The 55,895-nt window shown below is 59.9% G+C and carries 57 protein-coding genes and 4 tRNA genes (1 of these 61 only partly in view); 27 read left to right on the top strand and 34 right to left on the bottom strand.

Annotated features, from left to right (window positions below; all coding sequences use genetic code 11):
* Positions 1–171: 171 nt before the first annotated feature.
* From KBY08_RS03025 to KBY08_RS03005, 5 genes are all read right to left on the bottom strand, one after another.
* Complete coding sequence (locus KBY08_RS03025) at positions 172–363, bottom strand: DUF1289 domain-containing protein (RefSeq protein ID WP_003314720.1); 192 nt, start codon at positions 361–363, stop codon at positions 172–174.
* Between the two features lie 304 nt (positions 364–667).
* Complete coding sequence (gene scpB / locus KBY08_RS03020) at positions 668–1,435, bottom strand: SMC-Scp complex subunit ScpB (RefSeq protein WP_024660855.1); 768 nt, start codon at positions 1,433–1,435, stop codon at positions 668–670.
* Between the two features lie 15 nt (positions 1,436–1,450).
* Entirely contained in the window at positions 1,451–2,149 is a 699-nt protein-coding gene (locus KBY08_RS03015; RefSeq protein WP_170855934.1) for a segregation and condensation protein A, read from the bottom strand.
* A 119-nt stretch (positions 2,150–2,268) separates the two neighbouring features.
* Positions 2,269–2,898, bottom strand: a complete 630-nt coding sequence (locus KBY08_RS03010) for an L-threonylcarbamoyladenylate synthase (RefSeq protein ID WP_003404133.1) — start codon at positions 2,896–2,898, stop codon at positions 2,269–2,271.
* Positions 2,899–2,911: 13 nt separating this feature from the next.
* Positions 2,912–3,775, bottom strand: coding sequence for a PHP domain-containing protein (locus KBY08_RS03005; protein WP_003404134.1), 864 nt, complete (start codon positions 3,773–3,775; stop codon positions 2,912–2,914).
* Positions 3,776–3,840: 65 nt separating this feature from the next.
* Between KBY08_RS03005 and KBY08_RS03000 the strand changes: the two genes are divergently transcribed.
* From KBY08_RS03000 to KBY08_RS02980, 5 genes are all read left to right on the top strand, one after another.
* Positions 3,841–4,437 carry a septation protein A gene (locus KBY08_RS03000; RefSeq protein WP_011268525.1) on the top strand — a complete coding sequence of 199 codons (597 nt, stop codon included), beginning with the start codon at positions 3,841–3,843 and terminating at the stop codon, positions 4,435–4,437.
* A 1-nt stretch (position 4,438) separates the two neighbouring features.
* Positions 4,439–4,738, top strand: coding sequence for a YciI family protein (locus KBY08_RS02995; RefSeq protein WP_003404138.1), 300 nt, complete (start codon positions 4,439–4,441; stop codon positions 4,736–4,738).
* 86 nt (positions 4,739–4,824) lie between these two features.
* The gene (locus tag KBY08_RS02990) at positions 4,825–5,502 is read left to right on the top strand and encodes a response regulator transcription factor (RefSeq protein WP_003404140.1); all 678 of its coding nucleotides are present in this window, start codon (positions 4,825–4,827) and stop codon (positions 5,500–5,502) included.
* 178 nt (positions 5,503–5,680) lie between these two features.
* Entirely contained in the window at positions 5,681–6,166 is a 486-nt protein-coding gene (locus KBY08_RS02985) for a hypothetical protein (protein WP_003404142.1), read from the top strand.
* Positions 6,167–6,252: 86 nt separating this feature from the next.
* Entirely contained in the window at positions 6,253–7,602 is a 1,350-nt protein-coding gene (locus KBY08_RS02980) for a sensor histidine kinase (protein WP_011268526.1), read from the top strand.
* Here the strand turns inward: KBY08_RS02980 and KBY08_RS02975 are convergent, their stop codons facing one another.
* On the bottom strand, positions 7,603–8,163 hold the full coding sequence (locus KBY08_RS02975) for a nitroreductase family protein (RefSeq protein ID WP_003404145.1): 561 nt from the start codon (positions 8,161–8,163) through the stop codon (positions 7,603–7,605).
* A gap of 173 nt (positions 8,164–8,336) precedes the next feature.
* Here KBY08_RS02975 and KBY08_RS02970 point away from each other — a divergent pair, with 173 nt between their 5' ends.
* Together KBY08_RS02970 and KBY08_RS02965 are read left to right on the top strand one after the other, a co-directional pair.
* Positions 8,337–9,791, top strand: a complete 1,455-nt coding sequence (locus tag KBY08_RS02970; protein ID WP_003369828.1) for a TrkH family potassium uptake protein — start codon at positions 8,337–8,339, stop codon at positions 9,789–9,791.
* Positions 9,792–10,795: 1,004 nt separating this feature from the next.
* The gene (locus KBY08_RS02965) at positions 10,796–11,107 is read left to right on the top strand and encodes a DUF962 domain-containing protein (RefSeq protein ID WP_003393857.1); all 312 of its coding nucleotides are present in this window, start codon (positions 10,796–10,798) and stop codon (positions 11,105–11,107) included.
* Positions 11,108–11,117: 10 nt separating this feature from the next.
* Here the strand turns inward: KBY08_RS02965 and KBY08_RS02960 are convergent, their stop codons facing one another.
* The 4 genes from KBY08_RS02960 to KBY08_RS02945 form a co-directional block, all read right to left on the bottom strand.
* On the bottom strand, positions 11,118–11,939 hold the full coding sequence (locus tag KBY08_RS02960) for a UDP-2,3-diacylglucosamine diphosphatase (RefSeq protein WP_011268528.1): 822 nt from the start codon (positions 11,937–11,939) through the stop codon (positions 11,118–11,120).
* A 93-nt stretch (positions 11,940–12,032) separates the two neighbouring features.
* Positions 12,033–12,335, bottom strand: coding sequence for a SelT/SelW/SelH family protein (locus KBY08_RS02955; RefSeq protein WP_011268529.1), 303 nt, complete (start codon positions 12,333–12,335; stop codon positions 12,033–12,035).
* 52 nt (positions 12,336–12,387) lie between these two features.
* Entirely contained in the window at positions 12,388–13,212 is an 825-nt protein-coding gene (locus KBY08_RS02950; protein ID WP_103359394.1) for an ABC transporter ATP-binding protein, read from the bottom strand.
* Positions 13,213–13,216: 4 nt separating this feature from the next.
* The gene (locus tag KBY08_RS02945) at positions 13,217–14,074 is read right to left on the bottom strand and encodes an ABC transporter permease (RefSeq protein ID WP_111522431.1); all 858 of its coding nucleotides are present in this window, start codon (positions 14,072–14,074) and stop codon (positions 13,217–13,219) included.
* A gap of 257 nt (positions 14,075–14,331) precedes the next feature.
* Here KBY08_RS02945 and KBY08_RS02940 point away from each other — a divergent pair, with 257 nt between their 5' ends.
* Positions 14,332–15,420: an LLM class flavin-dependent oxidoreductase gene (locus KBY08_RS02940; RefSeq protein WP_111522430.1), complete on the top strand. Its 1,089-nt coding sequence runs from the start codon at positions 14,332–14,334 to the stop codon at positions 15,418–15,420.
* A gap of 65 nt (positions 15,421–15,485) precedes the next feature.
* On the opposite strand, the gene KBY08_RS02935 is transcribed toward KBY08_RS02940, so the two are convergent.
* Entirely contained in the window at positions 15,486–16,391 is a 906-nt protein-coding gene (locus KBY08_RS02935; RefSeq protein WP_024640849.1) for a LysR family transcriptional regulator, read from the bottom strand.
* A 207-nt stretch (positions 16,392–16,598) separates the two neighbouring features.
* Here KBY08_RS02935 and KBY08_RS02930 point away from each other — a divergent pair, with 207 nt between their 5' ends.
* The 4 genes from KBY08_RS02930 to KBY08_RS02915 all read left to right on the top strand — a co-directional run bounded on the left by KBY08_RS02930 (position 16,599) and on the right by KBY08_RS02915 (position 21,212).
* Positions 16,599–17,204, top strand: coding sequence for a cysteine dioxygenase (locus tag KBY08_RS02930; protein ID WP_054091850.1), 606 nt, complete (start codon positions 16,599–16,601; stop codon positions 17,202–17,204).
* Positions 17,201–18,784 (top strand): rhodanese-related sulfurtransferase, encoded by a 1,584-nt coding sequence (locus KBY08_RS02925; protein WP_024640851.1) that lies wholly within the window; start codon positions 17,201–17,203, stop codon positions 18,782–18,784. Before KBY08_RS02930 ends, KBY08_RS02925 begins: the two co-directional genes overlap by 4 nt.
* Positions 18,785–19,008: 224 nt before the next feature.
* On the top strand, positions 19,009–19,998 hold the full coding sequence (locus KBY08_RS02920) for an ABC transporter substrate-binding protein (RefSeq protein ID WP_003404164.1): 990 nt from the start codon (positions 19,009–19,011) through the stop codon (positions 19,996–19,998).
* Between the two features lie 32 nt (positions 19,999–20,030).
* The gene (locus KBY08_RS02915; RefSeq protein ID WP_011268537.1) at positions 20,031–21,212 is read left to right on the top strand and encodes an acyl-CoA dehydrogenase family protein; all 1,182 of its coding nucleotides are present in this window, start codon (positions 20,031–20,033) and stop codon (positions 21,210–21,212) included.
* Positions 21,213–21,218: 6 nt separating this feature from the next.
* Here the strand turns inward: KBY08_RS02915 and KBY08_RS02910 are convergent, their stop codons facing one another.
* From KBY08_RS02910 to KBY08_RS02900, 3 genes are all read right to left on the bottom strand, one after another.
* On the bottom strand, positions 21,219–23,489 hold the full coding sequence (locus tag KBY08_RS02910) for a molybdopterin guanine dinucleotide-containing S/N-oxide reductase (RefSeq protein ID WP_024660903.1): 2,271 nt from the start codon (positions 23,487–23,489) through the stop codon (positions 21,219–21,221).
* Between the two features lie 34 nt (positions 23,490–23,523).
* On the bottom strand, positions 23,524–24,516 hold the full coding sequence (locus KBY08_RS02905; RefSeq protein ID WP_172452238.1) for an ABC transporter substrate-binding protein: 993 nt from the start codon (positions 24,514–24,516) through the stop codon (positions 23,524–23,526).
* A gap of 117 nt (positions 24,517–24,633) precedes the next feature.
* On the bottom strand, positions 24,634–25,542 hold the full coding sequence (locus KBY08_RS02900; RefSeq protein WP_024660905.1) for a LysR family transcriptional regulator: 909 nt from the start codon (positions 25,540–25,542) through the stop codon (positions 24,634–24,636).
* Positions 25,543–25,725: 183 nt separating this feature from the next.
* Here KBY08_RS02900 and KBY08_RS02895 point away from each other — a divergent pair, with 183 nt between their 5' ends.
* Complete coding sequence (locus KBY08_RS02895; protein ID WP_024640857.1) at positions 25,726–26,448, top strand: pirin family protein; 723 nt, start codon at positions 25,726–25,728, stop codon at positions 26,446–26,448.
* Positions 26,449–26,583: 135 nt separating this feature from the next.
* On the opposite strand, the gene KBY08_RS02890 is transcribed toward KBY08_RS02895, so the two are convergent.
* From KBY08_RS02890 to KBY08_RS02875, 4 genes are all read right to left on the bottom strand, one after another.
* A tRNA-Gly gene (locus KBY08_RS02890) sits at positions 26,584–26,659 on the bottom strand.
* A gap of 4 nt (positions 26,660–26,663) precedes the next feature.
* Positions 26,664–26,739: transfer RNA gene (locus KBY08_RS02885), tRNA-Glu, on the bottom strand.
* Between the two features lie 102 nt (positions 26,740–26,841).
* Positions 26,842–26,917: transfer RNA gene (locus KBY08_RS02880), tRNA-Gly, on the bottom strand.
* Between the two features lie 2 nt (positions 26,918–26,919).
* A tRNA-Glu gene (locus KBY08_RS02875) sits at positions 26,920–26,995 on the bottom strand.
* Positions 26,996–27,299: 304 nt separating this feature from the next.
* Between KBY08_RS02875 and KBY08_RS02870 the strand changes: the two genes are divergently transcribed.
* Positions 27,300–28,058 carry a hypothetical protein gene (locus KBY08_RS02870; protein ID WP_011268541.1) on the top strand — a complete coding sequence of 253 codons (759 nt, stop codon included), beginning with the start codon at positions 27,300–27,302 and terminating at the stop codon, positions 28,056–28,058.
* A gap of 54 nt (positions 28,059–28,112) precedes the next feature.
* On the opposite strand, the gene KBY08_RS02865 is transcribed toward KBY08_RS02870, so the two are convergent.
* Both KBY08_RS02865 and KBY08_RS02860 read right to left on the bottom strand, forming a co-directional pair.
* Positions 28,113–28,595 carry a GAF domain-containing protein gene (locus KBY08_RS02865; RefSeq protein ID WP_003404173.1) on the bottom strand — a complete coding sequence of 161 codons (483 nt, stop codon included), beginning with the start codon at positions 28,593–28,595 and terminating at the stop codon, positions 28,113–28,115.
* A complete protein-coding gene (locus KBY08_RS02860) occupies positions 28,592–29,482 on the bottom strand; it encodes an ATP-binding protein (RefSeq protein ID WP_011268543.1) in 891 nt (296 codons plus the stop codon). The genes KBY08_RS02865 and KBY08_RS02860 overlap by 4 nt, the downstream gene beginning before the upstream one ends.
* Before the next feature lie 85 nt (positions 29,483–29,567).
* Between KBY08_RS02860 and KBY08_RS02855 the strand changes: the two genes are divergently transcribed.
* Positions 29,568–31,919, top strand: a complete 2,352-nt coding sequence (locus KBY08_RS02855) for an ATP-binding protein (protein ID WP_024638898.1) — start codon at positions 29,568–29,570, stop codon at positions 31,917–31,919.
* 4 nt (positions 31,920–31,923) lie between these two features.
* Here the strand turns inward: KBY08_RS02855 and KBY08_RS02850 are convergent, their stop codons facing one another.
* On the bottom strand, positions 31,924–32,409 hold the full coding sequence (locus KBY08_RS02850; RefSeq protein WP_111522429.1) for a glutathione peroxidase: 486 nt from the start codon (positions 32,407–32,409) through the stop codon (positions 31,924–31,926).
* Positions 32,410–32,466: 57 nt separating this feature from the next.
* Complete coding sequence (gene msrB, locus KBY08_RS02845) at positions 32,467–32,862, bottom strand: peptide-methionine (R)-S-oxide reductase MsrB (protein ID WP_024641772.1); 396 nt, start codon at positions 32,860–32,862, stop codon at positions 32,467–32,469.
* 188 nt (positions 32,863–33,050) lie between these two features.
* Between msrB and KBY08_RS02840 the strand changes: the two genes are divergently transcribed.
* The gene (locus KBY08_RS02840; RefSeq protein ID WP_003314686.1) at positions 33,051–34,262 is read left to right on the top strand and encodes a pyridoxal phosphate-dependent aminotransferase; all 1,212 of its coding nucleotides are present in this window, start codon (positions 33,051–33,053) and stop codon (positions 34,260–34,262) included.
* A 265-nt stretch (positions 34,263–34,527) separates the two neighbouring features.
* The gene (gene htpX, locus KBY08_RS02835; RefSeq protein WP_003369784.1) at positions 34,528–35,415 is read left to right on the top strand and encodes a protease HtpX; all 888 of its coding nucleotides are present in this window, start codon (positions 34,528–34,530) and stop codon (positions 35,413–35,415) included.
* A 146-nt stretch (positions 35,416–35,561) separates the two neighbouring features.
* On the opposite strand, the gene KBY08_RS02830 is transcribed toward htpX, so the two are convergent.
* The gene (locus KBY08_RS02830) at positions 35,562–36,224 is read right to left on the bottom strand and encodes a thiopurine S-methyltransferase (RefSeq protein WP_024660906.1); all 663 of its coding nucleotides are present in this window, start codon (positions 36,222–36,224) and stop codon (positions 35,562–35,564) included.
* 102 nt (positions 36,225–36,326) lie between these two features.
* Here KBY08_RS02830 and KBY08_RS02825 point away from each other — a divergent pair, with 102 nt between their 5' ends.
* Positions 36,327–37,094 (top strand): DODA-type extradiol aromatic ring-opening family dioxygenase, encoded by a 768-nt coding sequence (locus KBY08_RS02825; RefSeq protein ID WP_003404189.1) that lies wholly within the window; start codon positions 36,327–36,329, stop codon positions 37,092–37,094.
* Positions 37,095–37,185: 91 nt separating this feature from the next.
* Here the strand turns inward: KBY08_RS02825 and KBY08_RS02820 are convergent, their stop codons facing one another.
* A complete protein-coding gene (locus KBY08_RS02820) occupies positions 37,186–38,892 on the bottom strand; it encodes a DEAD/DEAH box helicase (protein WP_172452258.1) in 1,707 nt (568 codons plus the stop codon).
* A gap of 420 nt (positions 38,893–39,312) precedes the next feature.
* Positions 39,313–40,074, bottom strand: a complete 762-nt coding sequence (locus KBY08_RS02815) for a spermidine synthase (RefSeq protein WP_003404195.1) — start codon at positions 40,072–40,074, stop codon at positions 39,313–39,315.
* A gap of 169 nt (positions 40,075–40,243) precedes the next feature.
* Here KBY08_RS02815 and KBY08_RS02810 point away from each other — a divergent pair, with 169 nt between their 5' ends.
* Positions 40,244–41,590 carry a class II 3-deoxy-7-phosphoheptulonate synthase gene (locus tag KBY08_RS02810; RefSeq protein WP_003404196.1) on the top strand — a complete coding sequence of 449 codons (1,347 nt, stop codon included), beginning with the start codon at positions 40,244–40,246 and terminating at the stop codon, positions 41,588–41,590.
* Between the two features lie 27 nt (positions 41,591–41,617).
* Here the strand turns inward: KBY08_RS02810 and KBY08_RS02805 are convergent, their stop codons facing one another.
* Entirely contained in the window at positions 41,618–41,851 is a 234-nt protein-coding gene (locus KBY08_RS02805; RefSeq protein WP_003404198.1) for a DUF1127 domain-containing protein, read from the bottom strand.
* A 94-nt stretch (positions 41,852–41,945) separates the two neighbouring features.
* Between KBY08_RS02805 and KBY08_RS02800 the strand changes: the two genes are divergently transcribed.
* Entirely contained in the window at positions 41,946–42,800 is an 855-nt protein-coding gene (locus KBY08_RS02800) for a LysR substrate-binding domain-containing protein (protein WP_024652854.1), read from the top strand.
* On the opposite strand, the gene KBY08_RS02795 is transcribed toward KBY08_RS02800, so the two are convergent.
* On the bottom strand, positions 42,790–43,536 hold the full coding sequence (locus tag KBY08_RS02795) for a sulfite exporter TauE/SafE family protein (RefSeq protein ID WP_024660907.1): 747 nt from the start codon (positions 43,534–43,536) through the stop codon (positions 42,790–42,792). The genes KBY08_RS02800 and KBY08_RS02795 overlap by 11 nt on opposite strands.
* Before the next feature lie 189 nt (positions 43,537–43,725).
* Between KBY08_RS02795 and KBY08_RS02790 the strand changes: the two genes are divergently transcribed.
* Complete coding sequence (locus KBY08_RS02790; protein WP_024660908.1) at positions 43,726–44,199, top strand: MarR family winged helix-turn-helix transcriptional regulator; 474 nt, start codon at positions 43,726–43,728, stop codon at positions 44,197–44,199.
* 191 nt (positions 44,200–44,390) lie between these two features.
* On the top strand, positions 44,391–44,810 hold the full coding sequence (locus KBY08_RS02785; RefSeq protein WP_003342698.1) for an organic hydroperoxide resistance protein: 420 nt from the start codon (positions 44,391–44,393) through the stop codon (positions 44,808–44,810).
* A 102-nt stretch (positions 44,811–44,912) separates the two neighbouring features.
* Here KBY08_RS02785 and KBY08_RS02780 read toward each other — a convergent pair whose 3' ends face one another.
* Positions 44,913–45,482, bottom strand: a complete 570-nt coding sequence (locus KBY08_RS02780; protein ID WP_003404205.1) for an elongation factor P — start codon at positions 45,480–45,482, stop codon at positions 44,913–44,915.
* 99 nt (positions 45,483–45,581) lie between these two features.
* Entirely contained in the window at positions 45,582–46,718 is a 1,137-nt protein-coding gene (gene earP / locus KBY08_RS02775) for an elongation factor P maturation arginine rhamnosyltransferase EarP (protein ID WP_024660909.1), read from the bottom strand.
* Between the two features lie 158 nt (positions 46,719–46,876).
* On the opposite strand from earP, the gene KBY08_RS02770 reads away from it, so the two are divergent.
* The 3 genes from KBY08_RS02770 (at position 46,877) to KBY08_RS02760 (ending at position 48,091) form a co-directional block, all read left to right on the top strand.
* Positions 46,877–47,275, top strand: coding sequence for a hypothetical protein (locus tag KBY08_RS02770; RefSeq protein WP_011268555.1), 399 nt, complete (start codon positions 46,877–46,879; stop codon positions 47,273–47,275).
* A 3-nt stretch (positions 47,276–47,278) separates the two neighbouring features.
* Positions 47,279–47,761, top strand: coding sequence for an elongation factor GreAB (locus KBY08_RS02765; protein WP_003404212.1), 483 nt, complete (start codon positions 47,279–47,281; stop codon positions 47,759–47,761).
* Positions 47,762–47,884: 123 nt separating this feature from the next.
* Positions 47,885–48,091, top strand: a complete 207-nt coding sequence (locus tag KBY08_RS02760; RefSeq protein WP_002554553.1) for a hypothetical protein — start codon at positions 47,885–47,887, stop codon at positions 48,089–48,091.
* Positions 48,092–48,163: 72 nt separating this feature from the next.
* Here KBY08_RS02760 and KBY08_RS02755 read toward each other — a convergent pair whose 3' ends face one another.
* The gene (locus KBY08_RS02755) at positions 48,164–49,441 is read right to left on the bottom strand and encodes an aromatic amino acid transport family protein (protein ID WP_011268556.1); all 1,278 of its coding nucleotides are present in this window, start codon (positions 49,439–49,441) and stop codon (positions 48,164–48,166) included.
* A gap of 364 nt (positions 49,442–49,805) precedes the next feature.
* On the opposite strand from KBY08_RS02755, the gene KBY08_RS02750 reads away from it, so the two are divergent.
* Together KBY08_RS02750 and KBY08_RS02745 are read left to right on the top strand one after the other, a co-directional pair.
* Entirely contained in the window at positions 49,806–50,597 is a 792-nt protein-coding gene (locus KBY08_RS02750) for a TlpA disulfide reductase family protein (protein ID WP_024660910.1), read from the top strand.
* Between the two features lie 119 nt (positions 50,598–50,716).
* Positions 50,717–51,286 carry a TetR/AcrR family transcriptional regulator gene (locus KBY08_RS02745; RefSeq protein ID WP_003404219.1) on the top strand — a complete coding sequence of 190 codons (570 nt, stop codon included), beginning with the start codon at positions 50,717–50,719 and terminating at the stop codon, positions 51,284–51,286.
* A gap of 102 nt (positions 51,287–51,388) precedes the next feature.
* Here the strand turns inward: KBY08_RS02745 and KBY08_RS02740 are convergent, their stop codons facing one another.
* The 4 genes from KBY08_RS02740 to KBY08_RS02725 all read right to left on the bottom strand — a co-directional run.
* Positions 51,389–51,751: a ComEA family DNA-binding protein gene (locus tag KBY08_RS02740; RefSeq protein WP_024638889.1), complete on the bottom strand. Its 363-nt coding sequence runs from the start codon at positions 51,749–51,751 to the stop codon at positions 51,389–51,391.
* A gap of 159 nt (positions 51,752–51,910) precedes the next feature.
* Positions 51,911–53,905, bottom strand: coding sequence for a polysaccharide biosynthesis protein (locus KBY08_RS02735; protein ID WP_003404223.1), 1,995 nt, complete (start codon positions 53,903–53,905; stop codon positions 51,911–51,913).
* A 104-nt stretch (positions 53,906–54,009) separates the two neighbouring features.
* Positions 54,010–55,020 (bottom strand): MraY family glycosyltransferase, encoded by a 1,011-nt coding sequence (locus tag KBY08_RS02730; protein WP_024660911.1) that lies wholly within the window; start codon positions 55,018–55,020, stop codon positions 54,010–54,012.
* A protein-coding gene (locus KBY08_RS02725) for a UDP-glucose 4-epimerase family protein (protein WP_011268560.1) crosses the window boundary here: on the bottom strand, positions 55,013–55,895 show its 3' portion. Its footprint extends 98 nt past the window's final position; 883 of the gene's 981 nt are visible here — the last part of the coding sequence; the start codon falls outside the window, past its right edge; the stop codon is at positions 55,013–55,015. The genes KBY08_RS02730 and KBY08_RS02725 overlap by 8 nt, the downstream gene beginning before the upstream one ends.

The following is a 55,895-nucleotide window of genomic DNA, read 5'->3' as shown; positions in this document are numbered from 1 at the left end:
GGTGTGTCGAATCAGGGCTGGCCGAGAACCGGCAAGACCTGTGCCCGGCGCGCTGTGGATAGCGGCAAGGCGAAATACTTGAAAGCCCGGGCGACACTTGATCGCCGAGGGTCGGCCATCATACGCCCCTGCGCCGGTTTACGCATCCGGCGTCAGCGGCAAATGCCCGGATCACTTCTTCTTTTTGCGACCGGCGGTCTTGAGCTTCGCCAGCCGCTTGGCAGACTCATCAAGCACCGTGCGTTTGTCGTCCTTGTCGAGCTTCTTCCAGGACTTGATTTCGCGCTTGCTGCGGCCGCATCCCAGACAAATGTCATCATCGAACTTGCACAGGCTGATGCAGGGGTTCTTGGTCGAACTCATGGGCAGCGAATCTCGTGGCGAGTGGTATCAGATGTGACCCTGGGCTGGCGTATGAATTCGACCGAAGTGCATCGGGCGTTGGCAGGGCAGTTCTGATTGTCGTTCCGCACGCTCCAGGACGAGGTATCAAGAGGACGCAGATCGCCCATGGCTACATACAGGTCTTGTGGGAGCGAGCTTGCTCGCGAAAGGGCCCTTACAGAATCCGAAAATAGCGAGCCTGCACCATCGCCTTCGCGAGCAAGCTCGCTCCCACGAGACTTGTGTATCACGCTGAACGCTTCAGCGTGGGAGCGCTAGTCAATCAGACCTCATCGTCGCCTTTGTCGTCTTCAGGCTCTGGCTCCGCGCGTAGCAGGTCATCGAAGTCGGTCTTGAGGCCCTGCTCCATCGAGTCCAGTTCCACCAGCAGGCTGCGGAAGCTGGTTTCGTCACGCGGGGCTTCGGGCTCTGCGTCCGGGTCGAGGCTGGCGTCGGCCAGGGCTTGCAGGTGCGCAGGCACCGGCGCCTCTTCGAAATCCAGCACTGGCTCGGTTTCCATTTCGCGCAGGTCGGCCAGCGGCGGAAGTTCGTCGAGGCTTTTGAGGTTGAAGTGGTCGAGAAAGCCCTTGGTGGTCGCGAACATGGCCGGTTTGCCGGGCACATCACGGTAGCCCACCACGCGAATCCACTCGCGCTCGAGCAGGGTCTTGACGATGTGGCTGTTGACCGCGACACCGCGCACATCTTCGATCTCGCCCCGCGTGATCGGCTGGCGGTAGGCGATCAGCGCGAGGGTTTCCAGCATGGCCCGGGAGTAACGCTGCGGCCGCTCTTCCCACAACCGCCCGACCCACGGCGAAAAGCGGTCACGAATCTGCAGACGATAACCCGACGCCACTTCCTTGAGCTCGAAGGCGCGCCCCTCACAGGACTTGCGCAACACCTCGAGCGCCTTTTTGAACACCGAAGGTTCAGGGCGCTCGCCTTCCTCGAACAGCTCATACAGCCGCTCCAGCGTCTGCGGTTTTCCGGAGGCCAGCAGAAATGCTTCAAGCAACGGGGCCAGTTCGCGAGGTTCGTTGAGATTCATGGGTGTGTTTTAGCTCTACTCGGCTCGCGCCCGGACATGGATCGCCGCAAAGGGCTCGTTTTGGACCAGCTCGACAAGGGATTCCTTGACCAGCTCAAGCACCGCCATAAACGTCACGACCACACCCAGACGCCCTTCTTCGGCAGTGAACAGCTCGGCGAACGGCACAAAACCGCCGCCCTTGAGACGTTCCAGCACATCGCTCATGCGCTCGCGGGTGGACAGTGCCTCGCGACTGACCTGGTGGCTTTCGAACATGTCGCCGCGGTGCAGCACTTCGGCCATCGACATCAGCACTTCTTCGAGACTGACATCCGGCAGCAACTTGCGTGCACGGGCTTCGGGAGCGTCCAGTTTTGGCACGATGACATCGCGCCCCACCCGGCTCAGGCCATCGATGCCCTCGGCGGCCGCCTTGAAGCGCTCGTATTCCTGCAAGCGGCGAATCAGCTCGGCGCGCGGATCGCCTTCTTCCTCTTCGACTTCCGCCGAACGCGGCAACAGCATGCGCGATTTGATCTCGGCCAGCATGGCGGCCATGACCAGATACTCGGCAGCCAGCTCCAGCCGCACGGTTTTCATCAGCTCGACGTAACCCATGTACTGCTTGGTGATCTCGGCCACGGGAATATCGAGGATGTCGATGTTCTGTTTACGGATCAGGTACAGCAGCAGGTCGAGCGGCCCTTCGAACGCTTCGAGAAAAACCTCCAGCGCGTCGGGCGGGATGTACAGGTCCAGCGGCATCTGCGTGACAGCACGCCCATAGACCAGCGCGAACGGCAGTTCCTGCTGGGCGTCTGCCTGGCTGTCCACCGACTCGACGGCTGTCATCAGGCGCGTTCACCGAAAGGCGTCGGATCACCGCAACCAACCCGAACGATCTGGGGTTCACCCTCAGCCAGGTTAATGACCGTGGACGCCGAAATACCGCCGATCCCGCCATCGATGATCAGGTCGACCTGATGCTCGAGAACCTGGCGCATCTCATAGGGATCGCTGAGGGGCACGCTGTCGCCCGGCATGATCAGGCTGACGCTCATCAGCGGCTCGCCCAATTGCTCCAGCAGGGCCTGGGCGATGGGATGGCTTGGCACACGCAGGCCGATGGTGCGGCGCTTGGGGTGCAGCACCAGACGCGGCACCTCGCGGGTGGCGTTGAGAATGAAGGTGTATGGCCCTGGCGTGTGCGCCTTCAGTGCGCGGAACGCGCCGGTGTCGACCTTGGCAAACAGCCCCAGTTGCGACAGATCACAGCACATCAGGGTGAAGTTGTGCTTGTCGTCCAGCTGGCGCAGGCGGCGGATACGCTCGATGGCGCTCTTGTCACCGATCTGGCAACCCAGTGCATAGGACGAATCTGTCGGGTACACCACCAGCCCGCCGGCCTTGATGATTTCAGCGGCCTGTTTGATCAGGCGCGGCTGCGGGTTTTCCGGATGGACCTGGAAAAATTGACTCACGATTACTTCCTGTTCAGACGGAGGCAGTAGGCTGTTCATGTTTGAATCTGCACCACAAAGGCGGTAGATCTTCAGGCACGGGGCGATAAGTGCCGATTTCGCCCCAGGTGCCAGGACCGTGGAAGTCGCTGCCGGCGGAAACCAGCAGACCGAACTCGCGGGCAAGGATGGCCAGGGTGCCGACCTGATCGGCAGGCTGCATGCCATTGACCACTTCTATGGCGTGCCCACCGGCCTGGACGAAATCGCCGACCAGTTTACGCCGTTTACTGCGGGTAAAGTCATAATGTGAAGGATGTGCGAGGCTGACCCATGCACCCGACGCCCGCAAGGTGGCTACCGTGTCTTCCAGCGTCGGCCAGTGCTGTTTCACATCGCCCAGTTTGCCCGCGCCCAGCCATTTGCGAAATGCCTCGGCGCGATCCTTGACGAAGCCCGAGCGCACCATGAAGTCGGCAAAGTGCGGACGCGCAGGCGCATTACCGCTGTCACCCAGCTCCTGCTGAATCGCGCGCGCGCCTTCCAGCGCCCCTGGCATACCTTTGATCGCCAGTTTGCGGCTGATTTCTTCCGCACGCAGCCAGCGTCCTTCGTGCAAACGGCTGATGGCTTCGGTCAGCGCCGGGGCCCGGGTATCGAATCCGTACCCCAGAATATGGATCGTCGCCCCGCCCCAAGTGCAGGACAGCTCCACCCCGTTGACCAGTTGCATACCCAATGAATGCGCGGCCGCACGGGCCTCTTCAAGCCCTTCGAGGGTGTCGTGGTCGGTCAGCGAAAGGACGCGCACGCCGTTTTCATGAGCACGCGCAACCAGTGCCGTGGGCGAGAGCGCCCCGTCGGAAGCGGTGCTGTGGCAGTGCAGGTCTACATTCATAGTGATGCTTTCGTGTTCATTGATGTTTGTTATTATGCCGCCACATCCTGCTTCTGGCTGCCATTGTGAAACAATTCATCGACTTCATCCCGCTGCTGCTGTTTTTCATCGTTTACAAAACCGAGCCGCGCGCCGTGGATATCCTCGGCAATACCTATATGGTAGGCGGCATTTTCAGTGCAACGGCGATGCTGATCATCAGTTCGGTGGTGGTCTACGGCATTCTCTACGTCAAACAGCGCAAGCTGGAAAAAAGCCAGTGGCTCACCCTGGTGGCGTGCCTGGTGTTCGGCAGCCTGACCCTGGCCTTCCACAGCGAAACCTTCCTTAAATGGAAAGCACCGGTGGTCAACTGGCTGTTTGCAGTCGCCTTCGCCGGCAGTCATTTCATCGGCGACCGTCCGCTTATCCAGCGCATCATGGGTCATGCACTGACCCTGCCGGCGGCGATCTGGACCCGGCTCAACATCGCCTGGATCATATTCTTCCTGTTCTGTGGCGCAGCCAACCTGTATGTGGCGTTCACTTATCAGGAATTCTGGGTCGACTTCAAAGTATTCGGCAGTCTGGGCATGACCCTGATCTTCCTGGTCGGCCAGGGGATCTACCTGTCACGCCACCTGCATGACACCACTCCCAATACGCCCAAATCCGAGGACTGACATGCTCTACGCAATCATCGCCACCGACGTCGAAAACTCGCTGGAAAAACGCCTCAGCGTTCGCCCGGCACACCTGGAGCGCCTCAACGCGCTCAAGGATGAAGGCCGTCTGGTGCTGGCCGGTCCACACCCGGCAGTCGACAGTAACGACCCGGGCGCTGCCGGTTTCAGCGGCAGCCTGATCGTTGCGGAGTTCGAATCGCAAAGCGCCGCCAAGGCGTGGGCCGAAGCCGATCCGTTCGTGGCCGCAGGCGTCTACGCCAACGTCGTGGTCAAGCCGTTCAAGCAGGTTATGCCCTGAGCCTGCCCGACCGACTTCTTAACAGCTCTGCTTTCTGATCGAGGCAGAGTCACGCTGCACCCCGGTAGTGGCCAATTGAGTGAGTCATGAGCGAGCTGTTACTAATTGATGATGATCAGGAGCTGTGCGAGCTGCTGAGCAGTTGGCTGAGCCAGGAAGGCTTTCAGGTACGCGCCTGTCACGACGGGAACAGCGCGCGCAAGGCATTGGCCGACGCTGCCCCGGCGGCCGTGGTGCTGGACGTGATGCTGCCCGATGGCAGTGGTCTGGAATTGCTCAAGCAATTACGCGCCGAACACCCTGACCTGCCGGTGGTCATGCTCTCGGCACGCGGCGAGCCGCTGGACCGTATTCTGGGTCTGGAGCTGGGGGCTGACGACTACCTGGCAAAGCCCTGCGACCCTCGCGAACTCACCGCCCGCCTGCGCGCCGTGCTGCGCCGCAGCCATCCGGTGGCGTCGTCCAGCCAGCTCGAACTGGGCGACCTGACTTTCAGCCCGATGCGCGGCGTGGTCAGTGTCGACGAGAAGGAACTGACCCTCACCGTGTCCGAAAGCCGTTTGCTGGAAGCGCTGATGCGCCAGCCCGGCGAGCCGTTGGACAAGCAGGAACTGGCGCAACTGGCCCTGGGCCGCAAACTGACCCTGTACGACCGCAGTCTGGACATGCACGTCAGCAACCTGCGCAAGAAAATCGGCCCGCACGCCGACGGCCGCCCGCGCATCGTCGCACTGCGCAGCCGCGGCTATTATTATGCTCTTTGAGCAGCTACAAGCTGCAAGCTGCAAGCTACAAGCAGAGCGCTTCTGGCTTGAAGCTTGAAGCTGACAACTTGCAGCTGCCCCTTACACAAGCTTTACCAAGCGCTGACTGCGCTTGACCTTGATCTCCCTAAACTGGGCTTATCGGCATCGAGCCGCACTAGAGACAAGGAGATACACAATGCGCAAGACCCTGATCGCTTTGATGTTTGCCACTGCCCTGCCGACCATTGCCATGGCTGCACCACCAGCACCACCTGCCGGTGGCCCGGATGCTGACGGACCTGCCATGCACATGGATCGCGATGACCGCGGCCCAGGCCCTGGCCCACGTATGGATCGCGGCCCTGGCCCGATGGGACCGATGGCTGAGCTGGACCTGACACGTGAACAGCGTCAGCAGATCGAACGCCTGATGCGCGAGCAAAAGCATGAGCGCCGCGAAATCACTCAAAGCTACCTGGAAAAAATGCCTGCTGCCGACCAGAAAGCAATGCACGACGAAATCGAAGCCAAACGCTCCAAGACCGACAGCGAAGTTCGTGCACTGCTGAGGCCTGACCAGCAGAAGCTGTTTGACGAAATCAAGAAGAAAGAAGATGAGCGTCGCGCCGAATGGGCCGAGTTCAAGGCCTGGAAAGCGGCAAAAGCAGCAAAAACGCTGTAACCATCAGGCCTCGCGGCCCGGTGAGTTGAACACAACCCGGCATGCGCGCGCATGCCGGGCTTTTTTACTGAGACCGAGGAAATCCCGTGCGTTCATTGTTCTGGCGAATCCTGGCCAGCTTCTGGCTGGCCATCGCTCTGGTAGGCGGCCTGTCGGTGCTCATGGGGCATATGCTCAATCAGGATGCGTGGATCCTCAGTCGTCATCCGGTGCTCAACTCGTTGCCCGAACAGTGGACGCAACGCTTCGAGGACAAGGGCGCGGATAACGCTCAGGAATTTCTTCAGGACATCAAACGACGCAATCGTATCGACACGCAAGTGCTCAGCGACAGCGGCGAGCCGATGGTGCGCGGCACCTTCCCGCCCCGCGCCGCAGCCCTGGAAGCGCGGCAGCGGGAAGACGACGATCAGGGGCGCAAACTGCCCTGGCGCCGCCTGGCCACCGAGTACAGCAGCCCGAAGACCGGCGAAACCTACCTGTTTATCTACCGCGTTCCGCACCCGGAGCTCGACGAGTGGCACCGTCAGAGTCTGATGTGGCCGTTGAGCGCGCTGGGCATTGCCCTGGTGGTGCTGACCCTGTTCAGCCTGTTCGTGACGCTGTCGATTACCCGACCGCTGAGCCGCCTGCGCGGCGCAGTGTACGACCTGGGGCAAACCAGCTATCAACAGCACAGCCTCGGACAGCTGGCCAACCGCCGTGACGAATTCGGCGTGCTGGCCAAGGACTTCAACCGCATGGGTGCGCGCCTGCAAAGCCTGATTGGCAGCCAGCGCCAATTGCTGCGCGATGTGTCTCATGAACTGCGCTCACCGCTGGCCCGGTTGCGCATCGCTCTGGCGCTGGCGGAACGCGCGGAGCCTGCCGAGCGTGAAAAGCTCTGGCCACGGCTGGGTCGTGAATGTGACCGGCTGGAGGCGTTGATCAGCGAGATTCTGGCCCTCGCACGCCTCGACGCCGAGCTTCGTGGCCCTGAGCCCGTCGACATTGAAGCCCTGCTGCAGCGCCTGAAGAGTGACACACAGCTGGACGGTGTCGACCAGAATATTCGCGTCGAGGTGCAGGACAACCTGCAGTTCAAAGGCTGGCCGGACATGATCGAACGTGCGCTGGACAACCTGCTGCGCAACGCGCTGCGCTTCAACCCGAGCGGCCAGAGCATCGATCTGCAGGCAACGCTGGTGGGCGATCACATCCGTCTGAGCGTTCGCGATCATGGCCCGGGGGTTGCCGACGAACACCTGACACAACTGGGCGAGCCGTTTTACCGCGCCCCCGGCCAGACCACGCCGGGTCACGGTCTGGGGCTGGCGATCGCCAAACGCGCAGCGGAACGACATGGCGGCACTCTGATGTTGGGCAATCACCCGGACGGCGGGTTTATCGCCACGCTGGATCTGCCCAGAGAGCCGCTCGGTTCATCGTCTGTCTGATCAGCCCTGCCACTCGCTGACAAACCCGCCCGTATCGACTTTTGGTGCTTCGCGCGGCGGGTTCAGCGGGGTGCCCAGATACAGAAAGCCGAGCACTTCTTCGCCGGCTTCAAGGCCGAAGCCTTTGGCTACCTGCGGCGCATAGGACAGCTCGCCAGTCCTCCAGACCGCACCGATACCCAGTGCATAAGCTGCCAGCAACACACCATGGGCGGCGCATCCGGCGGTGATCCGTTGTTCTGAGTGCGGGACTTTGAAGTGGTCCTGCAAGCGCGCGATCACGACCACCACCAAGGGTGCGCGAAACGGGCCAAGACGGGCCTTTTCCAGCGCCTGCGGGGTAACTTCTGCGCCACTCTCCTGCAGCGCCTGCGCCAGCATCTCGCCCATGCGCTCACGGGCCGCGCCTTCGACCGTCAGAAAACGATACGGCTTGAGCTGTCCATGATCCGGGGCGCGCAATGCGGCACCGAACAGGATTTCCCGCTGCGCAGCGTCCGGGGCCGGGTCGACCAGTCGTGGAACCGATACACGATTGAGCAAAACGTCGAGCGCCTGCATGGACTGTCTCCTTGAAAAGTGATCGAGCATTCTAGAGCCTGTTTAGCGTCAATAACGAGTGCGACGGACAATTCGTTACCTCTGCGCTTGCAGCCGGTCCTCGGCCGCGCCGGTTTACATGCCCTCAAGCGCAGGTAGAATGGCGCCTTTCCTCACACCAGCCAGAGCCTGTCATGTCGTTGCCGACCTTGCGTATCATCGGTTTCATTATCGGCATCTTCCTGATCACCCTGGCTGTTGCCATGATCGTACCCATGGCCACGCTGGTCATCTACGACCGTTTCGAAGACCTGCGCGAGTTTCTCTGGGCCAGCGCCATCACCTTTATCGCCGGCCTGGCGCTGGTGGTGCCCGGACGTCCCGACAACGTTCAGTTGCGCCCGCGGGACATGTACATGCTGACCGTCTCCAGCTGGATCGTGGTATGCATTTTTGCCGCCCTGCCCTTTCTGCTGACCCAGCACATCAGTTACACCGACTCGTTCTTCGAGAGCATGTCCGGCATCACGGCCACCGGCTCGACAGTACTCAGCAACCTGGACAGCATGTCACCGGGCATTCTGATCTGGCGTTCGATGCTGCACTGGCTGGGCGGTATCGGCTTCATCGGTATGGCCGTGGCGATTCTGCCCTTGCTGCGCATCGGCGGCATGCGTCTGTTTCAGACCGAGTCCTCGGACCGCTCGGAAAAGGTCATGCCCCGCTCGCACATGGTGGCCAAGTTCATCGTGCTCGCCTACGTGGGCTTTACCGCGCTGGGCAGCCTGGCTTTCTGGGCGGCGGGCATGAGTCTGTTCGACGCGATCAACCATGCGATGTCGGCGATTTCCACCGGCGGGTTCTCTACCTCCGACCAGTCGCTGGCTAAGTGGCCGCAACCGGCGGTGCACTGGGTGGCGATCGTGGTGATGATCCTCGGCAGCCTGCCCTTTACCCTGTATGTCGCGACCCTGCGCGGCAACCGTAAGGCGTTGATCAAGGATGAGCAGGTTCAGGGCCTGATCGGGTTGCTGTTGATTACCTGGCTGGTCATGACCGTCTGGTACGCCAATACCACGGACCTGCCGTGGACCGAGGCGCTGCGCCATGTCGCGCTGAACGTGACCTCGGTGGTGACCACGACGGGTTTTGCACTCGGTGACTACAGCCTGTGGGGCAACTTCTCGCTGATGTTGTTCTTTTATCTGGGCTTTATCGGCGGCTGTTCCGGCTCGACAGCGGGCGGAGTGAAGATCTTTCGCTTTCAGGTGGCCTACATTCTGCTCAAGACCAACCTCAATCAACTGATCCATCCGCGCGCGGTGATGAAGCAGAAATACAACGGCCATCGGCTGGACGACGAGATCGTGCGCTCGATCCTGACCTTTTCGTTTTTCTTCACGATCACTATCTGTCTGATCGCGCTGATGCTGTCGCTGCTCGGGCTGGACTGGATGACTGCGCTGACTGGCGCTGCCAGTACGGTATCGGGTGTGGGACCAGGGCTGGGTGAGGTCATCGGGCCGGCGGGCAATTTCTCTACCCTGCCGGATGCGGCCAAATGGATTCTGTCCGGCGGTATGCTGCTTGGCCGTCTGGAAATCATTACTGTGCTAGTGCTCTGTGTACCGGCATTCTGGCGGCATTGAGGCCTGGCAGAGACCGCGGGCAAGGCATTATTTATCGTCCCCATGCTGCGCGTGGGCATGCAGTTCGTGACGCTCCGCGTCACACCCCGGCTCTGCGATGTCAGGTGGATTGATGTTCGGCTCAGGTCACCTTTTCGCCCCTCGGCGACTCACGTTGAGGGACCAAGTGAGCAACGTCAGTGCCATCGTGTTCGAAAAGCACTTTAGAGTAGTTTTGCTAGAGGCACGGTTCGGAAACTGATGACTATCGTCCCCACGCTCCGCGTGGGAATGCAGTTCGTGACGCTCCGCGTCACACCCCGGCTCTGCGATGTCAGCTGGATTGACGTTCGGCTCAGGTCACCTTTTCGCCCCTAGGCGACTCACTTTGAGGGACCAAGTGAGCAACGTCAGTGCCATCGTGTTCGAAAAGCACTTTCGAGTAGTTTTGCTAGAGGCACGGTTCGGAAACTGATGACTATCGTCCCCACGCTCCGCGTGGGAATGCAGTTCGTGACGCTCCGCGTCACACCCCGGCTCTGCGATGTCAGGTGGATTGATGTTCGGCTCAGGTCACCTTTTCGCCCCTCGGCGAGTTACTTTGATGAGGCCAAAGTAACCAAATCCTTTCACTCCTGTTTCCGGCCCGACTTCGTCGGGTTCCTTCGCCCTGTCACTGATCCGGGGGTCGCCGCAACGCGCCATCCATGGCACGGTGCGGCTAGCCTGCCGTCCTGCCAGGCTACCCCCGGATCAGCGCCAGGACTCAGCCGTCACTAACGTCGCACTCTGCGTCGTCAGTGCCATCGCGGTTGAAAAGCGCTTTTGCGGCAGTGGCTGCGGGCAAGGCATTAGATTGTTTTGCTATCGTTCCAACGCTGCGCGTGGGCACGATAGTCGTAAGCATGAGCGCGGAGAGCTGGCACGATAGTCGTAAACATGAGCACGACTCGAATACTCCACATCGGCACGACAGTCGGCTAAATTTGTGTATAACAACAAGAGCCCACACGAGGACAGGCACCGTGGATACCATCAGGCGTTTTTCGAGCTTTGCCGAGTTCTATCCTTTCTATCTTGCCGAGCACAGCAGCGCTACCAGCCGGCGTCTGCATTTTGTCGGTACGTCTCTGGTGATTTTCCTGCTGGCGTTTGGTGTGGGCAGCGGCCGCTGGGGGTTGTTGTGGTTGTTGCCGGTTGCGGGTTACGGCTTCGCCTGGGCCGGGCATTTCTTCTTCGAGAAGAACCGCCCGGCCACGTTCAAGCATCCGTTTTACAGTCTGCTCGGCGACTTCGTGATGTATCGCGACATGCTCTTGGGCAAGGTGCCGTTCTAGGCCGGTTGCTTCAGGCAAGCGTTTCGCTGACGGGTTCCTCGACCGCAACCTGTTGCGCCCTCAAATGCGCATCCGCCAGGCGGAACAGTTCGATGTTGCCGTCCAGGTGTTCGATCAGGGCGGTACAGGATTCGACCCAGTCGCCGCAGTTGAGGTATTCCACGCCGCCCACCTGGCGAATTTCCGCATGGTGGATGTGCCCGCAGACCACCCCATCCAGCCCGCGCTTCACGCATTCGTGGGCGATGGCTTCCTCGAAATCGCTGATGAAGTTCACTGCACTCTTGACCTTGTGCTTGAGGTACGCCGACAGCGACCAGTAGCCATAGCCGTATTTGGCGCGCCAGTGGTTGAGCCAGCGGTTGAGGGTCAGGGTGAATTCATAGGCCGAGTCGCCCAGAAAGGCCAGCCAGCGGTGGTAGCGGGTGATCACGTCGAACTGGTCGCCGTGAATGACCAGAAAGCGACGTCCATCGGCCGTGACGTGCTCGACTTCGTCGACCAGCTGGATGTTGCCCAGCACCAGCTTGGAGTAACGGCGCAGGAATTCATCGTGATTGCCGGTGACATAAATGACTTCGGTGCCGCGCTTGCTCATGGTCAGCAAGCGGCGAATCACGTTGGTGTGTGCTTGTGGCCAGTACATGCCGCCGCGCAGTTTCCAGCCATCGATGATGTCGCCGACCAGGTACACCTTGTCAGCCTGATAGCGCTTGAGAAAAGCGGAAAGGTGCTCGGCCTGGCAATCACGTGTGCCCAGATGAACGTCGGAAATCCACAAGGTGCGCACGCGCTGTTTGCGGCTGGGTGTGGCGAGCTGAGCACTGGTCATGTAACGACCTCCGGCAGGGTTTCCAGAAGAGTGGAGCATGCCGGTTAACCGAATGTGACACGTGCGTGGCGATGTCGTGACAGCGGCCCTGTATTACTGAGGGCTTGCCGGAGTATGACGGTCGTTATGGCCCAGATCGCGGGCCGGGTCGATCTGGTCACGCAGCCGTTGCTTGAGCACTTTGGCTTCGGGAAAGCCGCCGTCGGCCTTGCGCTCCCAGAGTTGTACGCCGTCGCAGGTAATGCGGAACACGCCGCCGGTGCCTGGCTGCAGCGAGACTTTACCCAGATCGTCACTGAAGGTGCTCAGCAGTTCCTGGGCCAGCCAGGCAGCGCGCAACAGCCACTGGCATTGAATGCAATAGGTGATGATGACTTCAGGCTTTTCGGCAGGCATGGGCGTCCCTCTTCGGAAATTCAGACGACCATGATACGCAGCGTGCGCCGAATCAACGAGCGTTGGCGAAGCGGCGCAATGCGCTGAGGGTCACGTCCTGTTCTGGCGCTTGCGGTGCGCTATCGACAGCCGCGTGCACCTTGACGCCCAGCAAGCCCAGCAAGCGGCTGCGAATCAGCTGAAACCCGGCCTGCCCGCTGTCGCGCTGGCGCGGCAGGTCGACGCGGATGTCGTCGGCAATCCTGCCGTCGGCCAGCACGTTGACCCGGTCAGCGAGCAGGATCGCCTCATCGACATCGTGCGTCACCAGCAGCACCGCCGGGGTGTGTTTGCGCCACAGGTCGATGATCAACTGATGCATGCGAATGCGCGTCAACGCATCGAGTGCGGCAAAAGGCTCGTCGAGCAGCAACAGTTTTGGCTCACGGACTAGCCCTCGCGCCAGCGCCACACGCTGCGCTTCGCCGCCGGACAAGGTGGCAGGAAAGGCATTCAGCCGATGCGCCAGGCCAACCTCGGTCAACGCCGCTTCGGCCCGAGCCTTGGCATCGTTGATACGCAAGCCGAGAACCACGTTCTTCCAGGCGCTTTTCCACGGCATCAGGCGCGGTTCCTGAAACACCGCCGCACGTGCCACCGGCACACGCAGTTCGCCGCTGTCGATCTCGTCCAGCCCGGCCAGGGTGCGCAGCAAGGTGGTCTTGCCGGAGCCACTGGCGCCGAGCAAGGCGACAAATTCACCTGGAGCAATGTCCAGATTCAGCCCGTCGATGACCCGTTGCCGGCCAAACTGACGCACCACGTTGCGCAGTTGTACAGGCGCCTGCCCCGCCTCGGGAGACACGGATGGAGTGTTGCGCAGATCAGGAGTCGCCATGTGTTCAATGCCTCACGAAGGTCGGTCGCCAGGCCAGCGCATAGCGCTCCAGCGTGCGAATGATGGCGTCGATCACCAGGCCAAGGACGCTGTAGATCAACAGGCAGATAACGATCACATCAGTGCGCATGAAGTCCCGTGCATCACTGGCCAGATAACCGATGCCAGCGGTGGTGTTGATTTGCTCGACAAAGACCAGGGCCAGCCACGAAATACCCAGTGAATAGCGCAGCCCGACAAAAAACGCAGGCAGCGAACCGGGCAGGATGACGTGCCAGATCAGTTCGCGGCGGCTCAAGCCGAGCGTATTGGCAGCCTCGATCAGTTTCGGGTCGATATTGCGGATGCCGGAAAACAGGTTCAGGTACACCGGAAAGGTGGTGCCCATGACGATCAGCGCCACTTTGGTGAACTCGCCAATGCCGAACCAGAGGATGAACAGTGGCACCAATGCCAGCGAGGGAATGGTGCGCAACCTCTGCATGGGCGAGTCGAGAACGATTTCGCCGCGCCGGGAAATCCCGGTCACCAGCGCAGCGACCACGCCGATGCTGACGCCAATGCTCAAGCCCAACAGCGCCCGTTGCAACGAAACCCACAAGTGGTGGGCCAGTTCGCCCGAGACGATCATCGACCAGAGCGTACCGCCGATCTGCGACGGCGCGGCAATCACGCGAACGGGCAGCAGGCCGGTTTGTGAAGCCAGTTCCCAGAGCAGCAACAGCACCAGCGGGCTGAGCAGACGCAAGACAAAACCCGGCACTTGCCAGCGCGGGCGACCCGATTGCGAGACGCGCCCCTGTTCGGGTTTGTTCACCACCAGAAAACCGGGTTCTGCGGGGTTGAGCGTTGTGTCAGACATGGGTACATCCTTCCTGGACAAACCGGGCAGGACGCACCCGATGCATTATGAAGGCCATATTATGAGCATAAGAACGCTGCGTGAAATTCGATTTAGACCTAAGCTAATAGTTAAAATATTTGATCACATTACGATACCATAATGCATATTTTTTATAATTAACTTAGACCGAAATCGAATTTCACAGCGTCTGCCCCTTGCCTTTATGGTGCCTCTCGACAAGGTCGAACGGACCTCAACCATTGGCAGGAGTTTTCATGAGCATCGAATTCATTGGCTATATCGCCACGCAACCCGGTTCTGAAATTCACCCGCGCAGCGGCGCGACCATCCAGCCCGACTACGTGAAGACCGTCGCCAAGGCTCATGAAGATGCCGGTTTTGATCGTGCACTGATCGCCTACCACTCCAACAGCCCGGACAGCACGCTGGTCGCAGCGCATGCCGCCAGCGTCACCACCAAGCTGAAGTTTCTGGTCGCCCATCGCCCTGGCTTCATCGCCCCTACTGTAGCGGCACGCCAGTTCGCGACGCTGGACGTGTTCAATGGCGGGCGCACCGCCGTGCATATCATCACCGGTGGTGACGACAAGGAACTGCGCGCCGACGGCAGCCACATCGGCAAGGACGAACGCTACGCACGCAGCGACGAGTACCTCAGCGTAGTGCGTCAGGAATGGACCAGCGACAAGCCGTTCGATCATAACGGCACCTACTACCAGCTCGAGGGTGCGCATTCACTGGTCAAATCCCCACAGCAGACACATATCCCTCTGTACTTCGGTGGTTCCTCGGCGGCGGCGATTGCTGTGGCGGGTAAACACGCCGATGTTTATGCATTGTGGGGCGAGACATACGAACAGGTGCGTGACGTGGTGAAGCAGGTTCGCGCCGAAGCCGCCAGACATGGGCGGACCATTCGTTTCAGCCTGTCACTGCGCCCGATTCTGGCCGAGACCGAGGAACAGGCCTGGGCACGTGCCGACAGTATTCTGGAAAAGGCCAAGGCCTTGGCAGACCGCAACGGCTTCGTACGTCGCGAACCACCGAATGAAGGATCACGCCGCCTGCTCGCCGCCGCTGCACAAGGATCGCGCCTGGACAAGCGCCTGTGGACCGGCATCGCCGGCCTGCTCGGCGCACAGGGCAATTCGACCTCGCTGGTCGGTACCCCGGAACAGGTCGCCGAAGCGCTGCTGGATTACTACGATCTGGGGATTACCACTTTCCTGATTCGCGGCTTCGATCCACTGGAAGATGCCATCGACTACGGCAAGAAGCTGATCCCGCTGACCCGCGCATTGGTGGCGCAGCGTGAACAGCAGGCTCGCGAACAGGTCGCCTGATTAAACCCATACCCTGCGGGCCGGTCTGACGCCCAACGCCAGACCGCCTGCCCGCGATGCAGCGTTCAGGCGGCGGCCGAGACCGGCTTGAGCGACCGGGCCACCAGTGCGCCAAAGGCTTCGACCGGCGCTTGCAGGTTACCCAGGAAGCGCGGGTAGAACAGCCACAAGTCCATCACCGGTTTGAAGTCCTTGAGCGGCAACGCCACCAACTGCTCGCGGTGCGCGCTGCGTTCCAGCAGCGGACGGGGCACCAGGCCAAGCCCCATGCCGTCGGCCACCAGCCCGAGTTGCAGCTCGGTGCCGAAAGTTTCCAGATTGACCTTCATGCTCAAGCCCTGATCGGTCAGCGTGCGCTGCAAGCCTGCACGAAAACCGCAGCCGTCCGGATTAAGCACCCAGCCCTGCTCATAACAGTCCGCCAGCTTGCCGGGCTTTTTCGGAGCCAGCCCCCTGGCGCAGACCACCACCAGCTCCATCTTGCCAATCGACTGACCGATGATGTTGTCCGGAAATATCTTGCCCGCCGGAAACAGCGCAGCCGCCGCATCCAGCTCGCCGTTTTCGATCTTGCCGATCAGATGGCTGCCCCAACCGGTGCTGACCTGCGCACGCAGATCGGGAAATTCCCCACGCAACTGCTTGAGCGCATCGAGCAGCACTACGTCACCGATGGTTTGCGGCACACCCAGACGCAACAGACCGCTGGGCGGCGTGTCACTGGCCACCAGCTCGCGCAACGAATCCATCTCGCGCAGGATCGCCAGGCACTTCTGGTACACCTGAAGCCCCATCGGAGTCGGCTTGAGCGGCTTGGTATTGCGGTCGAACAGCTCGACTCCGAGGGCTTGCTCGAAATTCTGCACCCGCCGCGTGATGGCTGGCTGGGTCAGATCCAACGATTCAGCAGCGTGGCTGATCGACTGGCAGCGGATGACTGCAACGAACGCATCGATATCATCAATTTTCATTCGGACCGCACATAAAAAAGAGATTAAACATAGGCAAAAAGCATAGTACCAGCCGGCGCTCATTAATAGCCCGAGCGTAGATTTCGCGGATTACGACAAAGAAGTAAAAGACGTTTTTGTTATAACCTAATCATTAAAAAATAGCATATTAAATATCCATATTATGCTTATATCGAACCATTCCCCGACTTTGATCTGGAAATGGACATGACTCAGAACCGACACCCGGAACGACTCGGGGCGTTTATCGATGCCCTCACCGAACTGCTTGGCAGCGAGCCGCACGAAGGCGATCTGTTGCGTCGCGGCGGCAAGCTGCTGGCGCAGCTGGTCAGCCACGATGACTGGCTGGCAGAAGAATTCACCGTACCCGACGCCAACCGCTATCAGCAATTTCTGCTGCATGCCGATCCGCAGCAGCGCTTTTCGGTGGTCAGTTTCGTCTGGGGGCCGGGGCAGCGCACGCCGATTCACGACCACCGCGTCTGGGGGCTGATCGGCATGCTGCGCGGCGCGGAAGACGCCCAAGGCTACCGTCGCAACGCGCAAGGGCGCCTGGAAACCAGCGGCCCGGCGATTCGCCTGCAACCCGGGCAGGTCGAGGCGCTGTCACCGCACAGCAACGATGTCCATCAGGTCAGCAACGCCTTCAGCGATCAGGTGTCGATCAGCATCCACGTTTACGGCGCCGATATCGGCACTGTGAAGCGTGCGGTCTATGACCTCGACGGCAGCGAAAAACTGTTCATCTCCGGCTATTCGAACGCCGCCACTGCCCATCAGGATCAGCCAACAGGGAGCCCGACCCCATGACCACACCTGCCACCCGATCATTCGCCGACATTCGCCAGGCCTTGCTGGACCGTCAGGAGCTGGCCCTGGTAGACGTCCGCGAAGAGGCACCCTTTGCCCAGGCTCATCCGCTGTTTGCCGTGAACATCCCGTTGTCGAAGCTGGAGCTGGAGGTTTTCTCCCGCATCCCGCGACGCGACACGGCCGTGACGCTGTACGACGATGGCGAAGGCTTGGCCCAGATCGCCCTGCAACGCCTGCAGACACTGGGCTACAGCGACGTGAAACTGCTCGACGGCGGCCTGCAGGGCTGGCGCGCGGCTGGCGGCGAGCTGTTCATCGACGTGAATGTGCCGAGCAAGGCGTTTGGCGAGCTGGTGGAGCATCACCGCGCCACCCCGTCGCTGGCCGCAGAAGAGGTCAAGCGCCTGCTCGACAGCAATGCCGACGTGGTGGTGCTCGATGCCCGGCGCTATGACGAATACCAGACCATGAGCATTCCCGGCGGCATCAGCGTGCCGGGTGCCGAACTGGTGCTGCGGGCACGTGAGCTGGCACCGGATCCCACTACTCGAATCATCGTCAATTGTGCCGGTCGCACGCGAAGCATCATCGGCACCCAGTCGCTGGTCAACGCGGGTCTGCCCAACCCGATCAACGCACTGCGCAACGGCACCATTGGCTGGCTGCTGGCCGGCCAAACGCTGGACCATGGCCAGAACCGGCGTTTTGCGGCAGTCAGTGAAGAGACCCGCGAAACCGCCAGTGCCGATGCCCGCAAGGTGGCCGATCGCGCCAGCGTCAAACGTGCCAGCCGTGCCGATCTGCAACGCTGGCAAGCCGAGGCTTCACGCACCACTTACCTGTTCGATGTACGCACCCCGGAAGAGTTTGCCAAAGGCCACCTGCCCGGCGCGCGCTCTACACCGGGCGGGCAACTGGTGCAGGAAACCGATCATTTCGCCAGCGTACGCGGTGCGCGAATCGCTCTGCTGGACGACGACGGCGTACGCGCCAACATGTCGGCCTCCTGGCTGGCACAGTTGGGCTGGGACGTGGCGGTGATTGATGACCTGGATGCGGCCGACTTCAGCGAACAGGGCGACTGGGACGCGCCCTTCCCGACGCCGCCGCAGGTAGAGGCGATCAGCGTCGAGACCCTCGCCCAGTGGCAGACACAGGTAAACGTGGCGGTGCTGGATTTCACCGCCAGCGCCAACTATGTCAAACAGCATATTCCCGGCGCCTGGTGGACCTTGCGTGCCGACCTGAAACAGGCGCTGCACAAGCTGCCGGCTGCTGACCGCTATGTCTTGACCTGCGGCAGCAGCCGTCTGGCGCGCTTCGCCGTGGCCGACCTCGAAGCGTTGACCGACAAGCCGGTGTTCCTGCTCGAAGGCGGCACCGCCAGCTGGATCAAGGCAGGTCTGCCGCTGGAGCACGGCGAAAGCCGACTGGCCTCGCCACGCATCGATCGCTACCGCCGCCCGTACGAAGGCACCGACGCACCGCGCGAGGCCATGCAGGCGTATCTGGACTGGGAATTTGGCCTCGTAGAACAGCTGGGACGTGACGGGACACATGGGTTTTACGTGATTTGATGCCGTTGAGTACACCGCGCAGCGCATTGGCACAAGCGCCAAGTGGGAGCGAGCTTGCTCGCGAAGAGGGCGCTACATTCAGTGCATTTTCTGCGTCTGGAACAGGGTCTTCGCGAGCAAGCTCGCTCCCACAAGGCTGCGTCCGACTCTAAAGGTGAGGCGTATTGGCACAAGCGTCAAAGGCTCATCAGGACTATTCATCACCCTATTGGAGACACACTTAAATGCTGCCTTTTTTCAAATCCCCCCTGCCCTTCAAAAGCCTGTTGCTGGGCGCGCTGTTGAGCGTCATGGCAGGTCAGCAGGTTCTGGCCGCTGAGCTGGCACCGTTGCTGGTGGCCAACCAGAAGTCACTGCTCAAAGTGCTGTTGCAGGTCTCCGGCGAACTCAAGGGTGTGCCGTACGAAATCAAGTTCTCCGAGTTCCCTTCGGCCGCGCCTTTGGGTGAAGCGCTGAATGCCGAGGCAGTGGATATCGGTGCGCTGGGTGATGCACCTTATGTGTTTGCCCTCGGCGCAGGTGCACCGTTGAAAGTGGTCAGCATCACCCACGCCCAAGGCCGATTCACCACCGCCGTGCTGGTGGCGAAAGATTCGCCGATCCAGACCGTGGCCGACCTCAAAGGCAAGCGCATCGTCACCGGGCGTGGCTCCATCGGCCACTATCTGGCGATTCGCGCGCTGCACCAGGCGGGGCTCAAGACCAGCGATGTGACCTTCATCTACCTGTTGCCCAGCGAATCACGGCTGGTGCTGGCCAATGGCGACGCCGATGCCTGGGCAACCTGGGACCCCTACACCACGATCTCCATCAGCCAGAACGATGCGCGCGTATTGGTCAGTGGTAACGAACTGCTGAGCAACCACCTGTACCTCGCCGCAACCAGCAAGGCCATTGACAGCAAACGCGTGCAACTGGAGGACTTCGTGGCCAGGGTCGAGCGCGCCTTCGACTGGACCAACAATCATCCAGAGGAGTATGCCGCTGCGCAGGCCAAAGTCACCGGCCTGCCAGTAGACGTGCATCTGGCCGTGGCGAAGGCCACAAAGATGCAGCGTACGCCGATTGATGACCCGATTATTCAGGGCCTGCAAGAAACCGCCAACACCTACCTGGCGGAAGGCATCGTCAGCAAGCCCATCGACGTCTCGACCGGCTTCGATAAAAGCTTCAACACATCGCGTGCCCGGATTGCCCAGGCCAACGCTCACTAACCCTCGGATATCCGCTGCGAAAAGGACCCCGCATGAAACTTTCACCGCTTCGTCAGCACCGTGAGCTGTCCGAATCAGCAGCAGATTTCGCCACCCGGCTGGAAGGGATTACCGCAACGCTGGCCGAAACCGCAGAGCACTACGATGCCAGCGGAGCATTCCCCCACGCCAACTTTGCCTTGCTGCACAGCCATGGCCTGCTGGGCTTTACCGTGCCCGCCGAACTGGGCGGCGGCGGTGCCGATCTGGCGCGAGCGCAACAGGTCGTCAGCGCAGTGGCCAGGGGCGAACCGTCGACAGCGCTGATTCTGGTGATGCAGTACCTGCAGCATTCGCGCCTGCAAGAGAACAGCCAATGGCCGACTGATCTGCGCATTCGCGTGGCCGAAGAGGCGGTTCGCGACGGCGCGCTGATCAACGCCCTGCGCGTGGAGCCGGACCTGGGCACACCCGCACGCGGCGGCCTGCCGGGCACCATCGCCTGCCGTACCGCCGAGGGCTGGCGGATCAGCGGCAGCAAAATCTACTCCACCGGCAGCCATGGCCTGACCTGGTTTGCCGTGTGGGCGCGCAGCGATGACGACGACCCGTTGGTCGGCAGCTGGCTGGTGCACAAGGACACGCCCGGCATCACGATCATCGAGGACTGGGACCATCTGGGCATGCGCGCCACCAGCAGCCACGAAGTCAGATTCGACAATGTGCTGGTGCCGCTCGATCACGCCGTCAGCGTCAGCCCGTGGAGCGCTCCGCAATCCGAACTGGATGGATCGGGCCTGCTGTGGATGGCGGTGCTGCTGTCGTCGGTCTACGACGGCATCGCTCAATCCGCCCGCGACTGGCTGGTGCACTGGCTGGAACAGCGCACGCCCTCCAACCTCGGCGCGTCGCTATCGACCTTGCCGCGCTTTCAGGAAACCGTCGGGCAGATCGATACCCTGCTGTTCGCCAATCGCACCCTGCTGCACTCGGCTGCCCACGGGCACACACCTGCCCAGCACGCCGGGCAGATCAAATACCTGGTGACGGGCAACGCCATCCGCGCGGTGGAGCTGGCCATCGAGGCTTCGGGGAATCCTGGACTGTCACGCAGCAACCCGTTGCAGCGCCACTACCGCAACGTCCTGTGCGGTCGGGTGCATACCCCACAGAACGATGCGGTGCTGGTGAACGTGGGCAAGGCGGCGTTTGCAGCACGCAGCAAAGACCAATAAGACGCGTCAGAGCAGTGACGGCGGCTCGAACGCCGTCACCGGCGGCAGGTCCTGATGCCATTTGACGATGTCCACCGATGCTGTCTGTGCTGAACAGCCCTGCGACAGGCTGGAGGCGCCCACATCTTCGGTGATCACATTCGGGTTGCCGTGTTTTTCCAGGCTGCCCCGTTCGCCATGCACCAGCGGGTCGAACCAGGCACCGGTGGCAATCTGCACTACGCCGGGGCGAATGCCGTCCGACACGATCACCCCGGCCAGAAACGCGCCACGCTCGTTGAACACCTTGACCACATCGCCATCGACCAGCCCGCGTGCGCGAGCATCCAGCGGATTAAGGGTCAGCGGCTCGCGCGCCTGAATTTTCGAGGAGCGACTGTAGCTGCCGTGGTCGTACTGACTGTGCAAACGGGTTTTCGGTTGGTTGGACAACAGGTGCAGCGCGTGTGTCGGCGCAGGCTTTTCCAGCCACACCGGGTGACCGGGACAATCGGCATAGCCAAAGCCTGCGATGCGCTCGGAGAAAATTTCGATGCGTCCGGACGGCGTCGGCAACGGATGCGCGTCAGGGTCATGACGAAAGGATTCGAGCAACACGTTGTCGGTGTGCGGGTAGTCTATTTCCAGTACACCGTCACGCCAGAACTGCTCGAACTCCGGCAGGGTGATGCCAAACGTTTCGGCCCGTTGCCGAGACTCGTCATAGATAAAGCGCAGCCATTCCCCCGCATCCCGACCTTCGGTAAACGCCTGTGCCACCCCCAGCCGTTCGGCCAGCGCAGCCAGAATCGAGTAGTCATCACGCGCCTCTCCCACGGGCTCGATGGCCTGCTGCATGGCGATCATGAAACGGTCGGAGGCCGAACTGCCGATGTCATTGCGCTCCAGGGCCGTGGTGGCCGGAAGCACGATGTCGGCATAGCGTGCCTGGGCGGTCCAGAACTGCTCGTGGACGATGATGGTTTGCGGCCGCTGCCACGCCTCCAGCAGCCGGTTGAGGTCCTGATGGTGGTGAAAGATATTGCCACCCGCCCAGTACACCAGGCGAATGTCCGGGTACCTGCGTGGCTGCCCGTTGTAATCGAAGGGCGTCCCGGGGTTGAGCAACATGTCCGTCACCCGCGCGACCGGAATGAACGCCTTGACCGGGTTGCTGCCCTGGGAAAAGCGCGGCCCCGAGAACGCCTTGCGGCCACTGCCGGTGTTGTTCATGCAGCCATACCCCAGACCGAAACCGGCACCGGGCAAACCGATCTGTCCCAACAGCGCGGCCAGAGTCACGGTCATCCAGAACGGTTGCTCGCCATGTAGCGAACGCTGCAATGAATAGGCGACGTTGATCATGGTGCGCTTGCTGGCCATGCGTCGGGCCAGCTCGACAATCTGCTGTGCAGGAATATCGGTCAGCGCCTCGGCCCAGTGCGGGTCTTTCGGCCGGCCATCGGTGTGGCCCAGTAGGTAATCGCGAAAACGCGCATAGCCCACGGTATAGCGCTGGACGAAATCCTCGTTGTGCAGCCCTTCACTGATCAATACCCAGGACAGCGCCATCATCAACGCCGTGTCGCTGCCGGGACGTACCGCCAGCCACTGGTTATGCGTCGGGCCAACCAGATCGTCACGCAGCGGGCTGACATTGACGAACTGCACGCCCGCGTCGGACATACGCTGTAGCGCGTCGCCCAGCAGATGGTCGCTGGCACCACCGGGGCTGGTCTGCGCATTCTTGGCGGGCAAGCCACCGAACGCGACGAACAGCTCGCAATGCTCGGCCAGGTTTTTCCAGGAGGTATGCGCCGCCAGCAACCAGTCCATGTTGCCGACGATGTGCGGCATCAGCACCCGTCCGGCACCCAGACTGTAGCTGTCGGTGCTGAACACATAACCGCCGATGCAGTTAAGGAAGCGATGCAACTGGCTTTGCGCATGATGAAAACGCCCCGCGCTGCCCCAGCCATAGCTGCCGCCGAAAATAGCCTGATTGCCATGCTCGTGTCGGACTCGCTGCAACTCGCTGGCGACCAGATCCAGCGCGACCTCCCAGGAAACCTCGATGAACGGCTCCTGACCACGCAGATCCGGCCGTCCACCGGCCTGCTGAAGAAAACTGCGGCGTATCGCCGGGCGCCTGATGCGGGTCGGTGAGGTAATGGCCTCGGCAACCGAATCGCCGATCGGAGACGGGTCCTTGTCCCATTCTGCTGGCAGCAGCCCGGTCAGCTTGCCGTCCTCGACCTGTGGACGGTAAGCGCCCCAGTGCAATGATGTGAAACTCATGGTGATGGCTCCCGGATAGCGCAGTGGCAGACGGTCAGCGCACTGCCTGCGCCTGATCGGCCAGCGCGGCACTGAACGACTCGTCAAACACGCTGGCGGCAGGATAACGCTTGGTCAGCCCCGCGTTGTTGAAAAAATCGATGGTCTGCTGCGCACCGGCCACCACTTGCGCAGTGATCGGCACGACCACCACCTGGGCGCGGGAGAACCAGCGGCGTGCTACCTCGGCATCGGCCTTGGTCAGCGCGGCCCACGCGTTGGCATAGCGTTCATTGTGCTGCGGATCGCTGACCGACCAGGCGCGAGCGGCCTGCAGGCGTTGCAGGAAATCGCTGATCTGTGCACGCTTGTCCTTGATCGCCTGATCGTTGGCGACGATGAAGCTTTGCGCCGGAATCAAGCCCTCGGCAGTCGCGATAATCCGCGCGCCCTGCCGTTCCTGTTGAGTGACGTAGGGTTCCCAGGTAGCAATCGCATCCACCGAACCGCCGTCCAGCGCGTGGGAGGAATCCAGTGCGCTGAGGTAGCGATAGTCAACGGCATCGCGGGCGATACCGGCCTTGTCCAGTGCAGTGAGCACCAGTTGCTGGCTGAACGAACCTTTCCAGATGGCGACCTTCTTGCCCGCCAGATCCGCCACGGTCTTGATTGGCGAGTCCTTACGCACAACGATGGCAACGCCGTCGAGGTTCTGTCGCGACACACCGATGACCTTGATCGGAGCCCCCAGCGCGCCCATGAACAGCGCAGGCGAATCACCCAGCAAGCCAATATCCAGGCTGCCGACGTTCAAGGCCTCGGCGACCGGCGAGCCTGCGGTGAACTGCTTCCATTCCAGTTCGTAAGGCAGATCCTTGAGCACCCCGGCGGCTTCCATCACGGTGCGGGCGCTGTAACTCTGATCGCCGACGATCAGATTGGCCGCCTGGGTATTGAGCGAGGCCACAAGGCTCAGCGCCAGCCCCTTCAGCAAGCGTTGGCTCCAGCGGACGAGGGTCGTTGGCACAGGTAGGTTCTCCACAGGCATTGGGCAAATCGAAATGATCGGCAACGACCCTAACACCCGAACAAAAATTAGCTAAATTCATTTTTGTTCTAGCCTAAGATGCAAATTAATCATCAATGAATCGGCCGCCAGCCTGCTTCAAGCTTGCCGATCATTCAGTTCGAGACCTGATTCCAGACGCTCGCGCAGGAACTCGATGAATGCCTGCACCGGTCGCGACGCCTGTCGGTGTTGCGGATAAACCGCGGACAGCGTCAATGGCTCGGGACGCAGGTCATCCAGCACCCGGACCAGGCTGCCCTCGCGCAACGCCGCGCCGACAATGAAAGTCGGCAAATAGGTGATGCCCAGCCCGGCAATGGCTGATTCCCTCAGCAGCTCGCCATTATTGGCGCGCATACGCCCGCTGACATTGAGGGTCAACGGCTTGTCCTGCCCTTGAAAACGCCACTGCGCCTGACGGCTGTGGCCATAGGGCAGGCAATCATGGGTGTGCAGGTCATCGGGCTTTTGTGGTGTGCCACGCTCGGCCAGGTACGCCGGGCTGGCGCAGTACACCCGGTCGATAGAAGCAATGCGCCGGGCGATCAGACTGGAGTCTTCCAGCACCCCGATACGCAGCACCACGTCGTAGCCTTCGCTGATCACATCCACCGGACGATCACTCAGGTCCACTTCCACCGCCACCTCGCGATAGCGCTGCAAAAACAGCGGCAGCAGGCACGCCAGGTGCGTAACGGCAAACGACAGCGGCGCACTCACGCGCAGGGTGCCGCGCGGTTCGTTGTTCTGTCCGGTGATGCCCTGTTCCACCTGCTCAAGCTCGGCGAGCAGACGCAGGGCCGATTCGTAGTAACTCTGCCCCAACGGCGTGACATCCAGACGTCGCGTCGAGCGGTTGAGCAGGCGTACGCCCAGACGCTCCTCCAGTTGCATCAGGCGACGACTGACAAACTGCTTGGACAGGCCCAGCTTGTCGGACGCGGCGGTCAGGCTGCCGGACTCCATTACCTGGCAGAACATGCGCATGTCTTCAAAAGGGTTCATGTGTTGCGACCTGATCAAGCGCTAATGGCGTTCGACAGAGCGTAACGCAGCATTGAACACTGTCAACCTCAGAGAGACAGTCATTCATATTTCAGCTACTTATTGCGACAGTCGATAAGCCGTACTCTTCGTCCTACGTGATCGACTGCTGAATGTGCAGCGTCGATAGATGGAGAAAGAATCATGCTGACTCTTCGCAAAGCCTCCGATCGTGGTGCAGCCGATCATGGCTGGTTGAAATCCTTTCACACCTTTTCCTTTGCCGGCTATCGCAACCCGCAGGAACAGGGCTTTTCCGACCTGCTGGTGATCAACGATGACCGTGTCAGTGCAGGCAAAGGCTTCGGCCAGCATCCTCACCGGGACATGGAGATCTTTTCCTACGTGCTGGAAGGCGCGCTGGAACACAAGGATACGCTGGGCACCGGCTCGGTGATTCGCCCTGGCGACGTGCAGTTGATGAGCGCCGGCACCGGTGTAGCGCACAGCGAGTTCAACCACTCGCACACCGAGGGCGTGCATTTTCTGCAGATCTGGATCGTGCCGAATGTTGCAGGCGCGACGCCCAACTACCAGGAAAAGCATTTCAGCCCCGAGCAGAAACGCGGTCGCTTGCAGTTGATCATTTCGCCGGAAGGCGAGAACGGTGCGCTCAAAGTGCGCCAGGACGCTCGCGTGTATGCCGGCCTGTTCGATGGCGATGAAACCGCCACCCTGGAGCTGGCAGCCAACCGCTATGCCTACGTGCACGTTGCCCGTGGCAGTGTGGTGCTCAATGGCGAGCAACTGGGCGAAGGGGATGGCGTGCGTGTTCGCGACGAACAGATTCTGAGCCTGAGCGCAGGGGTTGACGCAGAGGTGTTGGTGTTCGACATGCGGCCAAATGAATTGCCGCAGATGCCTTGAGCCTGAAACGAAAAAACGCCGCTCTTAATAGAGCGGCGTTCCTTTATATAACGTTAAAAACCCGTGACGTTAAAATATCTGGCTTAAAACGCACAAACAAAAACGCCGCTCTGTTGAGCGGCGTTTTTGTGAATTTGGAGCGGGAAACGAGACTCGAACTCGCGACCCCGACCTTGGCAAGGTCGTGCTCTACCAACTGAGCTATTCCCGCAATATGGCGTCCCCTAGGGGACTCGAACCCCTGTTACCGCCGTGAAAGGGCGGTGTCCTAGGCCACTAGACGAAGGGGACACTGCCTGAAACACAATGGTGTGTGTGTTTCAGTTCCAGACATCATCCGAAGACGTGTTCTGGTTTCACTCAACCCTGCCCAAAGGCAAAGCTGCTTAAAATTGGAGCGGGAAACGAGACTCGAACTCGCGACCCCGACCTTGGCAAGGTCGTGCTCTACCAACTGAGCTATTCCCGCAATGGCGTCCCCTAGGGGACTCGAACCCCTGTTACCGCCGTGAAAGGGCGGTGTCCTAGGCCACTAGACGAAGGGGACACACGTACAACATTCAATACTTATTGGCGCTACGCTGTGTGCTTTACGCTGTAAGTGGCGCGCATTCTATGGATGGATTGAGGGGTCGTCAACCCCCATGTGAAAATTTATTGAAATCAATAACTTCGATGCCGTTCGGACGCTGACCGACTGTCGCCAGGCGCGCGGCTGATCAATCTCCCCTCATCTATATAGAAGAGATGCCGACAAACTCCGAGAGGGACATCTATGCGCAGTAGTGCTTAGCCACTACACTCGCACTAAAACTAATTGAACGAATGAGGTTTGCACAGTGACTCCACTCATGATCACGCTGATGGTAGTAGCAGGTATCGCACTGCTCATCGCGATCGGCTACCTGAATCACGTCGCTGAAAACGGCAAACTGGAGAAGGCTCGCACCAAGGTCGAACTGGGCGATCGCCTGCGTCGCTGCAGCGAGATCACCGAAGTGTTCCCGGGCCAGCTGATGTCCCCCGCCTTGAAGCTGTTGCTCGCGCGGCTGGAGCTGAACGTCGTGCAGCGCATGCTGAACATGGAGAAAGGCAACGCTCAGCTCAAGCACCGTATTGGCGAACTGGAAGAGCAGATTGCCAAGGGCGAAGGCATCGACATACCCAACCCGGTCACACCGATCCAGACCGAAGCCAAGGCCAAGGACGTGCGTTTTCTGCTGGAAGCCCTGCATGGTCAGGTGACGCGTGCTGCACATGACGGCTTTCTGCAGACCAGCGAAGCGAAACACTGGATCCGTGAAATCCGCACGATCCTGGTCAACCTGCACATCGAATTCTTCAACAACCTTGGCCAGACTGCACTTTCTCAGGATCAGCCAGGTCAGGCACGTCTGGCATTCGAGCGCGGCGTACAGTATTTGCGCAACCAGCCGGACCCGGTCACTTATCAACAGCAACTGCTGGCGATGGAAAAACAACTGGCCCGTGCCAACTCCGTAGTGCTGACCAACACCGCGCCGACCGAAGACGACGACAACGCACTGACCGAAGGCCTCAAGCAGGACGACACCGAATCGGAATGGAAGAAGAAAGTCATCTACGATTGATGACTGCCCCGCCGCTGCCGGGCTTGTGCTCCGGGCAGCGGCAGGCCGACCGGCTCAGCAGTCGGTCGATGCCAGAAAGATCGCCGCAAGACGCTCGATCCCTGCCTGATCCTCTTCGTTGAAACGCCCCACACTCGGACTGTCCAGGTCCAGCACACCGATCAGACGTCCCTCCTTGATCAATGGCACCACCAACTCGCTGTTCGATGCGCTGTCGCAGGCAATGTGCCCGGGAAACTCGTGAACGTCCTGCACACGCTGGGTTTGTCGGCTCTGCGCCGCCGCCCCGCAAACGCCCCGGCCGAAAGGAATGCGTACGCAGGCGATCTGCCCTTGAAACGGCCCCAGCACCAGTTCTTCGTTGCGATTGACGTAAAAGCCCGCCCAGTTCAGATCATCGAGCTGGGTGTAGAGAAACGCCGAAAACTGCGCCGCATTGGCGATGAAATCGCGCTCGTCGGCCAACAGTGCTTCCAGTTGTGCGGCCAGCAAACCATAGCCGTCCAGGCCCGCGCCGGTGTTTTGCAAATCAATCATGTGTGTTGCTCCAACAATTCAAGTCCTACCCAGTAACGTGCAAATTGATAGGCGCAGCGGCCATTGCGATTACCGCGCGCGGTTGCCCAGCGAATCGCGGCTTTTTCCAGGTTTTCGTCGCGCTGCCACTGCAATCCGGCTTTTTGCGCTAATTGCGTGATCCAGTGTTCGACGACGTTCAGATAATGCTCCTGAGTGAACGGATAGAACGACAGCCACAGCCCGAACCGGTCAGACAAGGCGATCTTGTCTTCGACGGCCTCACTGGGGTGCAGTTCGCCGTCAACGTGCTTCCAGTCGACGTTGTCACTTTCCTTCTCGGGCACCAGGTGACGACGATTGGAGGTCGCGTACAGCAGCACGTTGTCTGGCGCCTGCTCCAGCGAGCCGTCGAGTACACTCTTCAGCACGCGATAATCACCCTCGCCCGACTCGAACGACAGGTCATCGCAGAACAGCACGAAACGCTGCGGCAGCTTGTGCAGTTGTTCAACCACACGCGGCAAATCACCCAGATGGTCGCGTTCGATCTCGATCAGGCGCAGACCGGCCGGAGCGTACTCGGCCAGCAGCGCGCGGATCAAGGACGACTTGCCGGTGCCGCGCGAACCCCAGAGCAAGGCATGGTTGGCAGGCAGCCCGTCGATGAACTGACGGGTATTGCGCCCCAACTGATCGCGCTGCAGGTCGACGCCGATCAGATCGGTCAGGCGCGTATCGAGGCTCACTTGCAGCGGCATCAGGTAACCGCTGCGGCCCTCTTGCACCCAGCGCGCGGCCAGCGCCTGCGACCAATCGACTGGCTCGCGCAGCGCTGGCAGCAACGGCTCCAGTCGGGCCAGCACGGCGTCGGCGCGCTGCAGAAAAGCATCCAACCGAGAATCCACGGGATCTCCTTATATTTAACTGATTAGTCAGCAGTGCCGATCGGCTATGCTTGGCCGGCACCGGGCACCAGAAGTGGCAGTACTCATGGATATATCGCTCAAAAACAGGCTGTCGTTCAAGCAGGCGCGCCTGGCTGTATCGATCGGCTTCGTGCTGGGGACCCTGCTGAGCCTGTTCCAGATTGCGATCGATTATGCCAGCGAAGACGCTTCCATCAATCGTGAAATCAAGTCACTGCTGGAAATCATCCAGAACCCGGCGTCGCGCATCGCCTATAACATCGACTCGGAGCTGGCTCAGGAACTCACGCTCGGCCTGCTGCGCTCGCCTGCCGTGGTCAGCGCCAGGCTTACCGATAACAACGACGCCGTGCTCTCCAGCGTCGAGCGCCCCATGGCCACCGGGCGTTATCGGGTGTTCAGCGACTGGCTGTTCGGCGAAAGCCGGCAGTTTCAGGAAAAGCTGCACCTCAATCACCTGCCCAATGAAACCATCGGCACACTGTACCTGACCGTGGACACCTTCGCGTTCGGCAGCCACTTTCTGCAGCGCGCCGAAATCACCCTGCTCAACGGCTTTGTGCGCAGCCTGGCGCTGGCCGGGATTCTGACCATTCTGTTTTACGCGACCCTGACCAAGCCGCTGGTGAGGGTAATCCGCGAACTGAGCAGTCGCGATCCGCGCAACCCTGACCAGGGCAAAATAACCTGCCCGCCCTACCATGCCCAGGATGAAATCGGCGTGCTGGTCGAGACGTTCAACCGTCAGTTTGAAACCATGAGCAGCGAGTTTTCCAGGCGACGCGCGGCCGAGGACCGGCTGACCGACCACCTCAATGAACTGGAAAACATCGTCTCGGCGCGCACCAACGAGCTCAAGGCCAGCAACCTGCGCCTGCGCGAATCCAACGAGGAACTGCAGATAGCACGCAGCACGGCGCTGGACATGGCCCATGCGCGCTCGGCATTTCTGGCGCACATGAGCCATGAGATTCGTACACCGCTCAACGGTCTGCTGGGCATGCTGGCGCTGTCGCTGGACAGTCCGCTGGGTGCCGAACAACGCCAGCAGCTAATGATCGCCCACGACTCAGGCAAGGTGCTGGTCGAGCTGCTCAACGATATTCTCGACATGTCCAAGTTCGATGCCGGTCACCTGGAGATCGAGCGCATTCCTTTCGACCTTGGGATGTTGATCGAGGACACCGCCAATCTGCTGTCGCAGAACGCAGCGCCCAGCGTGGAGCTGACCTGCCTGATCGCGCCGGACTTCCCGGCCATGGTCACCGGCGATCCGACCAGGGTGCGTCAGATCGTCAGCAACCTGCTGTCCAACGCCCTCAAGTTCACCCGTTTCGGGCGCGTCGATGTGCGTCTGACTCACCATCGGGACGCCAGCTCCGGTGAACACCGGGTGCGCATCGAAGTCCGCGACACCGGCATCGGCATTGCGCAGGACGCCCAGACCCGAATCTTCCAGCCGTTCACCCAGGCTGAGACGGCCATCACCCGCCAGTACGGCGGCACCGGACTGGGCCTGGCGCTGACCAACAACCTCTGCGAGGCCATGAATGGCACGTTGAGCATCCAGTCGCAGTCCGGTTTCGGCAGCCAGTTCTGCGCCGAGCTGCCGCTGCCGGTCCACGTGCCTGCGGTTACTCAGACGCCGCTCAAGGGCCGGGTGACGGTGGTCAGCTCGGCAGGCAGCGGACTGGTGGAGCTGCTGGGCAGTCTGCTGCCGTTCTGGGGGGTCGACCTCAAGCGACGCAGCATCGACGATCGCGCACAAGCAGTGGACCTCGACGGCAGTTCCGATCTGGTCATCACCGACTGTCCCGAATGCCTGTTTACGATTCGCCCCACCACACCCGTGCCGATCCTGCTGGTGACCGCCTATGGCAACTTCATGCCCGGCGAACAGGTTGCCGCCCTGGCCCCGCTGCAACAGCAGGCCCGGCCACTGGCGCGCAACGCGCTTTACCACACGCTGCGGCGCATACTGGGTCAGGAAGAAACGGGGCTCAAGGACACACAGGCGCTCGAACATACGGCGCCACGTCTGGCGCGGGTGTTATTGGTCGAGGACAATCCGGTCAATCAACTGGTCGCCAAGGGCATCCTCGGCAAACTGGGTTGCGAAGTGATCATCAGCAGCCATGGCGGCGAAGCCCTGGAACAGCTGGAGCAAGGCCATTTCGATCTGGTATTGATGGACTGCAACATGCCGGTCATGGACGGCTATGAAGCCAGCCGCCAGATCCGCAGCAGCGGCCGCTGGCCGAACCTGCCGATCGTTGCCCTTACCGCCAACGCCATGCCCGATGAGCGCGAGCGCTGCAAGGCGGCGGGCATGAATGACTATCTGGCCAAGCCGTTCCGGCGTGCCGAACTGGTCAGCATTCTCGATCAGTGGATACCCATTACCGGCATCGACTGAAGACTCAGCGCAGCAGCGCCTCGATCTCGCCCGTCAGTTCCTCAGGCTTGGTCAATGGCGCAAAACGCTTGACCAGCCGACCGTCCTGGCCAATCAGGAACTTGGTGAAATTCCACTTGATGCGCTCCGTGCCCAACAACCCCGGCGCCTGCTGCTTGAGCTGCACGAACAGCGGATGGGCCTGCTCGCCGTTCACATCGATCTTCTTGAACAACGGGAAGCTGACGCCGTAGTTCAGCTCGCAAAAGCCGGAAATCGCCCCCTCGTCGCCTGGCTCCTGCTTGCCGAACTGGTTACAGGGGAAACCCAGCACCACCAACTCCTGATCCCGGTAGTCCTGCCAGAGCTTTTCCAGCCCCTTGTATTGAGGGGTAAAGCCACACTTGCTGGCGGTGTTAACCACCAGCAGCGCCTTGCCGGAGAAATCGGCGAGGGTTTTCTGTTCGCCCTTGATCGTCGTGACCGGGATGCTCAGCAGGTTTTCACTCATCAAAGGAGGCCTCGATACTGGAATTGGGACAGGGCGTTGGCTGAATCTGCAAAGCGTCTAGCTGCGTGGCACCAGATCCAGGCACACCGAATTAATGCAGTAGCGCAGCCCGCTGGGTGGCGGTCCATCCGGGAACACGTGGCCCAGGTGCGCGTCACACTTGGAGCAGACCACTTCGGTACGAATCATGCCGTGGCTCATGTCGCGAACCTCGATCACTGCACTGTTTTCGAGTGGCGCATAGAAGCTTGGCCAGCCGCAGCCTGAATCGAACTTGGTGGTGGAATCGAACAGCGGCTCATTGCAGCAGATGCAGTGATAGATGCCGTCGGTCTTGACCTTGTCGTACTTGCCGGAGAACGGCCGCTCGGTGCCTTTCAGACGGCAGACGTTGTACTGCTCCGGGTCGAGCATCTGCTTCCACTCTTCCAGCGTTTTCTGCAACTTTTCCACAGGTACACCTCCGAATTCGAAAAACCCTGATCTGTACCTTTTCCGCAGATCAGGTGGCACGTATCATTGCGCCAGGTCAGACGTCAGTCTGGCACCCGCGTTTGTCGTACACAAACCCATTTTCATGGCGAATGTAGCGACCTTCATTGCAAGCCGGCGACAGCTCGTCCATTTTCGGGATCATCACCATGCAGTTCAACAAATCGAACAAGCTCGCAAACGTCTGCTATGACATTCGCGGGCCGGTGCTCAAGCACGCCAAACGCCTGGAAGAGGAAGGTCACCGCATCCTCAAGCTGAACATCGGCAACCCGGCGCCGTTTGGTTTCGAGGCGCCGGACGAAATTCTGCAGGACGTGATCCGCAACTTGCCGACTGCGCAGGGCTACAGCGACTCCAAGGGCCTGTTCAGCGCCCGCAAGGCGGTGATGCAGTATTACCAGCAGAAGCAGGTCGAAGGCGTCGGCATCGAAGACATCTACCTGGGCAACGGCGTGTCCGAGCTGATCGTGATGTCGATGCAGGCGTTGCTCAACAATGGCGACGAAGTGCTGGTTCCGGCCCCCGACTACCCGCTGTGGACCGCTGCTGTCGCCTTGTCCGGTGGCAGCCCGGTGCACTACCTGTGCGACGAACAGGCCAACTGGTGGCCTGATCTTGAAGACATCAAGGCCAAGATCACCCCGAACACCAAGGCCATGGTCATCATCAACCCGAACAACCCGACAGGTGCGGTGTATTCGCGCGAAGTACTGCTGGGCATGCTGGAGCTGGCTCGCCAGCATAATCTGGTGGTGTTCTCCGACGAAATCTACGACAAGATCCTGTATGACGACGCGGTACACATCTGCACCGCTTCGCTGGCGCCGGACCTGCTGTGCCTGACCTTCAACGGCCTGTCCAAGTCGTATCGGGTCGCGGGCTTCCGCTCCGGCTGGATCGCCATTTCCGGGCCGAAACACAACGCGCAGAGCTACATCGAAGGCATCGACATTCTGGCCAACATGCGCCTGTGTGCCAACGTACCGAGCCAGCACGCCATCCAGACCGCGCTGGGCGGCTACCAGAGCATCAATGACCTGATTCTTCCCCCCGGCCGTCTGCTGGAACAGCGCAACCGCACCTGGGAGCTGCTCAACGACATTCCCGGTGTCAGCTGCGTGAAGCCGATGGGCGCGCTGTATGCGTTCCCGCGCATTGACCCGAAAGTCTGCCCGATCCTCAACGACGAGAAGTTCGTCCTCGACCTGCTGCTTTCCGAAAAACTGCTGGTGGTTCAGGGTACAGCGTTCAATTGGCCATACCCCGACCACTTCCGCGTCGTGACCCTGCCCCGCGTCGATGAACTGGAGCAGGCCATTGGCCGCATCGGTAACTTCCTCAAGGGTTATCGGCAGTAAACAGCCACAGCGCTCTCGCCCGATCTCTCTGCCCCGACCCGCTCGGGGCAGTTTATTTCTGTGCGCCCGAAACATCATGGACGCCCTGCCCCAAACGCTTCAGGCATCGACCACTCTGGCTCAGGCGCCGTTCAGCCTTGCAGGATTACCATTGATTGCGACAAGAGGACACAGTTTGAAATAGTCCCTCTGTTGAATAGCAGCAAGCATCACCTTATATACCCGGCATCGAGTTACATATTTACCTGAGGAGAACGTTTCGACCATGATGCGCATTTTGCTGTTTTTGGCCACTAACCTTGCGGTCGTGCTGATTGCCAGCATCACCCTGAGCCTTTTTGGCTTCAATGGGTTCATGGCGGCCAACGGGGTTGATCTGAACCTCAATCAGCTGCTGGTCTTCTGCGCTGTGTTCGGCTTCGCGGGCTCGCTGTTCTCGCTGTTCATCTCCAAGTGGATGGCGAAGATGAGCACCGGTACTCAGATCATCAGCCAGCCTCGCACTCGCCATGAGCAATGGTTGCTGCAGACCGTTGAACAATTGTCCCGTGACGCGGGCATCAAGATGCCGGAAGTCGGTATTTTCCCGGCGTACGAAGCCAACGCGTTCGCTACGGGCTGGAACAAGAACGATGCACTGGTTGCGGTCAGCCAGGGCCTGCTCGAGCGCTTTTCGCCGGATGAGGTGAAAGCCGTCCTGGCGCACGAGATCGGCCACGTTGCCAACGGCGACATGGTGACGCTGGCGCTGGTGCAGGGTGTGGTGAACACCTTCGTGATGTTCTTCGCCCGCATCATCGGTAATTTCGTCGACAAGGTGATCTTCAAGACTGAAAACGGTCAGGGCATCGCTTACTACATCACGACGATCTTCGCCGAGCTGGTACTGGGCTTTCTGGCCAGCGCCATCGTCATGTGGTTCTCGCGCAAACGCGAATTCCGCGCTGACGATGCCGGTGCACGACTGGCGGGTACGGGTGCAATGATCGGCGCGCTGCAACGCCTGCGTTCCGAACAGGGCGTCCCGGTGAATATGCCCGACAGCCTGACCGCCTTCGGTATCAACGCCGGTCTCAAGAAAGGCCTCGCCGGCCTGTTCATGAGCCACCCGCCGCTGGAGCAACGCATCGAGGCCCTGCGCCGCCGCGGTTGAACCACGAACGCGATAGCCTCAGCCCCGCGCATGGCAATGAGAGGTGTTCTTCCGGACACCTCTCGTTCCTTACGCTCCGCGTGGGAATGCAGTTCGTGACGCAGGGCGTCAAACGGTTCTGCGATTCAGAGAGATTCAGGACCAACTCAGCGCGATTGACGCTCCAACACATAAACATGCTCATCCATACGCTCCAATCCGGCCTTCAACGCCTTGGGACTGCTGTGCAGCGTATCCTGCCCGCCTACCTTCGTTACCTCCCAGTTTCCCGACATGACGCTCTGCAGCCATGTGTGCGGCACGGAGAATGGCGGGCCTTCGAGCAGGGTCTGATCGTATTCCAGGGTGATCAGTAAACCGCTACACGCTTGCGGCATCAGCGCTTCAAGCTGCCGCACATAGCGTTCGCGCATATCCGCTGGCAAGGCGATCATCGCGGCACGGTCGTAAAACGCCGCGCAATGACCGATATCGCGCACAGTCAGCGCGAAGAAATCACCGCACCAGATTTCGATACCGGGCGCTGCGTAGACCTTGAAGTCGCCCTGCGACGTAATCTTCGGCTGCTCACCACGCTCGGTGAAATAGCTTCCCACCGCTGCCTCGGACAGCTCGGCGCCCACCACGTGATACCCCTGCCCCCTCAGCCAGCTCATGTCCTGGCTCTTGCCACATAACGGCACCAGAACCCGCGCCCCTGGTGCAACACTCAACGAGGACCAGTATTGCTGCAGGTCCTGATTGACCTCGGACTGATGAAAGCCGATCTGTCCGGCGCTCCAGCGCTGCAGCCAAAAATCCGTCTTCATGAAAACCTCCTGAAAATTCGATAAAAAAGCGCCAGAACTTATATTAGATTTAGATCATAGAAATGACCGACCATAAGTCATCCCTCTATTCTGGAGCTTTAAATGTTCCCCAGCCTGTTTATTTCCCATGGCTCCCCCATGCTGGCGCTGGAGCCCGGTGACAGCGGCCCGGCTCTGAAGCGACTGGCTGCCAGCCTGCCCCGGCCTCGCGCCATCGTGATGGTCTCTGCCCATTGGGAAAGCCATGAACTGATCGTCAACGGCAATCCACAGCCCGAGACATGGCATGACTTCGGCGGCTTTCCACCCGAACTGTTTGCAGTGCAGTACCCGGCGCAAGGGCTGCCGGAACTGACGCGCACGGTGGTAGATCTGCTTGCCGCCAGCGACCTGCCTGCACGCATCGACAGCAGACGTCCGTTCGACCACGGCGTCTGGGTGCCGTTGTCGCTGATGTACCCGAACGCCGACATTCCGGTGGTGCAGGTTTCACTGCCCAGCCGCCAGGGACCTGAACTGCAGACCCGCGTGGGCCGGGCACTGGCCAGCTTGCGTGAACAGGGTGTACTGATCATCGGTTCAGGCAGCATCACGCATAACCTGCGTGATCTTGACTGGAACGCCGGACCCGACAGCATCGAGCCCTGGGCTGCCGCGTTTCGTGACTGGATGATCGACAAGCTGCAAAACGACGACGAAGCCGCACTGCACCACTACCGCAGCCTTGCTCCTCACGCAGCCCGTGCGCACCCCAGTGACGAGCACCTGCTGCCGCTGTATTTTGCGCGCGGCGCTGGCGGTGTCTTCGGCATTGCCCATCAGGGCTTCACCATGGGCGCGCTCGGGATGGATATCTATCGGTTCGGGTGAAGCCAATAGCGCCAACTTGCCTGAATCCAAGGCAAAAAAATCCCCGAACCAGTCGGGGATTTTTTATTGGCCGATCAGCTCAAGAGCCCGATCAGTCTTCGCGATAGCGACGCAGCTTGAGCTGCTTGCCAGCAACACGGGTGTCCTTGAGCTTGGTCAGCAGACGCTCAAGACCATCTTCCGGCAGTTCGACCAGGCTGAAGCTGTCACGGACCTGGATACGGCCGATCGCTTCGCGGGCCAGGCCGCCTTCGTTGAGAATGGCACCCAGCAGGTTCTTGGCAGCGATACCATCACGCGCACCCAGCGCGGTACGGCAACGAGCACGGCCTTCGGCCAATGGAACCGGCGCACGACGCTCACGCTCAGGACGATCACCACGGTCGCTGCTGCGCTCTGGACGATCACCGCGCGGGGCGTTGTTCGGAACCAGTGGACGCTCGCGCTCGATGGCTGCCAGGGTCAGTGCCTGACCGTTGGTAGCCTTGCGCAGCAGTGCAGCGGCAAGCGCGCGAGGGCTGCAGCCGATGTCGGCAGTCAGACGATCGAGCAGATCACCGTGAGTCGATTCGGCATCAGCGACCAGCGGCGACAGGCTGTTGGTCAGTTTCTTGATGCGCGCATCCAGAACGGCCTGGGCATCCGGCAGGCGGACTTCCGCAACCTTCTGACCGGTAACACGCTCGATCACTTGCAGCATGCGGCGCTCACGAGGCGTCACCAGCAGCAGTGCGCGACCTTCGCGACCGGCACGGCCGGTACGGCCGATACGGTGAACGTAGGACTCCGGATCGTAAGGCATGTCCACGTTGAAGACGTGGGTGATACGCGGAACGTCAAGACCACGGGCAGCAACGTCGGTCGCCACAACGATGTCCAGACGGCCATCCTTGAGGGATTCGATAACGCGCTCGCGCTGGTTCTGGGCGATGTCGCCGTTCAGTGCGGCAGCCTTGTAGCCTTTGGCTTCAAGAGCACTGGCCAGATCCAGGGTCGCCTGCTTGGTGCGGACGAACATGATCAGGGCGTCGAAGTCTTCGACTTCCAGCAGGCTCAGTACGGCCGAGGTCTTCTGGTCAGCGTGAACCAGCAGGTGAGCCTGCTCGATCGCGGTAACGGTCTGGGTCTTGGTCTGGATCTTGACGTGCTTCGGATCGCGCAGATGGCGTTCGGCGATGGCACGGATCGACTGTGGCAGCGTGGCCGAGAACAGTACGGTCTGGCGGGTTTCAGGCATGGCCTTGAAGATGACTTCGAGGTCGTCCATGAAGCCCAGCTTGAGCATTTCGTCCGCTTCGTCGAGAACCAGGTGGTTCACGGTCGCCAGGACTTTCTCGTCACGACGCAGGTGGTCGCAGAGACGGCCCGGAGTAGCGACGACGATTTGTGCGCCGTTGCGGATAGCCTTGAGCTGAGGGCCCATCGGCGCGCCGCCGTAGACCGCTACAACGGTCACGCCCGGCATTTGTTTTGCGTAGGTCTCGAACGCGGTGGCAACCTGAAGTGCCAGTTCGCGGGTCGGGGCCAGGATCAGTGCTTGCGGCTCGCGCTTGCTCGGGTCGATCCGATGCAGGATAGGCAGTGCGAACGCGGCGGTTTTACCCGTACCGGTTTGCGCCTGACCAATCATGTCGTGACCGGCGAGAATAATCGGGATCGATTGCTGCTGAATGGCCGAAGGCTCTTCGTAGCCAGTGGCGACGACTGCTGCAACGATATTTGGATGAAGTTCGAGAGCGGCGAAGCCGCCGATTTCCTGGGTCATGGGTCTGCCTCTAGTGCATCCGCAAAGACCCATGCTTCAAAGCTGCGCGTGCCGTGTACGACCTTGAGGTCACCCTGGCTGCTTTGTCGGCGGGGATTTGCGAAAACGTTTGATGAATGGATCGTCCAGGCTAGTCCGTTGTGCGAACAAGCAACCGAAGCTGGCTTCGGGGAACTGCAATACCTTGACGAGGGCCGTGTTAAGGCCGGCGCGCACTATACCGGAAATACGCACCTTAGTGAGTCTTTTTTTACGAAACGTTGCGCCATTTTTGAGCGGCAGCAGCCCCTGAGTCCGGGCAGAAGGCCGCCTGATCAAGGCGCGGGCCCGAGATTGCGGGCATTGCCGCTTAAACGTTTAATCCATTCTTGCACATGACCGGCATTCTGGCCTTCGAGGTGTGGCGAATTGTCCCACCCCGTTTTCAGCACAATCGACTCACCTGTCGCCTGCTCAGGTGGCGGAACGAATAGCCTTGATCAGCGACGCAAGCGAGTAACCCAGATGCGGCGCAAGTGCCTCGGCTCGCCCGTTCAACGCGTCGATATCCAGCGTCTGCTCCAGGTCGGCCGGGACGAGCAGGATGACGTTGCCCTCCTTCACCGGCAGCTCCCAGTAATGGCGGTGGTAAAGGCCACGCAGCAGCGCCGCTCCCAGCGGCTTGCCGTCGTCGGTCGCCCACTGATTGATGATCAGCCAGCCGCCCGGATTCAGCCGCTGCTGACAGCTCTGCAGGAAATTCCAGGCCAAGTGCCCGACCCCAGGCCCGACATCGGTGTACAGGTCGACAAAGATCAGGTCGGCAGGCTCGGCACTGTCCAGCAGGTCCAGCGCATCGCCGATGCGGATATACAGTCGCGGATCGTCGTCGAGCCCCATGAACTCCATGGCCAGACGTGGCACATCCGGGCGCAGCTCGATGACTTCCACATCCTCGAGGGGCAGGAATTTCATGCAGGCCTGGGTCAGCGTGCCGGCTCCCAGGCCCAGAAACAGCGCGCTTTCCGGCGCGTCATGGCACAGCGCGCCGATCAGCATCGCGCGGGTGTAGTCGTACTCCAGCCAGCTCGGATCGGCTGTAAAGGTGCAGCTTTGCTCGATGGCATCGCCAAACTCCAGAAAGCGGTAATCCTCCACTTCCAGCACGCGAATCATGCCGAAGTCGTCGTGCACCTCGGCCAGGATTCGCTCTACGCGCTCACGCTCTTCCGTCATCACCGTTCCTGGTTGTCTGCGCCGAGCGCAAAATACGAATTGTCGGGCAAGCGCACGGCTTTGTCACACGTTGTGGCGTACGGCGTCGCTCCAATGCTCCGCACCGCACTGGCAGAGCAACGACGAACTGCTAACATGCCGATCCGATTGCACAACTCTAGAGCCAATAATGAGCCAACCCTGGAGCCCCGACAGCTGGCGGGCACTGCCGATTCAGCAGCAACCTCACTACCCCGATGCCGAGCACCTGCACAGGGTCGAACAGACATTGGCCAGTTACCCGCCGCTGGTGTTCGCCGGCGAAGCACGTGAGTTGCGCCGTCAGTTTGCCGAAGTGACCCAGGGACGTGCGTTCTTGCTGCAGGGCGGTGACTGCGCGGAAAGCTTCATGGAGTTTTCCGCCGCCAAGATTCGCGATACGTTCAAGGTCCTGCTGCAGATGGCAATCGTGATGACGTTTGCCGCCGGTTGCCCGGTGGTGAAAGTCGGACGCATGGCCGGGCAATTTGCCAAGCCACGCTCGGCCAACGACGAAATCATCGATGGCGTGACGCTCCCGGCTTATCGGGGTGACATCGTCAACGGCATCGGTTTCGACGAGAAAAGCCGAGTGCCGGACCCGGAACGCCTGATCCAGGCTTACAACCAGTCCACCGCCACCCTGAACCTGCTGCGCGCCTTCGCACAGGGCGGGTTTGCCGATCTGCATCAGGTGCACAAGTGGAACCTGGACTTCATCGCCAACTCGGCGCTGGCCGACAAGTACAGCCAGTTGGCCGGGCGCATCGATGAAACCCTGGCGTTCATGCGCGCCTGCGGCATGGACAGCTCGCCGCAGTTGCGCGAAACCAGCTTCTTCACCGCCCACGAAGCGTTGCTGCTCAATTACGAAGAAGCCTTCGTACGACGCGACAGCCTGACCAACGATTACTACGATTGCTCGGCGCACATGCTGTGGATCGGCGACCGTACCCGCCAACTCGATGGCGCGCACGTCGAGTTCCTGCGCGGGGTCAACAACCCGATCGGCGTCAAGGTCGGCCCGAGCATGAACACCGACGACCTGATCCGCCTGATCGATATCCTCAACCCGGACAACGACCCGGGGCGCCTGAACCTGATCGCGCGCATGGGTGCCAACAAGGTCGGTGATCACTTGCCGCAGCTGATCCGCGCCGTCGAGCGTGAAGGCCGCAAGGTGCTGTGGAGCTCGGACCCGATGCACGGCAACACGATCAAGGCCAGCAGTGGCTACAAGACCCGCGACTTTGCGCAGATCCTTGGCGAAGTGAAGCAGTTCTTCCAGGTGCACCAGGCTGAGGGCACTTACGCGGGCGGCATCCACATTGAAATGACCGGACAGAACGTCACCGAATGCATCGGTGGTGCCCGCCCGATCACTGAAGACGGCCTTTCGGATCGCTATCACACGCATTGCGACCCACGCATGAACGCCGATCAGTCACTGGAACTGGCCTTTCTGATTGCCGAGACCCTCAAGCAGGTCAGGCGCTAAACAGGAAAACCCGGAGCAACTGCCCGCTCAATGCTTGAGCGGGTCGTCCCAGAACGGACGCTCGGCTTCCTGCTGAATATCGGCACGGCTCAAGCCCAGGTCCTTCAGTGCTCCGTCACTCATCTGTGCCAGCAAGCGGCGCTGGCGGTGCAGCTCCAGCCAGCGCTGCAGATGACGCTTCAGCGCTGTGAACACCGTGCCCGCCTGCAAACCCCCATCGCCCCCTTCTACCCCTGCGCATTGTTTTTGACCTTTCATCATCTTGCCCTCCATGTGGGATGACTGAAGTCTCGCTTCGGGCGTAGGATCAATCCAACGAATGTTCGTTATGCCTTCCATCTGGGAGTTTGATGTATTGGCCACCTACCCGAGCATTGATACCGAACTGTTGCGCACCTTCGTGGCGATTGCCGATCACGGCGGTTTCACTCGCGCAGGTGAAGCGGTCAACCGCACACAGTCGGCGGTCAGCATGCAGATGAAGCGTCTGGAAGAAGACGTCGTGCAGCGCCCGCTGTTTCAGCGTGAAGGCCGGGTCCTGAACCTGACTGCGGAGGGCCAGGTACTGCTCGGTTACGCGCGGCGAATTCTCAAGCTGCACAGCGAGGTGTTCAACACCTTGCGCGAGCCGCACATGATCGGCGTGGTGAAAATCGGCTCGCCGGACGATTACGTGATGCGCTTCCTGCCCGGCATTCTGGCGCAGTTCGCCCAGGCCTATCCGCTGGTTCAAGTGGAAGTGCATTGCGAGCCATCGGACCTTCTGCTGCAACGTCACGACCTGGATCTGACCATTGTCACGCGCAAGCCCGGTACAGAGATCGGCACACTGCTGCGTCAGGAACGTCTGATGTGGATGGAGGCCGTCGGCTTTGCCCCGCATGAGCAAACACCCATTCCGCTGGCGATGTTCAATACCCACTGCTTCTGTCGTGACTGGGCGTGCAATGCGCTGGACGGCATGGGGCGTGATTACCGCATCGCCTACAGCAGCTCGAGCATGGCGGCGATCACTGCAGTGGTCAGCGCGGGCCTGGCAGTCACCGCGCAGTTCCAGAGCCTGGCCACAGCGGATTTACGTATCCTCGGCGAGGCGGAACAATTGCCACAGCTGCCAACCGCCAGCATCGTCCTCCTGCGCAAGTCTGGAAATCCCTCGCCCATCACCGAATGCATGGCCGATTACATCATCGCCGGCTTCAAACCTTGAGCGCGAGAATGACCGCACAGAGCACCAGAAACACGCAGAACATCAGGCGCAGGGTGCGCTCCGGCAACGAATGCGCCAGCTTGACGCCCCAGCTGATGCTGGCCAGGCCGCCGATGGCCAGCGGAATGCCCATCGACCAGTTGACGTGATCGTGCAACGCATAGGTGACCAGCGTGATACCGGTGCTCGGCGCCGCCAGGGACAGCGCAAGCCCCTGAGCCACGACCTGGGTCGCGCCGAAGACACTGGTAAGGATCGGCGTCGCCACGACCCCGCCGCCGACGCCAAACAGACCACCGGTCACGCCGGAGCCGACGCCCAGCAGCCATAACCACTGTTCATGACGCAACCCGCCAGCGGCCTGCTTGCTGCGCCAATACATCTGCGCGACATTAAACACGGTCAGCACCACCAGAAAACCGACGAAGCCCAGGCGCATGCCTTGCGGGTCGATGCGAACCGCGAGCAGCGAGGTCAGCCAGGCAAAAATGAAACTGGGGATGATCAACATCAGCGCATTACGCAGCAGAATCCGGTTGCGCTGGTTGTAACGCCACAAGGCCAGCAACACATTCGGTAGCACCATCAGCAAGGCGGTCCCTTGAGCCAGTTGCTGATCCAGACCGAACAGCACCCCGAGCGCGGGAATTGCCACAAGACCACCACCGATGCCGAACAACCCTCCCAGGGTGCCCATCGCTGCACCCAGCAACACAAACATCACAATTTCAATCACACTGCGTCCCCACCCGATCAATGACCAAATGCTACGCAGTCCTGCTCTGGACCGACAGCCGATGACGCCGTTTTTTTCGCGCATCACGCACGATGCCAGCGCTTTGAGCGCTGCATGAGCGAAATTATCTGGCGCATTAAAGAGTGCAACACTAAGTTAAACTCATTCGACCGAGTTTGAGGACCTGATATGAGTGCCGACCAAAGCCCGACCCGCTCCGCACCTGCCGATTGCGATTCGCTGCTGCTGGATAACCAATTGTGTTTCGCCCTGTATTCCACCTCGTTGATGATGACCAAGGTTTACAAGCCGCTGTTGCAGGCGCTCGGGCTGACCTATCCGCAGTATCTGGCGATGATGGTGCTGTGGGAAAGGGACGGGCTCACTGTGGGCGACGTCAGCACGCGCCTGCTCACCGATCCGGGTTCATTGACGCCGCTGCTCAAACGACTCGAAGGCGAGGGCTTCATCAGCCGCACGCGCAGCAAGGAAGACGAGCGGGTGGTGTTGCTTCACCTGACCGTACAGGGACGCGACTTGCAGCAAAAGGCCTTGACCGTACCTGGCTGCATTCTCTCGTCGAGCGGGCTGACCATGGAAAAGCTTCGCGACCTGCAAGCGCAGTTGCTGGAGCTGCGCGAGCACCTGCACCAGAGCCTCTAGGAAAAGGCCTCACCTCAGCTCGTCATGCCCGGCCACCCTGCGTGAGGTCTGGCAGGCCCTCCAACGATCATCCTCGACCTTTTTTGCAGAATTATCTTGCGCGCAAACTATCCTTGGGCTACCTTTGCTTTGCGATTAGTTAGCGCGCAAGTATTTAGCGCAACAAAACCTTCATTGAACGAGGCAAGATCATGGACACTCTTTACACCGCAGTTGCAACCGCCACCGGCGGCCGTGATGGTCGCGCTGTTTCCGACGACAAGATTCTCGACGTCAAGCTGGCGACCCCGAAAGAACTCGGCGGTGCTGGCGGCGCAGCCACTAACCCTGAGCAGCTGTTCGCTGCCGGTTATTCGGCCTGCTTCATCGGTGCATTGAAGTTCGTGGCCGGCCAGAGCAAACGCAGCATTCCGGCAGATACCTCGATCACCGCCCACGTAGGCATCGGTCAGATCCCGGGCGGTTTCGGTCTGGACATCGACCTGCATGTCAGCCTGCCAGGCCTGGAGCAAGCCGACGCTCAGCAACTGGTCGATGCCGCTCACGTGGTCTGCCCTTACTCGAACGCCACTCGCGGTAACGTCGATGTGCGCCTGCATGTAACGGTCTGATCCTGTCTGACGCCTGGGCAACGGCTGCCCGGCAAGAGTCTCAGGCACAAAAAAACCCGCAGCGATGCGGGTTTTTTGCGTAACGGGGTTACAAAGCCATGCTTACTTCGCACGGCCTTTGTAGGAACCGCCTTCACGGGTATCGATCTCGATCATGTCGCCGATTTCGATGAAGTCGGCAACGCTCAGCTCGGTGCCGTTTTTCAGTTTGGCAGGCTTCATGACCTTGCCCGACGTGTCGCCACGAGCGGAGCCTTCGGTGTAGTCAACCTGACGCACGATAGTGGTCGGCAGCTCTACGGAAACCAGACGGTCTTCGAAGAACACGGCTTCGCAAACGTCAGTCATGCCTTCTTCGACGAAAGGCAGAACGCTTTCGATGTCTTCGGCGTTCAGCTCGTACATGGTGTAGTCAGAGGTGTCCATGAACGTGTAGGTGTCACCGCTGATGAAAGACAGGGTGGCTTCCTTGCGATCCAGGATCACGTCGTCCAGCTTGTCGTCGGCGCTGTAAACGATCTCGGTCTTGTAACCGGTCAGCAGGTTTTTCAGCTTGGTCTTCATGATCGCGCTGTTACGACCGGACTTGGTGAACTCAGCTTTCTGAACCAGCCATGGATCGTTCTCGAGACGGATCACGGTACCGGGTTTCAGCTCTTTACCAGTTTTCATTGCATATATCCGAATTTGGATGGAATTAACCAAAGGCTCTGTACGAGAAACAACCTGCGCAGGCCTTTTTCGTACAGAGCCTTGTATCAAGGCCGCGTATCATAGCGAATTTACATAAAACTGCACCAGCGCCGTGGCAAGATCAGTCTGTGCGGCTTGTTGCTGGCACCAGCGTTCGGCATTGCGCTCGATCTGCGGCCAGTGTTCTGCCAGCGCCGTCCAGCATTCGCCAAGCTCGCCGCCGACATTCCAGCGCTGCCAGAACTGATTCACCGCCTGCGCGGCGGCCGGAGAAAGACCCGCGAGATAGAGCGTTAAAAACGCATCGAGCTTGGGCAGATGCGCGTCGTCTTCCTGCTGGTAGATGTGCCAGAGCATGGGCCGCCCCGACCACTGCGCACGCACGAACGAGTCCTCGCCGCGCACGATATTGAAATCGCAGCTCCAGAGCAGCTGGTCGTAAAGCTCCTGACGGATGAACGGCAGGACCTGAACCGTCAGCCCGCCGCTGACCTGAGTGAACCCGGCGCGCAGCGGATCGTCGACACCCAGCCAGCGCTGCAGGTCGCCGAGGATGCGTCCCTCCGGCACTAGAAGATGCGTCGGCCGGCTGTCGCTGGCCAGGGCATCGAGCCACCTGCCGAGCGCGGGATTTTCATAGGCAAATACCGAGATCAGACGCGCACCGGCCAACGCGTCGATACCCAATCCGCTCAGGAACGCTTGCCTTGCCGCGCTGTTTTGCTGAAACGCCTGGCGCTGTTCGATCAGGTTTTTTTCGCGCAACAGGCCACCGGTGGCCTCGGAAAAACCCGGAAAGAAAAAGAACTTCTTCAAACCGTTCGATTGTGGCGAAGGCAGGCCGTGGCAGCCAGACACCCAGTCCTCGGCGCTGAGGTAATCCAGATTCAGCCACAACGGCCTTGGCGAACGCTGCAGCATCGATTCGGTGTAGCGCGTCGGCAGGCGGCAGGCGAACGCTTCGATGACCACATCAGGAATATCGGTGTTCACCCATTCGCTCGGCCACTGGCAAACGCTCACGCCCTCTTGCCATTGTTGCCGGGCCTGGAGATCGGCACCGGGGCACAAGCGAACGAAGGCCGACAGGTCATCGATCCATAAACGCACCTGCAGGCCATGCTCGGCGACCAGCTGGCGCGCCAGACGCCAGGTCACGCCCGCATCACCGTAGTTGTCGACTACGCTGCAAAAAATATCCCACGAGGCTTTCATCCTGGCTCCCTGAGGCTGGATGGCAAAAACGCTGATTGTCGTTCACAAAGGTCTGTTGTCACCAGCCTGATGCTGCCGGGCAAACATGCAGCACCGTTTCCATGCCTGACCATCAGGCATGGCACAATCACATCTGTTGGCCTGCAAGGAGTTCAGCCATGTCATTCCCTACCCGCCGTCGCGACCTGTACGTGTCGTTGAAATTGATCGTGTGCATTGCGCTGGGCATCTGGCTGGGCGCCCTGGCGGTGTTTCTGACCGCCCTGCTCTATTACAAAAGCCTGCCACCGGCCCAGACCCAGGCGCTGGAAAACGCCGCCGCACAGCTGACCGCCCCGCCTGCGCAAAAAGCCGCCTCCCCGTCTGCGCTGGAGACCGAGATGTTTCGCAAATATGAGCAAAGCCTGCGTGAAAGCGAGGCCCGTCAGGCACGCGAGCAGGCTCAGGAGCAACAACAGCGCACCTTCAACCGCTCGAAATGTGATTTCTGGATACAGCAGGATCGCACCGCGCCGAGCGAAAAAAGCCGTGCCAGCATCAATCAGTACTGCGGATAAACCATGAACAAACAGGATGTACTGCAACGGATCATCGACAAGCTGAACATCGATCTGGATATCGCCGAACGAGCGGCGCAAACCGCCTACGAAACGGCTACCCACGAAGAGAACATCGCTGAGAACAAGTACGACACGCTAGGACTGGAGGCGTCTTATCTGGCAGCTGGCCAGGCACGCCGCGTCGAGGAGATTCGTCAGTCGCTGACGCTTTATCGGAAATGGTCGCTCAAGCCATTCGATGAATCGCGCGGTATTCAGACCGGTGATCTGGTGGTTGTCGAAGATGCGAGCGGGCAGACGCACTATCTGTTCCTCGGCCCCGATGCTGCCGGCCTGAAGGTCAGTGCAGGGGATCATCTGGTCACCGTCATTACCGCCAGAGCCCCGCTCGGGCAGAACCTGCTGGGCAAATTCGAAGACGATGCTGTACAGATTGTCATCAACGGCAGCGGACAATCCTACGAGATAACGCAAACGTTGTGACACACCCGGCATCTGCAGGGTTGATCGCATCAAGTTTTTGTGGGTAAGGTGAACCGTCGCCATCACCACCGCAACCGGGGCAACATCAAAGCAAACAAGGACTAAAACCCAAGGAGATTTTTCATGACGAACGTCATCGCATTCCCTGACGCCCATGAACGTGATCGCCTGAAGTCCAGCCAAGATCCGGCGTTGAGATACTTGAACAAGAAAGAACGACAACTGATCGACCAACTGCGTTCGACCAGCCATGCGGGACGGCAGTACGTTTACGACTATGCGAGCATCATGCACTTGTCCAGGCCGTTGTATCCCGAGCCAGTGGACTGATCACGATCGCATGACCTCCTCGCAGTCTGCGCCGCTGGATTGGCGCAGACTGCGAGGTTTCGCTTGCCGGCTTCAGCGGATCAGCGAAAAGATCAATGCTGAAATTGCCACCACACCGGCGGCAACCACAAAGTAGTTGGACCACGCGCCAGCGTATTTACGCATGGCTGGTACCTTGTGGATGGCGTACATCGGCATCAGGAACAGCAAAGCCGAAATCACCGGCCCGCCCAGGGTTTCGATCATGCCCAGGATGCTCGGGTTGAGCGTTGCCACCAGCCAGCACACCACCAGCATGAACGCCGCGGTCATGCGGTCCAGGGCCTTGGGTGCAGGACGACGACCCGCCTTCAGAACCAGGCCTTTCAAACCCTCGCTCGCACCGATGTAGTGGCCAAGAAACGATTTGGAAATAGCCACGAACGCGATCAGTGGCGCGACAAAGGCGATGGTCGGGTTGTTGAAGTGGTTGGCCAGGTAAGACAGGATCGAGATGTTCTGCGCCTTGGCCTCGGCCAGTTGGGCAGGCGACAGGGTCAACACGCAACTGAACACGAAGAACAGCACCATCACGACCATCAGACCGTGGGCGCGGGCCAGAATCTGCGAACTGCGCACCTCGGCGTTTTCGCCATACTGACGCTTCTGATCGACGGCAAAGGCCGAGATGATCGGTGTGTGGTTGAAAGAGAACACCATCACCGGAATGGCCAGCCACAACGTGGGTATGAACGCCGATAGCTCAGGGAACGTGGTAGCGGTGCTCAGAATGCCGCCGGTCCAGTGCGGGATGAGGAATATTGCCAGAAACAACAGCGCGACGATGAACGGATAAACCATCAGGCTCATGGCCTTGACGATGAACCGCTCGCCACAACGCACCACGGCCAGCAGCCCCATGATCAGCACAAACGCCAGTGCGGCGCGCGGCGGTGGCGTGATGTGCAACTGGTGCTCAAGAAAACTGCCGACGGTGTTGGTGAGGGCCACGCTGTAGATCAGCAGGATCGGGAAAATTGCGAAGAAATACAGCAAGGTGATCATCGCACCGGCACTCTTGCCGAAATGCTCTTCGACCACATCGGTGATGTCGGCACCTTCACGCCCTGAGAGCACGAAGCGCGTCAACCCACGGTGGGCGTAGAAGGTCATGGGAAACGCCAGCAGTGCCAGCGCCATCAATGGCCAGAAACCACCGATACCCGCGTTGATTGGCAAAAACAGGGTACCCGCACCGATGGCGGTACCGAACAATCCGAGCATCCAGGTGGTGTCATTACGATTCCATGACGCGATGCTCTCGGGAGCTACATCCAGACGTTCTACGACGCCATTAGCCTGATCATTCATCCGGTCGACTCTCCGTGGCCGGTTTATCAAAAAGGGAAACGCGTCGAAAAAACCGGCAGTTCAGCGCCCCCCTCGAAAACAGCGGGCGAGATTCTCCGGGATTGTCGGCAGAAGTCAAAGGCTTGTAGGACAATAGTTTCTGCAGCGCATGCTGGCATTCGAGCGCACGCCCTTTATACAAAGGGCTGGAGGACGGTCGACCTCTTGTCGAGGAATTAGTGTTTCAACAGCTTACGGGCTCAATCCAGCCGCCCACGCGGCCTAACATCCGGGAACAGTTCTGCATTTTTCCTGGAGGGGCAGCAGCGATACCATGCCGCCCCTGTGCAGTACGCCCGGCAAAAAACCTTCAAGGACCAAAACGATGTTGAGCATCAACGCCGGGCCGTTCGCCCTCGCGATATCCCACCTGTTGTTGTTGGGCGCCTTGATAACGGCCACCTTGGTAGAAGCACGGCTTGTCCGGCATACCCTGTCCAGAAAGACCGCGGTATTCGGACTCTTCATTCTGGGTATCGCTACTGCACGTATCGCATTCGTCCTGACCTATTTCCCGCAGTACAGCGAAGCCCCCTGGAAGACACTGGACATCCGTGACGGCGGCTTTCTGGTCTGGGCCGGGGTTATCTGCGCCCTGCTGGGCGGCCTGATCATCGGCTGGCGCCGCCCCGAACAGCGTCGCGCCCTGACATTCGGATTCAGCATCGGACTGGCGATCTGGGTATCAGGCGGGTTTATTCTGGACCATTATCAAAAGGGCAATTCACTGCCTGATACAACCCTTCGGACGCTGACTGGCGAGCCGGTCAGGGTCTCCGACTACCGGGGCAAACCAGTGGTCATCAACCTGTGGGCCACCTGGTGCCCTCCGTGTCGCCGCGAAATGCCAGTGCTGCGCGATATGCAACGGGAACGCAAGGACATTACATTTTTGTTCGTCAATCAGGCCGAAAGCGCCGGGGAAGTCAGCGACTACCTGTCGAAACAGCAACTGGTGCTGAGCAACAGCTTTCTGGATCCGGACGGCGAGTTCGCCCGACAGGTGGGTTCGGCGGCGCTGCCCACCACTCTCTTCTATTCGCCGGATGGGCGCCTGATCGGCAGTCATCTGGGCGAATTGTCCAGCGCCAGCCTCACTCATTATCTGGATAAATAGTCAGGTATTCACCTGCCTGATTGAGATGAAGTTGTCATTGCGAGCGAAAGCCTGCTGCATCGTTTCACCTATCCATGTATAAATGCGCTTACACATTGGCCCTCTCGGAGACTCAGCGCATGCGTTACGCGCTTGATCATAAGGCCCAAACGCACCAACGCATTGTCAAGGAAGCGTCCATGCGCTTCCGTCGTGACGGCATTGGTGCTACGGGCTTGCAACCTTTGATGAAGGCACTTGGCTTGACCCATGGCGGGTTCTACGCGCATTTCAAATCCAAGGATGATCTTGTTGAACAGGCATTGAGTCACGCCCTCGACAATGTAAAAGGAATCACCAGCGACGTGTTCGCCAGACAGGACTCGCTTAGTGAATTCATTGATCTCTACCTATCGATAGCCAGCCGCGATGCGGAAGACGGCGGGTGTCCATTACCGACTATGTGCCTGGAACTGGGCCAGCGAGATCAGCCCAGCATGACGACGGATAAAATCATCCTTCACCTGCTGGAGAAGTTCGACAAGCCCCTGGCGGAGAATGGACTGGAGTCCAAAAGCCTGCCGGTGCTGTCCGCACTGGTGGGTGGTCTGGCACTCGCACGCAGCGCTTTTGACGAGGAGCTGTCACAGCGCATTCTGGACACGACCCGCGAATATCTCAAAAAGGAGATAAAAAAGAGCACCAACTGACCCTCTGGAACAGATACTTTCCCGGGAAGCTTCCCGGCGAGAGTTTATAAACACACAGGCCGATCATTGATCGGCCTGTGTGTTTAACGGATGAAACGCTGATCAGTCGATTGCAAGCTTTTCGCGATTCCTCTCCAGAATGGCCTTGCCGATTCCCTTTACCTCGATCAGTTCATCAATCGACGTAAAATCGCCGTTGGCTTCCCGGTAAGCCACAATGGCATCAGCCTTGTTCTTGCCGATTCCCGCCAGTTCTTTCTGCAGTGTCTGCGCATCGGCAGTATTGAGATTGACCCTGTCCTTGCGTTGCTCATGCGCCATAGCGGGCGCTGTGCCTTCCAGCATCGGCGAATGGGATACCGCGGGCTCTGACATGGCGGGCTGAGACGCAGGGGCGGCGTTGACCGCAACCGAGGCACTGGTGAGCAAGGCAAAGATCAAGGCACTGAAGATAGGGGTTCGCATAGATAAAGCTCCATAGCAGTTCAAGGCAGCATTCCACATGCTGTGCCTGAAACTTAGACCAGCGTCCCCCCTTGGAAAAGCAGTCGAGCGTTGCTGCCTGTTGCCGGATCGTTCAACGTATTTCCGCCTCTGCCCGGCACCCCGACAGCACGGATGAAATCACGTTTCGCCGCTGCGTTCCTGATACATCCAGTCAACGATTTCACCCTCTGGCGTATATCCGTTTACCGTTTCACGCAGCAACTGACGCACGCTGGTGTAATCGTCGCGGTCGACCGCATCCAGCAGTTTTGTCAGGCGGCCTTTCAATACATCCCACGGCAGGCAATCTTCGTTTGCACTCATGATCATCGGGTGCTCGGTGGCAACCACGTTGTCGCCGATCAACAGCTCTTCATAGAGTTTTTCGCCAGGACGCAGCCCGGTGAACTCGATGGAAATATCACCGTGTGGGTTTTTCTCCGAGCGAATGGCCAGACCGGACAGGTGGATCATCTTCTCGGCCAGTTCGACAATCTTGACCGGCTCACCCATATCGAGAACGAAAACGTCGCCGCCATGCCCCATGGAGCCCGCCTGAATGACCAACTGAGCGGCTTCGGGGATGGTCATGAAATAGCGGGTGATCTTGGGATGCGTCACCGTCAGCGGCCCGCCTGACTGGATCTGCTTGTGGAACAGCGGAATCACCGAACCGGACGAGCCCAGCACGTTGCCGAAGCGAACCATGGTAAAGCGGGTCTTGTTGACCTGATAGACATTGGCCTTGTCACCGAAGATCACTGGCGCGGTTTCGCGGCTCAGTGCCTGCAATATCAATTCGGCGAGGCGTTTGGTGCTGCCCATCACATTGGTCGGGCGGACCGCCTTGTCTGTAGAGATCAGGACAAAGTTGGACACCCCTGCCTGCAACGCGGCCTGGGCGGTATTGAGCGTACCCACGACATTGTTGATGACGCCTTCGGCAATATTGTGCTCGACCATCGGCACATGCTTGTAGGCCGCAGCGTGATAGACCGTGTCGACTTTCCAGGTTTTCATGATCGACAGCAGTTTGGGGTGGTTGCGCACCGAACCGAGTATGGGCAGCAATTTAACCGAGAGTGACTCGCGAGCCGAGCGCTGTTCAAGCTCGGAGAGAATGCTGTAGAGATTGAACTCGCTATGGTCCAGCAACAGTAACTGGGTAGGTTTCAGCAGCAGTATCTGTCGGCACAGTTCAGAACCGATCGAGCCGCCTGCGCCGGTCACCAGCACCGTTTTGCCCTTGATGCAGTGCTCAAGCAGGTTATCGCGGGCCGGGACTGCATCGCGCCCCAGAAGGTCTGCGATGTCGACTTCCTGAAGGTCGTCGACCTTGACCCTGCCAGCGGCCAGGTCCATGAAACCCGGAACGCTTCGTACGTGCAGCGGAAAGCCTTCCAGAAAACCGAGGATTTCCCGACGTCGCCCACGCGACGATGACGGGATTGCCAACAGGATTTCCTGAGCCCCCGTGGAATCTATCATTCGCTGGATGTTTCGCGGTTTGTAGACCTGAAGGCCGGAAATGACCCGGTTGGAAATCGACTCATCATCATCGATGAACGCCACCGGATGCATCAGACGCCCCATGCGCAATGCAGCGACCAACTGGTTTCCCGCAGCACCAGCGCCGTAAATGGCGACCTTCTGCAAACCGTTGTCGCTCTTGGCGAAGGGCACGTGCTGCGCTGCAGCGAACCAGTCGCCGAGAAAGTACTGCCGCATGGCCAGTCGCAGACCGCCAATCATGACCATGCTCAGCCACCAGTAATTGAAGATCACCGAGCGCGGGACCAATTGCTGGTGATTACTGTAAACGTAAACCATGCAACCAAGGATCAACGACGACATCGTGACGGCCTTGATGATGGCAATCAGCGCATCATTGCCGAAATAGCGCATCACTGCGCGGTACATGCCGAACCGGATGAACAGCGGGATAGCCGCAACAGGCGCACTGATGAACAGCCAAGTGTGCTTCTCGAGAGGATTGATCAGCTCATCGATACCCAGTCGTACGACAAACGCCATCCACAGAGCCAGCCAGACCAGAATAACGTCGGCAGCAACCTGAATTATTCGTTTTTTGCGGCGTGGTAGAGCCAGTAACCTGGCCCGCAACCTGCTCATCAATTTTTTTATGCTCCGTTATGCTACTGGTTGCAACATGACCTGAAATCGGTATCAGTGAAACAGCTACGTGTCTGAGACAACCAGAAAAACACTTCGTTACCTTATTCTGCCTTGCCGGCGTGGAACTTCAACGCCAGTAGAATCAGCGGGCTGTAGGCAACTACCGCCCATATAAGCCCTTCTCCATCGCCCAGCGCAACCCATAGTGCAATGGGCAGCAACCAGACAAGATTGATCAGCCCCACTGTAAGCGTAACCGGCACATGCCTGCCGTAATGACGCGACGCAAACTGATACGCGTGGCTGCGATGCGCCTCGTAGAGCCTTTCTCTGCGTAACAGGCGTCGCACAAGGGTTACGGTCGCGTCGACGATAAACACTCCCAGCAGAATCAACCAGGACCAGAATAACTGAGGTGAGGCCCAGGAACCCTGAATGGATAGCACACCGAGCGCTATGCCGAGGAAACCGCTGCCCGCATCGCCCATGAATATCTTCGCCGGAGGGAAGTTCCAGTAGAGGAATCCCGCCGCGGCAGCGCCCAGCATGAGTACCTCCCAGGACAGTCCGGCGTGGCCGCTCAACGCATAGATAATGCTCATGCCCAGACATACCGTGACCGCCTCGATACCGGCGATACCGTCTATTCCGTCCATGAAGTTGTATAGGTTGAGCATCCACACCAGATAGAACGCCGCGAGCACCTGCCAGAGCGGCCCTGCGTCGAACGTCCAGCCCATGAACTCAAGCGGAGCGAGCCCGCCCAGCCAGAACAAGGCCCAGGCAGCCGCAGCAAAGTGCCCCAGCAGGCGCCATCGTGCGGCGATATGCCCGTGATCGTCCATGAAACCGATCACAGCCACTAGGCCTCCCGAGCCAACGATTGCGACAAGCGCAGAGGACGGCAGATGACCGGCCCACCCCAGGACAGCCATCGCCATGATGAAAGTGATGACGATGGCAACGCCGCCGCCTCTGGGCGTGGGCATGGAATGCGAACTTCGGGCGTTTGGAATGTCGATCAGACTTTTGGCAAGCGCATACTTGCGCAGCAACGCCGTTAGAATCAGAGACAGAAAGGCAATAGCGATTACCGACAGCCACTCAATCATGCTTGTCGTGTTCCAGATAATATCGAGCAGTGTCCTGCATGGCGTGTTCAATACTCACAGGTGGATGCCAATCCAGCATCGTACAGGTTTTACTGATATCGACCTGCAGCGAGTTGCACAGCCGTTGTGAAAAAGCTTTCTTGCCCAACAGTGCTGCAGCCGCTTTCAACAGCGAGGCCGGCACCGGCAGCAGCCGGGCAGGTTTGCCCAAGGCCTTGCCCATTTCGCGCAGCAGCCTGGACGTCGACAGATCGTCCCCGTCACTGACCAGAAACGTCTGGTCAGCCGCCGCAGGATGATCGACACAGACCGTCACCAGATCTGCCAGATTATCCACCGCCACCAGGCTTCTGCGATTATCGATGGACCCGAGCGGCAACGGCAGCCCTTTGTCCAGCCAGCGCATCATGCTTCTGAAATTAGCCTTGACCCCCGGACCGTAGACCAGCACCGGTCGAATGATCACCACCTGCATACCGGTGCGGGCAGACAACTCGCGCAAGCCCTCCTCAGCCCTGTGTTTTGACACGCCGTAGGCATCCAGCGGAGTGCACGGGTCGCTGGCCGTGAATGGCGCACCCGCAAGCGTAGACTCGCCATTGGCCTTGATGGAACTGATAAAGATGAAGCGCTTGACGCCTGCCGCTGCGGCCTGCTCGGCCAGATTCAGCGTTGCGGTGACATTGGCGCGAAAGTACTCCTGATCCGGTGCGTCGGCGGTCTCATTGAGCACATGAACTCGCGCAGCACAATGAATCACCACATCCGCGCCGGTTACAAAGCTTGCCCATTGATTATCCGGTGCCAGTGATTGTGCACTGACAACATCGATGCGCGGGCTGGAAACGACATAAGCGCCCCGGACTGCAACCCTC

Origin of the sequence: Pseudomonas sp. P135, assembly GCF_020312125.1 — a bacterium.
GTDB classification, from domain to species: domain Bacteria; phylum Pseudomonadota; class Gammaproteobacteria; order Pseudomonadales; family Pseudomonadaceae; genus Aquipseudomonas; species Aquipseudomonas fragariae.
Note: the sequence above shows the minus strand (reverse complement) of the source record. Positions and strands in the feature narration are given on the sequence as shown.

Excerpts from the sequence above, each read along its gene's own strand:
- KBY08_RS03025 (WP_003314720.1), bottom strand. The coding sequence starts at position 363 with ATGAGTTCGACCAAGAACCCCTGCATCAGCCTGTGCAAGTTCGATGAT.
- scpB (WP_024660855.1), bottom strand. The coding sequence starts at position 1,435 with ATGAATCTCAACGAACCTCGCGAACTGGCCCCGTTGCTTGAAGCATTT.
- KBY08_RS03005 (WP_003404134.1), bottom strand. The coding sequence starts at position 3,775 with ATGAATGTAGACCTGCACTGCCACAGCACCGCTTCCGACGGGGCGCTC.
- KBY08_RS02995 (WP_003404138.1), top strand. The coding sequence starts at position 4,439 with ATGCTCTACGCAATCATCGCCACCGACGTCGAAAACTCGCTGGAAAAA.
- KBY08_RS02990 (WP_003404140.1), top strand. The coding sequence starts at position 4,825 with ATGAGCGAGCTGTTACTAATTGATGATGATCAGGAGCTGTGCGAGCTG.
- KBY08_RS02985 (WP_003404142.1), top strand. The coding sequence starts at position 5,681 with ATGCGCAAGACCCTGATCGCTTTGATGTTTGCCACTGCCCTGCCGACC.
- KBY08_RS02975 (WP_003404145.1), bottom strand. The coding sequence starts at position 8,163 with ATGCAGGCGCTCGACGTTTTGCTCAATCGTGTATCGGTTCCACGACTG.
- KBY08_RS02970 (WP_003369828.1), top strand. The coding sequence starts at position 8,337 with ATGTCGTTGCCGACCTTGCGTATCATCGGTTTCATTATCGGCATCTTC.
- KBY08_RS02960 (WP_011268528.1), bottom strand. The coding sequence starts at position 11,939 with ATGACCAGTGCTCAGCTCGCCACACCCAGCCGCAAACAGCGCGTGCGC.
- KBY08_RS02955 (WP_011268529.1), bottom strand. The coding sequence starts at position 12,335 with ATGCCTGCCGAAAAGCCTGAAGTCATCATCACCTATTGCATTCAATGC.
- KBY08_RS02950 (WP_103359394.1), bottom strand. The coding sequence starts at position 13,212 with ATGGCGACTCCTGATCTGCGCAACACTCCATCCGTGTCTCCCGAGGCG.
- KBY08_RS02945 (WP_111522431.1), bottom strand. The coding sequence starts at position 14,074 with ATGTCTGACACAACGCTCAACCCCGCAGAACCCGGTTTTCTGGTGGTG.
- KBY08_RS02940 (WP_111522430.1), top strand. The coding sequence starts at position 14,332 with ATGAGCATCGAATTCATTGGCTATATCGCCACGCAACCCGGTTCTGAA.
- KBY08_RS02935 (WP_024640849.1), bottom strand. The coding sequence starts at position 16,391 with ATGAAAATTGATGATATCGATGCGTTCGTTGCAGTCATCCGCTGCCAG.
- KBY08_RS02930 (WP_054091850.1), top strand. The coding sequence starts at position 16,599 with ATGACTCAGAACCGACACCCGGAACGACTCGGGGCGTTTATCGATGCC.
- KBY08_RS02925 (WP_024640851.1), top strand. The coding sequence starts at position 17,201 with ATGACCACACCTGCCACCCGATCATTCGCCGACATTCGCCAGGCCTTG.
- KBY08_RS02920 (WP_003404164.1), top strand. The coding sequence starts at position 19,009 with ATGCTGCCTTTTTTCAAATCCCCCCTGCCCTTCAAAAGCCTGTTGCTG.
- KBY08_RS02915 (WP_011268537.1), top strand. The coding sequence starts at position 20,031 with ATGAAACTTTCACCGCTTCGTCAGCACCGTGAGCTGTCCGAATCAGCA.
- KBY08_RS02910 (WP_024660903.1), bottom strand. The coding sequence starts at position 23,489 with ATGAGTTTCACATCATTGCACTGGGGCGCTTACCGTCCACAGGTCGAG.
- KBY08_RS02905 (WP_172452238.1), bottom strand. The coding sequence starts at position 24,516 with ATGCCTGTGGAGAACCTACCTGTGCCAACGACCCTCGTCCGCTGGAGC.
- KBY08_RS02900 (WP_024660905.1), bottom strand. The coding sequence starts at position 25,542 with ATGAACCCTTTTGAAGACATGCGCATGTTCTGCCAGGTAATGGAGTCC.
- KBY08_RS02895 (WP_024640857.1), top strand. The coding sequence starts at position 25,726 with ATGCTGACTCTTCGCAAAGCCTCCGATCGTGGTGCAGCCGATCATGGC.
- KBY08_RS02870 (WP_011268541.1), top strand. The coding sequence starts at position 27,300 with ATGATCACGCTGATGGTAGTAGCAGGTATCGCACTGCTCATCGCGATC.
- KBY08_RS02865 (WP_003404173.1), bottom strand. The coding sequence starts at position 28,595 with ATGATTGATTTGCAAAACACCGGCGCGGGCCTGGACGGCTATGGTTTG.
- KBY08_RS02855 (WP_024638898.1), top strand. The coding sequence starts at position 29,568 with ATGGATATATCGCTCAAAAACAGGCTGTCGTTCAAGCAGGCGCGCCTG.
- KBY08_RS02850 (WP_111522429.1), bottom strand. The coding sequence starts at position 32,409 with ATGAGTGAAAACCTGCTGAGCATCCCGGTCACGACGATCAAGGGCGAA.
- KBY08_RS02840 (WP_003314686.1), top strand. The coding sequence starts at position 33,051 with ATGCAGTTCAACAAATCGAACAAGCTCGCAAACGTCTGCTATGACATT.
- htpX (WP_003369784.1), top strand. The coding sequence starts at position 34,528 with ATGATGCGCATTTTGCTGTTTTTGGCCACTAACCTTGCGGTCGTGCTG.
- KBY08_RS02830 (WP_024660906.1), bottom strand. The coding sequence starts at position 36,224 with ATGAAGACGGATTTTTGGCTGCAGCGCTGGAGCGCCGGACAGATCGGC.
- KBY08_RS02825 (WP_003404189.1), top strand. The coding sequence starts at position 36,327 with ATGTTCCCCAGCCTGTTTATTTCCCATGGCTCCCCCATGCTGGCGCTG.
- KBY08_RS02820 (WP_172452258.1), bottom strand. The coding sequence starts at position 38,892 with ATGGGTCTTTGCGGATGCACTAGAGGCAGACCCATGACCCAGGAAATC.
- KBY08_RS02815 (WP_003404195.1), bottom strand. The coding sequence starts at position 40,074 with ATGACGGAAGAGCGTGAGCGCGTAGAGCGAATCCTGGCCGAGGTGCAC.
- KBY08_RS02810 (WP_003404196.1), top strand. The coding sequence starts at position 40,244 with ATGAGCCAACCCTGGAGCCCCGACAGCTGGCGGGCACTGCCGATTCAG.
- KBY08_RS02805 (WP_003404198.1), bottom strand. The coding sequence starts at position 41,851 with ATGATGAAAGGTCAAAAACAATGCGCAGGGGTAGAAGGGGGCGATGGG.
- KBY08_RS02790 (WP_024660908.1), top strand. The coding sequence starts at position 43,726 with ATGAGTGCCGACCAAAGCCCGACCCGCTCCGCACCTGCCGATTGCGAT.
- KBY08_RS02785 (WP_003342698.1), top strand. The coding sequence starts at position 44,391 with ATGGACACTCTTTACACCGCAGTTGCAACCGCCACCGGCGGCCGTGAT.
- KBY08_RS02780 (WP_003404205.1), bottom strand. The coding sequence starts at position 45,482 with ATGAAAACTGGTAAAGAGCTGAAACCCGGTACCGTGATCCGTCTCGAG.
- earP (WP_024660909.1), bottom strand. The coding sequence starts at position 46,718 with ATGAAAGCCTCGTGGGATATTTTTTGCAGCGTAGTCGACAACTACGGT.
- KBY08_RS02770 (WP_011268555.1), top strand. The coding sequence starts at position 46,877 with ATGTCATTCCCTACCCGCCGTCGCGACCTGTACGTGTCGTTGAAATTG.
- KBY08_RS02765 (WP_003404212.1), top strand. The coding sequence starts at position 47,279 with ATGAACAAACAGGATGTACTGCAACGGATCATCGACAAGCTGAACATC.
- KBY08_RS02760 (WP_002554553.1), top strand. The coding sequence starts at position 47,885 with ATGACGAACGTCATCGCATTCCCTGACGCCCATGAACGTGATCGCCTG.
- KBY08_RS02755 (WP_011268556.1), bottom strand. The coding sequence starts at position 49,441 with ATGAATGATCAGGCTAATGGCGTCGTAGAACGTCTGGATGTAGCTCCC.
- KBY08_RS02750 (WP_024660910.1), top strand. The coding sequence starts at position 49,806 with ATGTTGAGCATCAACGCCGGGCCGTTCGCCCTCGCGATATCCCACCTG.
- KBY08_RS02745 (WP_003404219.1), top strand. The coding sequence starts at position 50,717 with ATGCGTTACGCGCTTGATCATAAGGCCCAAACGCACCAACGCATTGTC.
- KBY08_RS02740 (WP_024638889.1), bottom strand. The coding sequence starts at position 51,751 with ATGCGAACCCCTATCTTCAGTGCCTTGATCTTTGCCTTGCTCACCAGT.
- KBY08_RS02735 (WP_003404223.1), bottom strand. The coding sequence starts at position 53,905 with ATGAGCAGGTTGCGGGCCAGGTTACTGGCTCTACCACGCCGCAAAAAA.
- KBY08_RS02730 (WP_024660911.1), bottom strand. The coding sequence starts at position 55,020 with ATGATTGAGTGGCTGTCGGTAATCGCTATTGCCTTTCTGTCTCTGATT.